Annotated in this window: 51 protein-coding genes (2 of these 51 cut by a window edge); 27 read left to right on the top strand and 24 right to left on the bottom strand. The window is 52.1% G+C overall.

The window, feature by feature from the left end; genetic code table 11:
• From moaA to lplT, 8 genes are all read left to right on the top strand, one after another.
• A protein-coding gene (moaA, locus tag ACFQ1Z_RS10630) for a GTP 3',8-cyclase MoaA (RefSeq protein WP_379057527.1) crosses the window boundary here: on the top strand, nt 1-162 show its 3' end. The gene continues 849 nt to the left of window position 1, outside the view; 162 of the gene's 1,011 nt are visible here — the last part of the coding sequence; its start codon lies beyond the left edge, outside the window; it ends in the stop codon at nt 160-162.
• Nucleotides 162-716 (top strand): molybdenum cofactor guanylyltransferase MobA, encoded by a 555-nt coding sequence (mobA, locus tag ACFQ1Z_RS10625; protein ID WP_379057526.1) that lies wholly within the window; start codon nt 162-164, stop codon nt 714-716. The genes moaA and mobA overlap by 1 nt, the downstream gene beginning before the upstream one ends.
• A gap of 128 nt (nt 717-844) precedes the next feature.
• Nucleotides 845-2,128: a molybdopterin molybdotransferase MoeA gene (gene moeA, locus ACFQ1Z_RS10620; RefSeq protein WP_379057525.1), complete on the top strand. Its 1,284-nt coding sequence runs from the start codon at nt 845-847 to the stop codon at nt 2,126-2,128.
• An 87-nt stretch (nt 2,129-2,215) separates the two neighbouring features.
• Complete coding sequence (locus ACFQ1Z_RS10615; RefSeq protein ID WP_379057524.1) at nt 2,216-3,004, top strand: energy transducer TonB; 789 nt, start codon at nt 2,216-2,218, stop codon at nt 3,002-3,004.
• A gap of 11 nt (nt 3,005-3,015) precedes the next feature.
• On the top strand, nt 3,016-4,494 hold the full coding sequence (locus ACFQ1Z_RS10610) for a sensor histidine kinase (protein WP_379057523.1): 1,479 nt from the start codon (nt 3,016-3,018) through the stop codon (nt 4,492-4,494).
• Between the two features lie 124 nt (nt 4,495-4,618).
• A complete protein-coding gene (locus ACFQ1Z_RS10605) occupies nt 4,619-5,080 on the top strand; it encodes a peroxiredoxin (protein WP_379057522.1) in 462 nt (153 codons plus the stop codon).
• Between the two features lie 11 nt (nt 5,081-5,091).
• A complete protein-coding gene (locus ACFQ1Z_RS10600) occupies nt 5,092-6,486 on the top strand; it encodes a PhoH family protein (protein ID WP_379057520.1) in 1,395 nt (464 codons plus the stop codon).
• 20 nt (nt 6,487-6,506) lie between these two features.
• Nucleotides 6,507-7,676 (top strand): lysophospholipid transporter LplT, encoded by a 1,170-nt coding sequence (lplT, locus tag ACFQ1Z_RS10595; RefSeq protein WP_379057518.1) that lies wholly within the window; start codon nt 6,507-6,509, stop codon nt 7,674-7,676.
• A 108-nt stretch (nt 7,677-7,784) separates the two neighbouring features.
• Here lplT and ACFQ1Z_RS10590 read toward each other — a convergent pair whose 3' ends face one another.
• From ACFQ1Z_RS10590 to ACFQ1Z_RS10570, 5 genes are all read right to left on the bottom strand, one after another.
• The gene (locus ACFQ1Z_RS10590) at nt 7,785-9,110 is read right to left on the bottom strand and encodes an NAD(P)/FAD-dependent oxidoreductase (RefSeq protein ID WP_379057517.1); all 1,326 of its coding nucleotides are present in this window, start codon (nt 9,108-9,110) and stop codon (nt 7,785-7,787) included.
• A gap of 69 nt (nt 9,111-9,179) precedes the next feature.
• A complete protein-coding gene (locus ACFQ1Z_RS10585; protein WP_379057515.1) occupies nt 9,180-9,692 on the bottom strand; it encodes a c-type cytochrome in 513 nt (170 codons plus the stop codon).
• A 145-nt stretch (nt 9,693-9,837) separates the two neighbouring features.
• Nucleotides 9,838-10,320: a c-type cytochrome gene (locus ACFQ1Z_RS10580; protein WP_379057513.1), complete on the bottom strand. Its 483-nt coding sequence runs from the start codon at nt 10,318-10,320 to the stop codon at nt 9,838-9,840.
• 220 nt (nt 10,321-10,540) lie between these two features.
• On the bottom strand, nt 10,541-11,419 hold the full coding sequence (locus ACFQ1Z_RS10575; RefSeq protein ID WP_379057512.1) for a quinoprotein dehydrogenase-associated putative ABC transporter substrate-binding protein: 879 nt from the start codon (nt 11,417-11,419) through the stop codon (nt 10,541-10,543).
• Between the two features lie 244 nt (nt 11,420-11,663).
• Entirely contained in the window at nt 11,664-13,529 is a 1,866-nt protein-coding gene (locus tag ACFQ1Z_RS10570) for a PQQ-dependent dehydrogenase, methanol/ethanol family (protein ID WP_379057511.1), read from the bottom strand.
• 322 nt (nt 13,530-13,851) lie between these two features.
• On the opposite strand from ACFQ1Z_RS10570, the gene pip reads away from it, so the two are divergent.
• From pip to ACFQ1Z_RS10535, 7 genes are all read left to right on the top strand, one after another.
• On the top strand, nt 13,852-14,883 hold the full coding sequence (gene pip, locus ACFQ1Z_RS10565; protein ID WP_379057509.1) for a prolyl aminopeptidase: 1,032 nt from the start codon (nt 13,852-13,854) through the stop codon (nt 14,881-14,883).
• 25 nt (nt 14,884-14,908) lie between these two features.
• Nucleotides 14,909-16,195 (top strand): YhjD/YihY/BrkB family envelope integrity protein, encoded by a 1,287-nt coding sequence (locus ACFQ1Z_RS10560; protein ID WP_379057507.1) that lies wholly within the window; start codon nt 14,909-14,911, stop codon nt 16,193-16,195.
• A gap of 127 nt (nt 16,196-16,322) precedes the next feature.
• Nucleotides 16,323-17,828 (top strand): tetratricopeptide repeat protein, encoded by a 1,506-nt coding sequence (locus ACFQ1Z_RS10555; protein WP_379057505.1) that lies wholly within the window; start codon nt 16,323-16,325, stop codon nt 17,826-17,828.
• 153 nt (nt 17,829-17,981) lie between these two features.
• Nucleotides 17,982-18,740, top strand: coding sequence for a YfiR family protein (locus ACFQ1Z_RS10550; protein ID WP_379057504.1), 759 nt, complete (start codon nt 17,982-17,984; stop codon nt 18,738-18,740).
• A 6-nt stretch (nt 18,741-18,746) separates the two neighbouring features.
• Complete coding sequence (locus tag ACFQ1Z_RS10545; protein ID WP_379057502.1) at nt 18,747-20,822, top strand: bifunctional diguanylate cyclase/phosphodiesterase; 2,076 nt, start codon at nt 18,747-18,749, stop codon at nt 20,820-20,822.
• Nucleotides 20,823-20,871: 49 nt separating this feature from the next.
• Nucleotides 20,872-22,134: an OmpP1/FadL family transporter gene (locus tag ACFQ1Z_RS10540; RefSeq protein WP_379057501.1), complete on the top strand. Its 1,263-nt coding sequence runs from the start codon at nt 20,872-20,874 to the stop codon at nt 22,132-22,134.
• Between the two features lie 182 nt (nt 22,135-22,316).
• On the top strand, nt 22,317-23,777 hold the full coding sequence (locus tag ACFQ1Z_RS10535; protein ID WP_379057499.1) for a porin: 1,461 nt from the start codon (nt 22,317-22,319) through the stop codon (nt 23,775-23,777).
• 113 nt (nt 23,778-23,890) lie between these two features.
• On the opposite strand, the gene ACFQ1Z_RS10530 is transcribed toward ACFQ1Z_RS10535, so the two are convergent.
• From ACFQ1Z_RS10530 to ACFQ1Z_RS10515, 4 genes are all read right to left on the bottom strand, one after another.
• Nucleotides 23,891-24,817 (bottom strand): choice-of-anchor A family protein, encoded by a 927-nt coding sequence (locus ACFQ1Z_RS10530; protein ID WP_379057498.1) that lies wholly within the window; start codon nt 24,815-24,817, stop codon nt 23,891-23,893.
• Between the two features lie 182 nt (nt 24,818-24,999).
• The gene (locus ACFQ1Z_RS10525; RefSeq protein WP_379057496.1) at nt 25,000-27,606 is read right to left on the bottom strand and encodes an EAL domain-containing protein; all 2,607 of its coding nucleotides are present in this window, start codon (nt 27,604-27,606) and stop codon (nt 25,000-25,002) included.
• A gap of 162 nt (nt 27,607-27,768) precedes the next feature.
• The gene (locus ACFQ1Z_RS10520; protein ID WP_379057495.1) at nt 27,769-28,428 is read right to left on the bottom strand and encodes a pyridoxamine 5'-phosphate oxidase family protein; all 660 of its coding nucleotides are present in this window, start codon (nt 28,426-28,428) and stop codon (nt 27,769-27,771) included.
• Between the two features lie 107 nt (nt 28,429-28,535).
• The gene (locus tag ACFQ1Z_RS10515; protein WP_379057494.1) at nt 28,536-29,294 is read right to left on the bottom strand and encodes a hypothetical protein; all 759 of its coding nucleotides are present in this window, start codon (nt 29,292-29,294) and stop codon (nt 28,536-28,538) included.
• A gap of 252 nt (nt 29,295-29,546) precedes the next feature.
• Here ACFQ1Z_RS10515 and ACFQ1Z_RS10510 point away from each other — a divergent pair, with 252 nt between their 5' ends.
• Together ACFQ1Z_RS10510 and ACFQ1Z_RS10505 are read left to right on the top strand one after the other, a co-directional pair.
• Entirely contained in the window at nt 29,547-31,631 is a 2,085-nt protein-coding gene (locus ACFQ1Z_RS10510; RefSeq protein WP_379057492.1) for a putative bifunctional diguanylate cyclase/phosphodiesterase, read from the top strand.
• Entirely contained in the window at nt 31,615-33,699 is a 2,085-nt protein-coding gene (locus ACFQ1Z_RS10505; RefSeq protein ID WP_379057490.1) for a diguanylate cyclase domain-containing protein, read from the top strand. The genes ACFQ1Z_RS10510 and ACFQ1Z_RS10505 overlap by 17 nt, the downstream gene beginning before the upstream one ends.
• 12 nt (nt 33,700-33,711) lie before the next feature.
• Here ACFQ1Z_RS10505 and ACFQ1Z_RS10500 read toward each other — a convergent pair whose 3' ends face one another.
• On the bottom strand, nt 33,712-35,010 hold the full coding sequence (locus ACFQ1Z_RS10500; protein WP_379057488.1) for a diguanylate cyclase domain-containing protein: 1,299 nt from the start codon (nt 35,008-35,010) through the stop codon (nt 33,712-33,714).
• A 384-nt stretch (nt 35,011-35,394) separates the two neighbouring features.
• On the opposite strand from ACFQ1Z_RS10500, the gene ACFQ1Z_RS10495 reads away from it, so the two are divergent.
• Together ACFQ1Z_RS10495 and ACFQ1Z_RS10490 are read left to right on the top strand one after the other, a co-directional pair.
• Nucleotides 35,395-35,898 carry a cupin domain-containing protein gene (locus ACFQ1Z_RS10495; RefSeq protein ID WP_379057487.1) on the top strand — a complete coding sequence of 168 codons (504 nt, stop codon included), beginning with the start codon at nt 35,395-35,397 and terminating at the stop codon, nt 35,896-35,898.
• A gap of 285 nt (nt 35,899-36,183) precedes the next feature.
• Entirely contained in the window at nt 36,184-38,076 is a 1,893-nt protein-coding gene (locus ACFQ1Z_RS10490; RefSeq protein WP_379057486.1) for a PAS domain S-box protein, read from the top strand.
• A 98-nt stretch (nt 38,077-38,174) separates the two neighbouring features.
• Here the strand turns inward: ACFQ1Z_RS10490 and ACFQ1Z_RS10485 are convergent, their stop codons facing one another.
• The 4 genes from ACFQ1Z_RS10485 to ACFQ1Z_RS10470 form a co-directional block, all read right to left on the bottom strand.
• Entirely contained in the window at nt 38,175-41,282 is a 3,108-nt protein-coding gene (locus tag ACFQ1Z_RS10485; protein ID WP_379057484.1) for an efflux RND transporter permease subunit, read from the bottom strand.
• Nucleotides 41,283-41,293: 11 nt separating this feature from the next.
• Nucleotides 41,294-42,487 carry an efflux RND transporter periplasmic adaptor subunit gene (locus ACFQ1Z_RS10480; RefSeq protein ID WP_379057483.1) on the bottom strand — a complete coding sequence of 398 codons (1,194 nt, stop codon included), beginning with the start codon at nt 42,485-42,487 and terminating at the stop codon, nt 41,294-41,296.
• A 13-nt stretch (nt 42,488-42,500) separates the two neighbouring features.
• A complete protein-coding gene (locus tag ACFQ1Z_RS10475; RefSeq protein WP_379057482.1) occupies nt 42,501-43,784 on the bottom strand; it encodes a TolC family protein in 1,284 nt (427 codons plus the stop codon).
• Between the two features lie 89 nt (nt 43,785-43,873).
• Nucleotides 43,874-44,224 (bottom strand): hypothetical protein, encoded by a 351-nt coding sequence (locus ACFQ1Z_RS10470; RefSeq protein WP_379057480.1) that lies wholly within the window; start codon nt 44,222-44,224, stop codon nt 43,874-43,876.
• Between the two features lie 223 nt (nt 44,225-44,447).
• Between ACFQ1Z_RS10470 and ACFQ1Z_RS10465 the strand changes: the two genes are divergently transcribed.
• Nucleotides 44,448-44,675 carry a hypothetical protein gene (locus tag ACFQ1Z_RS10465; RefSeq protein ID WP_379057479.1) on the top strand — a complete coding sequence of 76 codons (228 nt, stop codon included), beginning with the start codon at nt 44,448-44,450 and terminating at the stop codon, nt 44,673-44,675.
• Nucleotides 44,676-44,713: 38 nt separating this feature from the next.
• On the opposite strand, the gene ACFQ1Z_RS10460 is transcribed toward ACFQ1Z_RS10465, so the two are convergent.
• Complete coding sequence (locus tag ACFQ1Z_RS10460; protein ID WP_379057478.1) at nt 44,714-44,884, bottom strand: DUF3309 family protein; 171 nt, start codon at nt 44,882-44,884, stop codon at nt 44,714-44,716.
• Nucleotides 44,885-45,095: 211 nt separating this feature from the next.
• Nucleotides 45,096-45,293, bottom strand: a complete 198-nt coding sequence (locus ACFQ1Z_RS10455) for a hypothetical protein (protein ID WP_379057477.1) — start codon at nt 45,291-45,293, stop codon at nt 45,096-45,098.
• 332 nt (nt 45,294-45,625) lie between these two features.
• Here ACFQ1Z_RS10455 and ACFQ1Z_RS10450 point away from each other — a divergent pair, with 332 nt between their 5' ends.
• Entirely contained in the window at nt 45,626-45,814 is a 189-nt protein-coding gene (locus ACFQ1Z_RS10450) for a hypothetical protein (protein WP_379057476.1), read from the top strand.
• A gap of 63 nt (nt 45,815-45,877) precedes the next feature.
• On the opposite strand, the gene ACFQ1Z_RS10445 is transcribed toward ACFQ1Z_RS10450, so the two are convergent.
• Together ACFQ1Z_RS10445 and ACFQ1Z_RS10440 are read right to left on the bottom strand one after the other, a co-directional pair.
• Nucleotides 45,878-46,183, bottom strand: a complete 306-nt coding sequence (locus ACFQ1Z_RS10445; RefSeq protein ID WP_379057475.1) for a hypothetical protein — start codon at nt 46,181-46,183, stop codon at nt 45,878-45,880.
• Nucleotides 46,184-46,185: 2 nt separating this feature from the next.
• Nucleotides 46,186-46,338: a DUF3309 domain-containing protein gene (locus tag ACFQ1Z_RS10440; RefSeq protein WP_379057474.1), complete on the bottom strand. Its 153-nt coding sequence runs from the start codon at nt 46,336-46,338 to the stop codon at nt 46,186-46,188.
• 268 nt (nt 46,339-46,606) lie between these two features.
• Here ACFQ1Z_RS10440 and ACFQ1Z_RS10435 point away from each other — a divergent pair, with 268 nt between their 5' ends.
• Both ACFQ1Z_RS10435 and ACFQ1Z_RS10430 read left to right on the top strand, forming a co-directional pair.
• Nucleotides 46,607-47,089 (top strand): DUF421 domain-containing protein, encoded by a 483-nt coding sequence (locus tag ACFQ1Z_RS10435; protein WP_379057473.1) that lies wholly within the window; start codon nt 46,607-46,609, stop codon nt 47,087-47,089.
• Nucleotides 47,090-47,421: 332 nt separating this feature from the next.
• On the top strand, nt 47,422-49,044 hold the full coding sequence (locus tag ACFQ1Z_RS10430; protein WP_379057472.1) for an EAL domain-containing protein: 1,623 nt from the start codon (nt 47,422-47,424) through the stop codon (nt 49,042-49,044).
• A 182-nt stretch (nt 49,045-49,226) separates the two neighbouring features.
• Here ACFQ1Z_RS10430 and ACFQ1Z_RS10425 read toward each other — a convergent pair whose 3' ends face one another.
• Nucleotides 49,227-49,382: a DUF3309 family protein gene (locus ACFQ1Z_RS10425; protein WP_379057471.1), complete on the bottom strand. Its 156-nt coding sequence runs from the start codon at nt 49,380-49,382 to the stop codon at nt 49,227-49,229.
• A 213-nt stretch (nt 49,383-49,595) separates the two neighbouring features.
• Between ACFQ1Z_RS10425 and ACFQ1Z_RS10420 the strand changes: the two genes are divergently transcribed.
• The 3 genes from ACFQ1Z_RS10420 to ACFQ1Z_RS10410 all read left to right on the top strand — a co-directional run bounded on the left by ACFQ1Z_RS10420 (nt 49,596) and on the right by ACFQ1Z_RS10410 (nt 53,421).
• Nucleotides 49,596-50,048, top strand: coding sequence for an RrF2 family transcriptional regulator (locus ACFQ1Z_RS10420; RefSeq protein WP_379057470.1), 453 nt, complete (start codon nt 49,596-49,598; stop codon nt 50,046-50,048).
• A gap of 96 nt (nt 50,049-50,144) precedes the next feature.
• Nucleotides 50,145-51,323, top strand: a complete 1,179-nt coding sequence (locus tag ACFQ1Z_RS10415; protein ID WP_379057469.1) for a globin domain-containing protein — start codon at nt 50,145-50,147, stop codon at nt 51,321-51,323.
• Between the two features lie 250 nt (nt 51,324-51,573).
• A complete protein-coding gene (locus tag ACFQ1Z_RS10410) occupies nt 51,574-53,421 on the top strand; it encodes a GGDEF domain-containing protein (protein WP_379057468.1) in 1,848 nt (615 codons plus the stop codon).
• Between the two features lie 360 nt (nt 53,422-53,781).
• Here ACFQ1Z_RS10410 and ACFQ1Z_RS10405 read toward each other — a convergent pair whose 3' ends face one another.
• Both ACFQ1Z_RS10405 and ACFQ1Z_RS10400 read right to left on the bottom strand, forming a co-directional pair.
• Nucleotides 53,782-54,768, bottom strand: a complete 987-nt coding sequence (locus tag ACFQ1Z_RS10405; RefSeq protein ID WP_379057467.1) for a hypothetical protein — start codon at nt 54,766-54,768, stop codon at nt 53,782-53,784.
• Between the two features lie 111 nt (nt 54,769-54,879).
• A complete protein-coding gene (locus ACFQ1Z_RS10400) occupies nt 54,880-55,137 on the bottom strand; it encodes a DUF3309 family protein (RefSeq protein WP_379057466.1) in 258 nt (85 codons plus the stop codon).
• Nucleotides 55,138-55,737: 600 nt separating this feature from the next.
• Between ACFQ1Z_RS10400 and ACFQ1Z_RS10395 the strand changes: the two genes are divergently transcribed.
• On the top strand, nt 55,738-56,172 hold the full coding sequence (locus tag ACFQ1Z_RS10395) for a DUF6232 family protein (protein WP_379057465.1): 435 nt from the start codon (nt 55,738-55,740) through the stop codon (nt 56,170-56,172).
• A 40-nt stretch (nt 56,173-56,212) separates the two neighbouring features.
• Here ACFQ1Z_RS10395 and ACFQ1Z_RS10390 read toward each other — a convergent pair whose 3' ends face one another.
• The 3 genes from ACFQ1Z_RS10390 to ACFQ1Z_RS10380 form a co-directional block, all read right to left on the bottom strand.
• Nucleotides 56,213-56,626, bottom strand: coding sequence for a CBS domain-containing protein (locus tag ACFQ1Z_RS10390; RefSeq protein WP_379057463.1), 414 nt, complete (start codon nt 56,624-56,626; stop codon nt 56,213-56,215).
• A gap of 316 nt (nt 56,627-56,942) precedes the next feature.
• Nucleotides 56,943-57,434: a TIR domain-containing protein gene (locus ACFQ1Z_RS10385; RefSeq protein ID WP_379057462.1), complete on the bottom strand. Its 492-nt coding sequence runs from the start codon at nt 57,432-57,434 to the stop codon at nt 56,943-56,945.
• A gap of 116 nt (nt 57,435-57,550) precedes the next feature.
• A protein-coding gene (locus tag ACFQ1Z_RS10380; protein WP_379057461.1) for an SLOG domain-containing protein crosses the window boundary here: on the bottom strand, nt 57,551-57,671 show its end. 467 nt of this gene lie beyond the right edge of the window; the window shows 121 of its 588 coding nt (coding positions 468-588); the start codon falls outside the window, past its right edge; it ends in the stop codon at nt 57,551-57,553.

Genomic DNA, 57,671 nt, shown 5'->3' with positions numbered 1-57,671 from the left:
AAAGTAGACCTGCTGCCTATCCTGCGTAGCCACCCGTATGATGATGGTCCGCTGGTAGCAGCCATATTGCATGGCATGCGTATCAAACCCAAAGGGCACGATTTTGATTTACAACGTGCCGCGCCAGCGGTGATCCGCTTTATGTCACATACAGGTGGTTGATGCAGATCACCGCAGTCATACTTGCCGGTGGCCGCGGCATGCGCATGGGTGGTATCGATAAAGGCCTGGTCGATTACCAGGGCAAAGCGATGGTCGCGCAGGTGCTGCAACGCATACGGCCACAGGTAGACCAGGTCATCATTAATGCCAATCGCAATCTGGCCACATACCAGCAATATGGTGTCACTGTGGTGGCAGATGCCACTGACCAGTTTGATGGCCCGCTGGCAGGGTTCCAGGCTGGCGCAGCACATGCCGCCACCGACTGGATACTCACCGTGCCGTGCGACTCGCCGCTGTTACCGCTGGATCTGGTCGCACGCCTGTCGCAGGCTGTGCAGGTAACAAATACTCTGGTGGCAGTCGCCCGTAGCGTCAGTGGCGAGCATCCGGTTTTTTGCCTGTTTCATCACTCATTAAAGGCTGACCTCACTGCATTCCTCAGCGAGGGTCAACGTCGGGTCAGTGGCTGGCAAGCCAGGCACTCGCCAGTGTTTGTGACGTTTGAAGATGAGCAAGCATTCACTAACATCAATCATGCGCAGCAATGCTAACCTCCGGTGAATACCAGCCAGGCTAGCAAGTGCAGCCGCAACTGTTTTTAGCATGACGGCTGCCAGTCATTGGTGACAGTCACTTTAGTATGTAAAAATAATGTTTTCGCGATGGGTGAATATTTGTCATGCAACCACAATCTCCTGAATTTCCTGATTTAGACCTTGCTGCCCTGGCAGCGAATGCTTCCTGCCTGGATGACTACGACCCTAACGCCATGTCGGTGACACAGGCGCGTCATTATATTGAGCAGTTTTTAAGCCCGGTCAGCGAGACCGCAACAGTCGCCATCAAAGACAGCCTGGGGCGGGTACTGGCGGTGCCGGTGACATCAAGCCTGAATGTGCCTGGCCATGATAATTCGGCGATGGATGGCTTTGCCTTCCGCCATGCCGAAGCCGGCAATGCGCTCAGGATCATAGGCACCGCTTTTGCAGGCGTGCCTTACACCGCGGAGATCCCGCCCGGCTGCTGCATCAAAATCATGACCGGCGCCGTCATACCAGCCAGCGTGGATACCGTGATCATGCAGGAGCATACCGCTACCCAGGGCGAGTGGGTCACCCTGAGCAAACTACCGGCTTTGGGGGCCAATATCCGCCTGACCGGTGAAGATATTGCAGCCGGCCAAACGGTGCTGGCGCGTGGCCATAAAGTGCAACCGGCGGATATGGGCCTGCTGGCGTCACTGGGCATCGCAGAAATCGAGGTTTACCGTAAACTGAAAGTAGCCTTTTTCAGCACCGGTGATGAGCTGGTCAGCGTAGGCCAGCCTTTGCAGCAAGGGCAGATCTATGACAGCAACCGCTATAGTTTATGGGGCGTGCTGCAAGCCGCCGGGGTAGAAATGCATGACCTGGGCAATGTGGCCGACGACCCTGCAGCACTGGAAAAAACCCTGCTGCAAGCCGCCGCTGAGCATGACGTAGTGATCACCACCGGCGGTGTCTCGGTGGGTGAGGCAGATTTTATGAAACAATTGCTAGCCGAACACGGCCAGGTGTTGTTCTGGAAAATCAATATGAAGCCTGGCCGTCCGCTGGCTTACGGCAAGATAGGCAATGCCCATTATTTTGGCCTGCCTGGCAACCCGGTCTCTGCCATGGTGACTTTCTACCAGTTTGTACAGGATGCACTCAAACACCTGGCGGGCAGCGCCAGTCTGGTCAGGCCTACGTTTAAGGTTGAATGCGTGGATGCCATAAAAAAGGCTACCGGCCGTACCGAATTCCAGCGCGGCATATTGTTTAAACAAGGCGCAGACTGGAAAGTAAAAACCACCGGCCAGCAAGGCTCGGGCATTTTAAGCAGCATGAGTCTGGCCAATTGCTTTATCGTGCTGGATGAGAAAACCGGCGCGCTGCCAGCAGGCGCGCTGGTGGATGTACAACCTTTTCACGGCGCGTGCTAGGTGAACATACCTTACACACTGGCAAAAAAAGCAGAAAATAGCTTATAGTGTCAGGTCGTGATGGGGGCTTAAGGTTAGGATTTGGGCGTGCAGGCCGTACTAAAAGAATCAAAACAATTCAAACATGCATTGGAGTGGTGCCTGATAGGTTCGCTATTGATACATGCGTTGATTATGTTATTCATGCCCAAACCCACCTATGAAAAACCGCCTGTCACCAAGCAGGAGATCCAGATCGAGCTGGTGAAAGAAACGCCGCCTGCCCCTATTTTACCTGCTGCAGAACCTGAACCTACCCCACCCCCACCTGAACCACCCAAACCACAACCGGTGAAACCACCGCCTAAACCGGTGCAACCCAAGCCGGTTGAACAAAAACCAGTGCCGCAAAAAACATCACCGGTGGTAGAGCCGCCTTCAGAGCCTACACACGCGGTGGCAGAAGCGCCCGCGCCGGCAGTGATCACGGCAAAACCCAGCGTGAGCGAGAGTAAACCTGAGCTAGTCGTACCTGCACCGCCCCCACCGGCGCCACCAGCAGAACCACCCAAAGCCAGCGGGCCCAGTGAGGGCGATATAGAAGCGGCACGTAATGCCTTCAGGAATGCAGCGCACCGCGAATTGAAGAAGAACCAGCGCTACCCCAGGATCGCACAGGACAGGGGCATAGAGGGCGAGGTGAAATTAAAGATCAATATTGATGACCGCGGCGAGATCACCGGTATAGAGATCGTAGAGTCCAGCGGTAACAAAGCGATTGATGATGCGGCCCTGTCGGCAGCGCAGAAATCGCAGCTAAAGCCGCACTTTAATGAGATTTTGCGCGGTAGAATCAACAATATCGTCGTCACGGTCAGCTTCAAGTTGAGCAGCTGAGCTTAGTGCATATGGCATTTTTCAAAGGCAGATTCAAAAAAGCTTTTACTCAGCGTGCCTATGGCAAGTCGCTCAAACATCTGTTGCTGTTTCATGACCTGTATTTCATCACCCTGATCATACTGGCGGTAGCCAGCGGCGGTTACGGCATTTACCTGTGGGATAAAGCCTCCAAGCAATCACAGCGTATCAATATGGTGATACAGGAGATCTACCTGGTCAGGGGTGACCTTTACCGCCAGGTAAAAGAGTTGTTTGATGCTTTCTTCCTGCAGGAAGAAAATGCGCTCAATGAATACAATCACTACACCGCCTCTATCCTGGAGCATTTGCAGCGCTTGCAAAGCATCGCCATCGATGAAGAAGAGCGCACCGCACTCAGCGAGATAGAAAGCAAGTACCGCAAGCTGGTGAATGAAGCACCTACCCTGTTTTACCGCTACCAGAACAACCCCAACAAGCAGGCGCAGAAATCGATCTACCAGGATATAGAGACCGGCATCTTCACCCATTACGAAGAGGTCTCCAAGCGCGCCGAACACCTGCTGATGATCAAGCAGAGCGAGATCAAGAACCGCCTGGATGACGCGCGCAGCAGTTCCATCGCCGTGCTGTCGCTGCCACTGTTGCTGGCCTGCGTGCTGATCCTTTACTCACGCCGCATCCTTAAACGCTCTATCGTCAAACCTATCAATGACATCATGATCGCTACCAATGCCATCAGTACCGGCAACCTGAGCCATCAAGTCCCCGAAGCGGGTGCCGAAGAACTGGCGGTATTATCCAAAGAGATCAATAAAATGGCCGAAGACCTGGCCCTGAGCCGGGACGCATTGGTAAAAAGCGAGAAGCAGGCGGCCCTGGGCCTGCTGGTGCCCATGCTGGCGCACAACATCCGCAACCCGCTCGCCAGCATACGCGCCACCGCCCAGGTGATAGATGCGCCGGATAAAGATACCCAGGAGTCGGTGCATGGCATCATACACACGGTGGATAGACTGGAAAGATGGACGGGCAGCCTGCTCTCCTATCTGCACCCTATCAAACCCATGCTCAACCAGTTGCTGCTTTCTTCTATCGTGCAGGGCGCCATCCTGACCCTGCAGCCCAAGCTGCGCGAGAAAAACATCCGGGTGATAGAAGACAGTTCTGCCATCAAGGACCTGATACTGACCGATGAGCATCTGCTGGAACAAATGCTGTACAACCTGCTGCTCAACGCCTCGGAAGCCTCGGCCAAAGGCACAGATATCCATATCCGCTGCTCGCTGCAGGAAAACATGCTGACGCTGGTGATCGTCGACCAGGGGCCGGGCATGCCTTTCAAGCCAGACCCGCACGCCATCACCCCTGGCCCCACCACCAAGCGCTTCGGTACCGGCCTGGGCATCCCGTTTGCGTTCAAAGTCTGCGAAGAGCTGGGCGGCTCCATGCAGTTTGAAAGCCGCACCGGCATAGGCACACGCATCACTATTTCGTTGCCGCAATAAGCCTTTTTGCCGCCTGCAGGCGTTTATAGCCGACTTGCGCACCGGCCTGGAAAATTTTCTTTTTTCTGCTTGCTTAATTTTGGTTTTTTATCAACAATGTGGTTAAGCATCTGCCACGAATATTATGTCGAATTCACCAGCTCCCGCATTATCCCTGCCAGCAACCTCCGGCCTGCAATTCAAAGTCAGTGACTATTTGGGAAAATTCCTTGTTTTGTATTTTTACCCCAAGGATGCCACGCCTGGCTGTACCACCCAGGGCGTTCAGTTTCGCGACCTGCATGACGAATTCACTGCCGCCAATGCCGTGATCTTTGGTATTTCGCGCGACAGCCTCAAATCGCATGAGAACTTCAAGGCCAAATACACTTTCCCGTTCGAGCTGATCTCGGACGCGGATGAGATCGCCTGCCAGGCGCTGAATGTGATTAAAATGAAAAACATGTACGGTAAACAGGTACGTGGTATAGAGCGTAGTACGTTTTTGATAGACCCGACAGGCACCATTGTCCGCGAGTGGCGTGGTGTCAAGGTCGATGGCCATGCCGCTGAAGTGCTGGCCAGCATCCAATCTTTCCACTCATAAAGTGATCTCCTATGGCACGTGCTGCGCAAACTAAGTTGTTCGTTCTGGATACCAATGTACTGATGCACGACCCTTCATCGTTGTTCAGGTTTGAAGAGCATGATGTGTATCTGCCTATGGTGACGCTGGAAGAGTTAGACAATGGCAAAAAAGGACTGACTGAAGTTGCCCGCAATGCGCGCCAGGCCAGCCGCTTCCTTGAAGAAATCATGGGTGGCGTAGACACCAGCAATCTGGAGGCTGGCTGTCAACTGTCCATCAAGGGCAATCGCCACCTGTCAGGAAAACTGTTTTTCCAAACCGAACATGTGCCTACCGACCTGCCAGGTTTAGCGGGCAGCAAAGCAGATAATCAGATCATCAGTGTTGTACTGGCGCTCAAAAAACAATCCCCGGACCGTAATGTCATTCTGGTCAGCAAGGATATCAACATCCGTATCAAGGCGCGCGCGATGGGCGTGCCTTCTGAAGACTATTTTAATGACAAGGTGCTGGAAGACAGCGAGTTGCTTTACACCGGCTTGCGCGAGCTACCGGAAGACTTCTGGGAGGCACACAGCAAAGACATGCACTCCTGGCAGGAAGCAGGCCGCATGTTTTACAAGATCAACGGCCCTATCGTCAAATCGCTGCTGATCAATGAATTTGTATTTTACGAATACAACAAGCCATTTCACGCCATCGTGCGCAAACTTGAAGACAACTCAGCCGTGCTTGAAGTAGTGCACGACCACGCCAACCCCAAACACAATGTCTGGGGGATCACCGCGCGTAACCGCGAACAGAACTTCGCCCTCAACCTGCTGATGGACCCGGAGATAGACTTCGTCACCCTGTTGGGCCAGGCGGGTACCGGCAAGACCTTGCTGACCCTGGCTGCCGCGTTGACGCAAACGCTGGATAAAAAGCGTTATTCCGAGATCATCATGACCCGTGTCACCGTGCCGGTGGGTGAAGATATAGGCTTTTTGCCAGGCACTGAAGAAGAGAAAATGGCACCATGGATGGGCGCGCTGGAAGATAACCTGGATGTACTGAACAAGACGGATGAGGATGTAGGTGAATGGGGCCGTGCGGCGACACAGGACCTGATACGCACCCGGATCAAGATCAAGTCACTGAATTTTATGCGTGGCCGTACTTTCCTCAACAAATTCCTCATCATTGATGAGGCGCAGAACCTGACGCCCAAACAAATGAAGACGCTGATCACGCGTGCCGGCCCGGGGACCAAGGTGGTCTGCCTGGGTAATATCGCGCAGATTGATACGCCATACCTGACTGAAGGCAGCTCAGGCCTCACTTATGTGGTGGACCGTTTCAAGAACTGGCAGCATAACGGCCATATCACCCTGATCCGCGGCGAGCGTTCGCGCCTGGCGGACTTTGCGGCAGAGGTGTTGTAGACGCAGGTCTGCCCCATGTTATGGTCAAAGGCTTTTATACACTACTGATTGCCCAGTTCTTATCGGCAATCGCCGATAATGCCCTGCTGTTTGCGGCGATCGCCCTGCTCTCTCAACTCAACGCGCCAACCTGGCACGAACCGTTGTTGCGCGAGTTCTTCGTCATCTCTTACATCGTGCTGGCGCCATTTGTAGGCCCGTTTGCCGATGCCCTGCCCAAAGGCCGGGTCATGTTTTTGAGCAACGGCCTCAAGTTTGTCGGCTGTTTGCTGGCGCTGGCTGGCGTGCCGCCTTTATATGCCTATGCGGTGGTCGGGATAGGCGCTGCTGCTTATTCGCCGGCCAAATACGGCATACTTACCGAAATGCTGCCTTCACACCTGCTGATCAAGGCCAATGCCTGGATGGAAGGCACCACCGTGACTGCCATCATACTCGGGCCGGTGCTGGGTTCTACTATCGCGGCTGCGACCAGCCCTTATGTAGGTATTGCATTCATCACTGTGCTTTACCTGCTGGCTGCAGCGTTCAATTACTTTATTCCCAAAGTGCCTATAGACCACAAGGTGGAGCAAAAAACGCTGCGCTTCTTGCTGAAAGACTTCTGGCATGCGTTTGTGACCTTGTGGAAAGATCCGCAGGGCCAGGTGTCACTGGCGGTCACCACCCTGTTCTGGGGTGCAGGTGCCACTTTGCAGTTCGTGGTATTAAAGTGGGCAGATATCAAACTGGGTTTTTCGCAGCAGGAAGCGACTTACCTGATCGCCATTCTGGCGGTCGGCATTGCTGCAGGCTCAGTGGTGGCTTCGCGTTATGTGCAGCTAGAGAATGCGGTCAAAGTCCTGCCGGCCGGCATTTATATGGGCATACTGGTGATCAGCATGGTACTGATCAGCAACCCTATCGTCGCGGCAGTCTTGCTGTTTATCATAGGGGTACTGTCAGGCTATTTCCTGGTGCCGCTCAACTCGCTGCTACAACACAGGGGTCACCATCTGCTCGGTGCCGGGCACTCTATCGCGGTGCAGAATTTTAACGAGAATATAGGCATACTGTTATTGCTTGGTGCTTATACCTGGATGGTGGGTGCGCAGTTCGAGATCAACACCATAGTGGCGATCTTTGGCGTATTTATTATTTTCAGCATGTCTCTGATCACCTTTGTCTACCGCAAACATATACAGAACTAAGTGATTGCATCAGCAAATAAACCTGCTTGCATAAAATAAAAGGGCGCTTGCAGCGCCCTTTTATTTCGTGTCGCTTTTGCCAGCAGGCTAAAAGCGAGACTGCAACGATCAGTGCAGTTTCACATGCGGTTCGGTGCGCCTGGAGATCAGGCGGCCTATGCTATGAACGATCACGGCCAGCACGCCATGCAAGGCCATCAAGTGCATTTTATACAGGCTGCGGTACATCACCCTGGCAAACAGGCCCTGAATGTACATGCTGCCGCCAGCGACTGCGCCCATCAGGCTGCCAACCGTGGAATATTTGCCCAGGTTGACCAGCGAGCCATAATCGCGGTAATGGAACTCCGGCAACGTGTCTTTACCGGCAACGCGTGCTTTCACTGTTTTCACCAGCAATGAAGCTTCCTGGTGCGCAGCCTGTGCACGTGGTGGCACCGTGGTATCGTGTCCCAGCCATGGGCAGGCAGCACAATCACCGAAAGCGAAAATATGCTCATCGCGCGTGGTTTGCAGATGCTGGTTCACCACCAGCTGATTGATGCGGTTGGTTTCCAGGCCATCAATATCCTTGAGGAAATCTGGCGCCTTGATACCGGCCGCCCATACCACCAGCTCGGCAGGAATAAAGCGGCCACTGTGAGTAGTGATGCCTTTTGCGGAAACCTCAGTCACGCGCTCACCGGTAAACACATTGACGCGCAGTTTACGCAGTTCTACATCCACCGCATAAGAAAGCTTGGTCGGTAATGCAGGCAGAATGCGGTCACTGGCTTCTATCAGCGAGATCTTCACATCGCGGTCAGCGTCTATCTTGTCCAGCCCATAGGCGGCCAATTCACGTGTGGTATTGTGCAGCTCGGCTGCCAGCTCGACACCGGTAGCGCCGGCACCGACGATGGCGACTTCCAGCTGGCCCGGTTTCAATGGCTCAGCCTGAGTCTGCGCGCGCAACAATGCGTTATGCAGGTAGCGGTGGAATCTTTGCGCCTGGGAATGCGTATCCAGCGCCAATGAATATTCGCGTGCACCTTTGATTCCAAAGTCGTTGGTAGTACTGCCTACGGCAATGATCAGGGTGTCGTATTTAAAGGTACGTCGTGCAATGACCTCGTTGCCGTCTTCGTCCAGAAACGGTGCCAGGATGACCTCGCGTGTGGCCCGGTTCAAGCCATCCATGCGGCCGAGGCGGAATTTGAAATGATGCCAGTGTGCCTGTGCCAGGTAATCCAGCTCATGCCTGTCCGGGTCCATACTACCGGCAGCGATTTCATGTAATAACGGTTTCCATACATGTGTCCTGGTGCTATCGATCAGCGTAATGCGAGCCTTGTTCTTTTTGCCGAGAGAATCTCCCAGCTTGGTCGCCAATTCCAGGCCACCTGCGCCACCACCTACGATGATGACATGGTGTAAATTATTTTCATCCGTCACACTTATATCCTTCAATAAAAAAGCGCGCCTGCCGTACAGCCAAGCGCGCACAACACCTACATTATACCGCTATTCGTTGCCTGTGATTTTTGCATGGCTACGAATAAAGGCAATCACTTTCAATACATCATCCGGTTTCAAACCATCATCCGGCGCCATCAGGCCAAAACCTTTGGCACCCATGCCACCGTTAGTGCCGTGCCAGATAGTTTCAAACATACCTTTGTTGGTCGCATTCTTGGCATAACGGAAGTTTTCACCGATCAGGCCAGGTCCAACCGCACCTTCACCGTGCCCGCCATGGCATGCCACGCAAGAAAACAGGTTGAATTTCTTTTTGCCTTCCTTGATCGCGTCTTCCTTACCGATGTAAGGGTTCTTGCCTGTGCTTAAAAACTCTTTCGCCGCCGGCGTATCAAACATTTTAGCGTCGATTTCCAAAGGCTGCCCATCCTGGGTCGCCTCAAACTTGATCGCCTTAATATCCGCAGATGATTCAGCCGCAGACCCTGCTGACTGACCACTATTACCACATGCCGCCAGCAGCGCTGCCAGAACTGACGTTAACAACAAACTTCTCATGATTGCCCCCATACCTTTGCGTTAGAATTTTCCTTGAAATCAAACAGTTTTTTATTGTTTTTATTATGCATAAAACTGACTGAATCATTGTGCCATAAAAACAAAAAACGGTCACCAAGGTGACCGTTTTAAGTTGGTATTATTGTTATTCGTTACCGGTTGCTTTTACAACACTGTTACTACGGATGAAAGCGATCACTTGCAACACTTCATCTGGTTTCAAGCCATCATCTGGAGCCATCAGGCCATAGCCTTTAGCGCCCATACCACCGTTAGTACCGTGCCAGATGGTTTCAAACATGCCTTTATTGGTCGCATCTTTAGCGTAACGGAAGTTAGCACCTATCAAGCCTGGACCAACCGCGCCTTCGCCTTTACCACCGTGACAGGCTACACATGAATACAGGTTAAATTTCTTTTTACCTGCTTTGATTGCAGCTTCGTTACCGATATATGGGTTTTTACCTGTCGCTAAGAATTCTTTAGCTGCATCGGTATCAAACATGGCTTTATCAATAGTGATGGTAGATCCGTCTTGAGTAGCCGAAAAAGTTACATCAGCCATTGCGCCTGTAGTAAATGCCAACAGGGAAACCATCACCGCTGATTTAATTTTATTGCCTAACATGTTGTCTCCTAATCCTAAACAAAATGAGCGGCGTTAATTGAAAAACTAATTATTAACGCATGCTCATTTAACGAATCGTTTCAGAAACGGTTGACGAATATTTCCGAATAATCTTCAGAATCTTTCACGTGGCCATTTCAAAACAAGTGCTCGATTTTACTGAGTTTTTTTCACTATGTCATTAATCAAGGCCTGTTTATAAAAATTTTTCACATCAGTGTTATTTTTTATACACACTATCGCCTTCGACTACCGGTACGGTAGGGATACCATAGTCTTTCAGGATCGCATCGATCTTGTCTTTATTGCGCTCCAGCGCTTCGTTGATCATTTTGATGCGGTCTTTATCTTTCATCCTGACAGCAACCGAGATATTCCAGTACTCTTTACCCTTGAGATTGACTTTGTTGTACTCAGGGATCATGCGTAATTCGAGTGGCACTTTAGATTGCTTGGCGAAATAGCCGGCGATCGGCGCCCACATGATCGCTACGTCTATCTTGCCGGCAACCAGGTCATCGATCATAAAGCTGGTAGGCAGGTTCAGATCACGCTGCATACGGTAAGGACGTGCATTGGTCATCAGGTTGTGATCATTCAAAGGAATGGTCGCCGGACTTTGACCGACGATACCTATGATGCCTTTTTTCAGGTCAGGTGAATCCCAGTTGGTGATGTCGTAGTTGCTGTCTTTACGCCAGACGAACACATGGCCAGAACGGTAATAGGGTTTGGATGTACGTAGACCGTCGAAATCCGAGGTCATGCCGATAATGACATCACATCGCATGGCATTGATCGTGTTACGCAAAAAGCCCTGGCGGTTATAGGCATACTGGAAAGTCAGTTTCTTGCCGAGATCATCTGCCAATACTTTGGCGATCTTGTCTTCAAAACCTTCCAGCTTGATATTGGAGTAAGGCATGTTGTCAGGGTCAGAACAGACCTTGAATTCTGATTCATCTGCTACGCGACGTACTTCGCCGATACGGCCTTCATCCGGATTAATGGATGGAATTTCTATTTCCTCTGCCAGCACCGTTGTTTGTGCTGCCCATATCAACCCGATCGCACCCAGTAACTTCCATGTCATTTTCATCTTGATTTCATCCTTATTGTGATTTTACCTGTCGTGTTTGGAGTGTTTTTAAAAGCTAAAAGTTCTGCCAACACCCGACAAGAGCCATCATCTTATCTTGAATAAGTTTCTATTTGTTGCCAAAACCTATTTTAATTTTTAATGCATTTACTAATCATGAATTTCATGAAAAAAAACACCCTGCCGAAGCAGGGTGTTAGAGGAGTCAACGTATTTCTTAAGTTAACTTGAAATAAATTTCAAATTACAGTGAGAATACATTCAGTGCACCGCCGCCAGGAGCAGCGTTGTACTTGGTCAACTCTTTGTAACCACCAGCAGCACCCAGTGCATCTGTGTCGTTAGTCATACCCAGGTTCATCGCAACGCCAGCCCAACCACCGATACCGGAGAAGACACCAACGTATTGTTTACCTTTGTTACCGTATGTGAATGCGTTACCGATAACACCGGAACCCACTTGGAATTTCCACAGCTCTTTACCGTTTTGTGCATCAACAGCTTTGAACCAACGATCCAAAGTACCGTAGAACACAACGTTAGTAGAAGTAGTCAAAGCACCACCCCAAGCAGAGAATTTCTCTTTGTTGTACCAAACTTTTTTGTTAGTCATTGGATCATAAGCGCCGAAGCCACCCATTACGCCGTCAGGACCAGCAAACATAGTCAATGTAGCACCAACCCATGGTTGACCAGCAACGTATTTAGACTCAACTGGCTCGTATGTCATACACACGTGGTTCAATGGTGTGTATACCAAACCTGTTTTTGGAGAGTAAGCAGCAGGCTGTTGGTCTTTAGTACCCAAAGCAGCTGGGCAAACACCCTTAGCGTTGTAGTCTTGGTGAGTAGAAGCTGAAGCCAATTTGTCTGGCACACCAGTTTTCAGGTCAACGTTGTTAGCCCAGTTAACGAATGGGTGCACTTTTTCAGCAGCAACCAATGTACCGTTACCAGCTTGCCATGTGTACAGGAAACCGTTACGGTCATGGTGCCAAGCGTATGTTTTGCCACCTTTGTCGAACAGGATCACTTCGTTAATACCATCGTAGTCCCACTCATCGTGTGGAGTCATTTGCATGCCCCATTTAGCCACGCCTGTGTCCAAATCACGAGCGAAAATAGTCATAGACCATTTGTTGTCGCCTGGACGTACATCTGGGTTCCAAACGGATGGGTTACCAGTACCGTAGTAAACCAGGTTTGTTTTTGCATCATATGGCCACCAGCCCCATACGGAACCGCCACCATGTTGCCAGCCATCTTTAACAGCTTGTGGTTTCAACCAGGTACGTGTACCCAATTCTTTTTCACCTGTTTTCAGTTGGTCGTTAGGGATCTTTTTGAAAGAACCACCTTCTTTGTTACCGCCGTTTACGTCTTGGTAAACTGACAGAGCACTGTATTGTGGGTTTTCTTTGTTGAAGTCAGCACCGATCAAAGATTCGCTGTCTGGACCAGCTGAGTAAGCTTTCCATGCCAAAGAACCATCTTTCAGGTTGTATGCAGCGATAAAGCAACGTACGCCGAATTCAGCACCTGAACAACCGGTCAATACTTTGTCTTTGATTACGTGTGGAGCGTTAGTGTTAGTAGCACCGACTTTAGGATCAGTGTTTTTAACATCCCATACTTTAGCACCGGTTTTTGCATCAAGAGCGATCAGAGTACCGTCGTTCTGTTGCAGGAAGATTTTACCGTCGCCGTAGCCCAGACCACGAGATACGTTGTCACAGCACAGAACTGCTTGAACGCTTGGGTCTTGCTTAGGGAAATAGGACCAAACGATTTTCTGGTTATCGTTCAGATCCAGAGCGTATACGTTGTTTGGGAAAGCAGTGTGCAGATACATCATGTTGCCCACTACAACTGGAGAACCTTCGTGACCACGGTTTACACCGGTAGCGAATGTCCATGCAGCTTTCAGGTTCTTAACGTTGCCTTTGTTAACTTGTGACAGCGCGCTGTAACCTTGGTTATTATGTTGACCGCGTGGGTGAGCCCAGTTGTTCGCATCTTTCAATGCAGCTTCTTGGTCTGCTGCAGCAAATGCCACTAAAGGCAACGCTGCTACAAGGCCCAAAGCCAGTTTGATTTTATTAACTTGCATATTGATCTCCAAAGTTGATACTAAGGGTTTAATATTAAGTACACATTCAACTTGTATCCACTAGGATTGGAGTACTAAATTGTTCGCATACTTTACACAATACCGGCTAGGGAAAATTTCCCGACTAACTGTAGAAATTCACACTTTGCCGCATATGAGGATTGCAATATAGAACAATTTGTTTTCAATTGCAACACTTTAGTTACAAATTGGTTACACTTTTTTCAGCTTTGTTTCTGTTATTTTTTTTTATCAAAATCTGCTTGAAAAAATATCCTAAAAATCAGATAGTTAATCTACCAACCTAGAAAAAATACGCTTTATGAATGATTTGAATCTTTACCCGGAATGCACGCCATACCAGCATGAACTGTTAAAAGTCAGCGCCACGCATGCGGTCTATGTTGAACAATGTGGCAATCCGCATGGCGTGCCGGTGATTTTTTTACATGGCGGACCCGGCAGTGGCTGCAACCCTGCACAGCGCCGCTTTTTTGACCCGGCGTATTACCGCATCATATTGTTTGATCAACGCGGCTGTGGCCGTAGCCAGCCAGCCGGCGAAACGCAGGACAACACCACGCAGACACTGGTTGCAGACATAGAAGCGATACGCCAGCACCTGAATATCAAGCAGTGGCATGTGTTCGGCGGCTCATGGGGCAGCACGCTGGCGCTGGCTTATGCCACCCGGCACCCCGCTGACATTATCAGCCTGACCTTAAGAGGTATCTTTTTAAGCCGGCCACAGGAGATCAGGTGGTTTTTGGGCGAGGTGGCCTTATTTTTTCCCGAAGCCTGGCATAGACTGATTGACGGCGTGCCCCTAGACCAGCGGGAAAATATCCTGGATTACTACGCTAAGCTGGTCTTTGCTGCCGATACTGCCATTAGTATCCCGGCTGCCATACGCTGGAATGCTTTTGAATCCAGCATCATGAGCCTGTTGCCCAAACCAGATGTTACACAGTCATCCAGCCAGGTTCAGACAAACGCGGCAGCAGCTGACGCAACACCCGCCACAGCAACAGCGGCAAAAGACAACGCGGTAGACGGCCCCACTGAACTGGCCCGCGCGCGCGTGCAGATCCACTATATACAGCACTTATGTTTTATCGATGGCGAACAATTGCTGCAGCTGGCAGCAACTACATTGCGCCAGATCCCGACCACCATAGTGCAAGGCCGCTATGATATGGTGTGCCCGCCGCAAACGGCCTGGCAACTCGCCCAGGCCATGCCGCATGCCAGCCTGGTGATGGTAGCGGACGCCGGCCATTCGGCGATGGAGCAAGGCACTTGCCAGGCATTACTGGCGGCGACAGAGCGTTACAAAGCGCTGGTGACCTTGTAACTGTGCGGGCCATGGGATCTCGTTGATGTTGACAGCAAGTGTGATCAGATTTAAGCGCCACTGGCATGCGCTCAGGCAATACTTTTTGCCTTATGTATATTCCACGCCGCTATTTGTCATTAAAACCACGCTACAAGGGGTGAGCAGGCACAGACTGATGGGGCTGTCTGCTGCCTTATCCTTTTATGCACTGTTCGCGCTGATCCCGCTGATCATCCTGATCTTCTTTTTAATCAGCCATATGGTGTATTCATCAGACTACGCCATCGTCAAGCTGGCGATACTGACCAGCAACCTGCTGCCGGAATTCAGCCAGCGCATCATGATAGAGGTGTACAACAACACGCAGACCAAAGCCGCCTGGGGGGCGCTGGGCTTTTTTATCCTGTTATGGACCATCACACCACTGGCGGCGGCGATGCGCTCCAGCTTTTACCAGATCGCCAGCCGGCATGATGTGCCATCTTTCTGGAACAAGAAATTGCGCGATGTGCTGGCGGTGCTTGGTGTGCTGCTGGTTTTCTTTCTGTTCACCGCTGCCGGCTTTGTGCTTGAATCAGTCATTGTTTTTCTGGCGGTGCATTTACCCTCTGCCCTGATCAACTTTGTCGGCGCCTTACTTTCGCTGCTGCTGACCACATTGCTGATCGCCGGGTTTTACCGCACCTTCTGCCCTTTGCATGTGCAATGGCGCCATTTGTTATTATCCGCACTGCTCACCGCCGGCCTGTGGCTGCTGATGCGGCCGGCGTTTGGCCTGTTTCTCAGTGTGAACAAGAATTTCGGCGCGGTGTTCGGCAGCATGAAAGCCATGTTCGTTTCCATCAGCTGGCTGTACCTGAATTTTGCCATCTTCCTGATCGGCTTTGAGTTGATGGTCACCCTCAGGCAAAAAGATATATTGCTGCTGAAAGGGCTGTTCAATGATGTTCCCAACCAGCAACATTATTTGCAGACCCTGATGCATAAATACGGCAAGACTTATAGCAACGGCAGTTATATCTTCAACCAGGGCGACGCCAACCATCATTACTATATGGTGGTAGAAGGCACGCTGCACCTGGTGCAACGCTTGCCGGATGGCGCAGACAAAACCATACGCATCTTGCAATACGGTGATTTCTTTGGCGATATCGCCTTGTTTTCTGCGCAGCCGGTCACCGCCAGTGCGGTGGTGGTCTCTGCACAGGCCGCGGTGATAGAGATAGATGCCGAATGCATAGAAGACTTGTTACAGGAAGAACCCAAGATAGCCGTACGCCTGCTCAAACAATTATCCAGTCACGCCCAGATCAACAGTGCCCCGGCCTGAAGCTGCTTTCATTTATGCTGAATTAAAAAGACTGACCCGCCAGTTTTTGTCTTAACTCAAAGCGACTGAGCCTTGCGAAATCGTTAGATATGTTACAAAATTGTAACAACCTTAGGAATCACGCATCATGGCACTTTCCCTCCCGCAAGAAATCAATGCACTGATACAGCAGCTGCAGGCGCAACAATACGCCAGCGTGGTACAGCGTGCCCGCCAGCTGCTGGCGCAGTTTCCGCGTGAGTTTATTTTGCACCATGTGCTGGCGCTGGCACTGGATCAAAGCCAGCAGTTCGCCGAGGCGTCGCTGGCGTATGCCCAGGCACTCAAGCTGCAACCGAACAATGTTGAACTCTGGTTCAATCATGCCATCGTGCTGACGCACCTGAACCAGCTGACCGAGGCAGAACAAGCCTACCGCAAAGCCATTACCCTCAACCCGCAATTTTTTGAGGCGCATGGCAACCTGGGCACCCTGCTGCAGAAACAGGGCCGCCTGGAAGAAGCCATCAGCAGCTACCAGACCGGCTTGCGTATACAACCGCAAGATGCGCGCGGCCATTTTAATTTAGGCACCGCCTACCGCGACCAGGGGCAATTGCAGGAGGCGGTACGCAGTTACCAGCGTGCCATTGAGCTTTTTCCCAATTACACCGATGCCTACAACAACCTGGGAGAGACCTGGCGCGACCAGGGCGACATGACGCTGGCGGTGCAGCATTACCAGCAAGCCTTGCAGCGCAACCCCGAACATGCGGGTGCCAATTACAATATGGGCGAGTTTCTTTACCTGGCAAAGCGTTATGAAGAAGCCATCCCTTACTTTCAACGTTCGCAACTGGACGACTGGCAATCGCGGGTATTGTATTGCCTGTACCAGGCAGAAAAGTTTGCTGACTTTAAACAGCTGCGCGCCGAGGTGATAGCGCAAGGCCCGCATACCGCGCCTTTTATTGCCACCTTATCCAGCCATTACAGTATCAATCACGGCGAAACTGACCCTTACCAGTTTTGTGCCAACGGGCTGGATTTCGTTTATCACCGGCGCCTGCCTGAACTGGCTCCTGGCAGCTCGCTGCTGGCAGAACTGCTGGAGAATATCGCGCAGACGGATATCGCCGAACGCAAACAGGCGCGCCTGACCAATGGCAAGCAATCGGCGGGCAATCTGTTCAAGCGCCCGGAAGCGGCTTTCCGCACGCTGGGAGAACTGGTCAAACGCGAGTTCAGTCTGTACCAGCAACATTTCCAGCAGGCGCAATGCGCACTGATCACGCACTTTCCGGCAGAGCTGGAGTTCACCAGCTCGTGGTATGTCAACATGCAAAAAGGCGGCCACCTGGATGCGCATATCCATGAGATAGGCTGGATCAGCGGCGCGGTCTACCTGGCCATGCCCGAAACTGCCGACCCTAAAGAAGGTGCTTTTGAATATGGCACGCATGGCGACGCTTACCCCAAGCTGCATGATGATTTCCCCAGCCGTTTTATCAAGCCCGGCATAGGCGATATCGTGCTCTTCCCTTCTTCGCTGTTCCACAGGACCATCCCCTTTCATGCCGAGGCCAATCGCATCTGTGTCGCCTTTGATTTAAAACCCGCCAGCCACCTGCAAACCGCCCACAGTCAGTACTGAGCGAAAATTGCTGACACAAGCAGCGCGCTATGACGGCCTGCACGGACTTGGCCTAGTCCGCAAATAACACTAAAATAAATTGATTATCATACAGATACAGAATTTATCAGTATTTTAGATTGTAGATTTTGTGCCACAAGGTATGATGTTTCATTGTTAAGCGCTGATGGCCTGCACCTGTTTAAAAGCAAGTCAGTGGCGCTCTCCGATGACACACCAAGGGAGTTCAGCCTGAAAATGAAACCAAGCTTTTGCAGGAGAACGCAGCACCCTAGCCTGGTCAACGCTACCCCCTCCGGCGATCACCCCCATCATTTACCCAGCATGCTGCAAGCAGGCCACCGCGAAAACAAGCGGCAGCGTCCACGCGTTTACGCTGCGATACGCCCGGCCCTGGCCTTTATGCTCTCGTGCCTGGGGCTGGCAGTCGCCCATACCGGCTGGGCAGCTTCAGCGCCACACGACATGCGTGAAACCACTTCTGAACTGATTTTTAACCTTGCCCTGCTGAGCCAGACCCCCAACCGCCTGCCTCAGGAAACCTACAATATCTGTGCGTTTGAAGAGGATATAGGTTATCTGCAATCCAGCACCCTGGAATCGCAAAAACTACAGAATGTGCCGCTGTTCTTGCTACCACTTAAAACGATCGCTGACGTGAAACGCTGCAATCTGTTGTATATTCAGGACTTTATTCCACAAAAACCGCTGGAATTACAACAGTCGATTCAAAAAGAATCGATACTGACCGTGGTACAAGGCAGTAACAAATTCTCAGATTACGGCCATGTGGTGATCCACGCGCAGGACAAGCGTTACCAGTTTGACCTGCGCATACAGCCGGCAAAACAGGCTGGGCTGGTGTTTGATGCGCGACTGTTGAAACTGGCGACCAATATTATTAACGATTAAGCGTGTATGTTAAGACTGTTTCGTAACCTGAAGATCGCCGAGAAATTACTGCTGACAGAATTGGCGATGACCCTGAGTATGCTATTGGTGTTCAGCATATTCGCCCTGGGTAACCACTATCATAATTTACGCACCCACCTGGCCGAGGGCATTCTGCTGCAAATGAATGTGGTCACCACCTCCATAGGCCCGGCAGTCATGTTCGGCGAGCTGGGTTCGGCGACCAAGACCCTGGAGCCACTCTCGGATAACACCAATATCCGCACCATAGTGATACTGGACCAGCATCAGCACAAGCTGGAAAGCCTGCACCCCCAGCACCTGCCCACTGCGTCTGCATGGCAATGGCTGTACCCTTTCTTTGGCGATATGCAGCTCAACGTGCCTATCGTCGTCAACGAAAAAACCGTAGGCACGCTACGCACCATCATCAAACAGGAGCAGATAGTCGATATGCTGATCGGCTTTGCCTGGTCGAATACCGTTGCCGCCATTGCAGCGGCGCTGTTCGGTTATTTCGTGATGTGGCGGCTTAACCGCTATATCGTCGGCCCTATCCACACCCTGCAGACCTTTGTCAGCAACATCACGCAAAACCATCATTACGAGCAGCGCATTTACACCACCAGCCAGGACGAGATAGGCCTGCTGGGCAAAGACATCAACAACATGCTGGAAAGCATCAGCCAGCGCGACGCCCAGCTGCAGAAAGAGCTGGAACACCGCAAGGAGATAGAAGAGAAACTGCAGTTCCTGGCGCATTACGATAAAAGCACGCTGTTGCTGAACCGCCATGCGTTTGAAGAGATCATCACCAAAAAGATCACCAGCCCGGCCGATGAACGCAAACGCGTTTACCTGCTATTGCTGGACCTGGACCGTTTCAAGATCGTCAACGACACCTTCGGCCATAATACCGGCGACAAATTACTGCAACAGGTTGCACACAGGCTGCGCGGCAATATGTCGCAAGAAGACGCGATCTTCAGGCTGGGTGGTGATGAATTCGCCGTGATCCTCGAAGCGCCCAAACGCAGCACCATAGAACAGGTGTGTAACCGGGTGATCCAGAATATCTCCACCCCGTTTATTGTCGATGACCATGAGATCCATATCGGCGTCAGCATAGGCATAGCCACCCTGCGGCCAGGTTTTGACTCTAAAACCGAAGTCATGAAAAATGCCGATATGGCGCTTTACCAGGCCAAAGATGCCGGCAGGAACACCTTCCGCTTTTACAGTGATGAGGATGAGGTCAATACTTCTGAACTGCGCACGCTGCGCGAAGAGCTGCACTTTTCACTGCAGAACCACGAGCTGGAGCTTTATTACCAGCCCATCATTCATACCCAGCAGTTAAAGACCATAGGCTTTGAAGCCTTGCTCAGGTGGCGGCACCCGACCAAAGGCGTGCTGGCACCAGACCAGTTCATACACCTGGCAGAAGGCTCAGGCCTGATCATCAGCATAGGGGCCTGGGTCATACACCAGTCACTCAAGCAACTGGCCATGTGGCAGCAAACCTATGACAAAGACCTGTTCATGAACGTCAATATCTCGTCCCGCCAGCTGGACGATGACAGTTTGTCCTCCACCATACGTCACGCGCTGGACTACTACCGCATCTCGCCGCGCACGCTCAACCTGGAGATCACCGAATCCATGGTCATGCGCAATATCGAATCTGCCAAGCATGTGCTGTATGCCTTGAAGCAGCTCGGCATAGGCATTGCGATCGATGATTTTGGCATAGGCCACTCATCCATGAATTACCTCAAGCAGCTGCCGGTCGATATCCTCAAGATAGACAAGCAATTCACTGCCGGTATCCCGCATGATAAAGTCGATATTGCCATTGTCGATGCCCTGGTGGCGCTGGCGGTCAGCCTTAACCTGAAAGTGGTAGCTGAAGGTGTAGAAAGCGCTATCCAATTCGAATACCTGCAATACAAACTCTGCCATCATGTGCAAGGCTATCTGTTCAGTGCTGCGTTATCGGCCAGCCAGACCACGGCTTTCCTGGCAGATTTTCCGGAAAGTATCCCGGCCGGCTTCCGCAAGGCAGTGTTACCGGAAGCCTGATTTAAACATTGAAATAACTTAAAACATAAAACGCGCTTTAGGGGGATTCATGTCACGTTGTACGTCGCCAGTTATGTTTGGCATTTTATTGTCTGCTTATCAGCTCACAGGCCATGCGGCCGGCTTTGCCCTTTCCGAGCAAAGTGGCAGCGGCCTGGGTAACGCCTATGCCGGCGCCGCTGCCGTGGCTGAAGATGCCAGCACCATTTATTTCAACCCGGCCGGCATGACCTATATAGAAGGACGGCAACTGGTGGGCGCTTTGCACACCATACGCACCTCGGGTGACTTTAATAACCGGGGCAGCATCTCCCCTACCGGGCAGCCTCTGGGCGGCGAAGGTGGTGATTTTGGCGGCTGGGCTTTCCTGCCGAATATCTACTATAAACAGGACCTGACTGAGCAGCTTAAGTTCGGCATCGGGGTGGGCACTCCCTTCGGCCTGAAAACGGAATATAACCGAAATTGGCTGGGACGTTTCCAGGCCGTCAAGTCCGAACTCAAAACCATCAACATCAACCCGTCATTAGCCTGGAAAGTAAATGACCAATGGTCACTAGGTTTCGGTATTTCGGCTATGTGGGCAGAAGCCGAACTGACCAGCCGGGCAAATATCGGCACCGGCCCGGGCGTTAAAAACAAGGGCGATGACTGGGGCTTTGGCTACAATCTAGGTGCGATTTATCAGGCAACGCCTGACACGCGCTTTGGGGTCGCTTATCGTTCTAAAGTGGAACAGCATTTGAAAGGCGATGTACGCTCACCGTTTACCCAGGCAAATGGCATTCCTGGGTCTACACTGAATACCGATATCTCGGCAGATCTCACATTACCTGAAACATTCTCTTTCAGTGCATTCAGCCACTTGAATGATCAGTGGGAATTGTTGACTGACATCACCTGGACTCGCTGGAGCCAGTTCAAAGAGCTGAAAATCATCCGTGAGAATGGCAGCAATACTACAGTCGGCCCCGCTATCACCGAACATTGGAACAACGTGTTGCGCTACTCGGTGGGCATGAATTACCTTTACTCCGACACGATTAAACTGCGTACCGGCCTGGCATATGATGATGAAGCGATTGATAACGAGCACCGAACTGCGCGTATTCCGGGTAATGACCGTATCTGGCTCTCATTAGGTGCCAGCTGGCAATATAACCCCCAGACCAAACTGGATATAGGCTACACACACCTGTTTATCAAAGATGCGCGTATCAATGATGATCAGCGTCCGACAAGAGGGCTGATTGCAGGAAAATATGAAGGTAGCGCTGATATTTTAAGCCTGCAATTTGCCTATAACTTCTAGCTTTTCAACTACCGTTTTTACACAAGCCGTGCTTCTGAAAAGCACGGCTTTTTCTTTTTGCGCCGGCGTCCACCACTCCCGTTTGTCAGGTCCGTGTAAGCAGCTTGTCATCTAACATTCACACACAAAACCCAAAATTGCTGGCTAGAAATAACCAGTCATATCGTTTTCAAGGATACCGGATGAACCTCAACCATTTTTTCAAATTAGCACTGCTGCCACTGAGCATACACCAGGCATTTGCCGCCCAGACCGAACAGCCTGGCACCGCGACACAAGAATCCCCTTCTTTTGTTTCACGTTTCATGAACGACGATAATCCGTTGCGCGTCAATTTCGAGCTGGGTGACCACCCTTCCTATTTCCAGGTATATGGCCTGGTGGATATCGGTCTCACCCATATCAACCATTCTTTGCCCGAAAGCTATGAATTAGCGAATAACTTTTATCCTTATGCCGGGGCCAAAAAGACCGCCAGAACTACATCAAGAACCAACTGGGTGAATGGTGGCTGGCAAGGCTCACGTCTGGGTTTTAAAGGCGAAGTGGCCAAGCTGCAAGCCTGGGACCATGATTTCAAATTCATCTATCAGTTTGAAGCCGGCTTTAATACGCTGGATATGAAACTGCATGATGCGGCGCAGACCCTGGCTGATAACTCGGGTACCAATGCCAACTCCAGCGTCAGCACCAACTCATCCATGAACGGTGAATTGTTTACCCGTCAGGCCTGGGCAGGGATAGATGGCGGCTCATTAGGTAAATTGACCTATGGTACCCAGTACAACCCGTTCTTTGAGATCACCGTGACTTATGACCCTAACGGCAAAGCCGACAGTTTCTCGCCTCTGGGTGAGAGCGGCACCGTGGGCGGTGGTGGTGGCGTGTCAGAAAACTCGCGTATGAAGAACTCAATCAAATACGCCAATGTTTACGAGCTGGAAGATCATGACAAGATCAACTATGCGGTGATCAACCAGTTTGGCAATTCGGCTGGCACTTCGCATGGCAACGGCTTTACCACCCAGCTAGGCTACGAGAGCAGTGCCTTTGGCGTGCAGTTCGCCTACGACAAGTTTTTTGACTCGGTGCGTTCGGGCGTGGCTGCACCTGGCAACCCCTTGGCCAATGACACCATCGCGGTGGCACTGCTGAATACCGAAGCCGCCTTGCTGACCGGCAGATGGTCCCCGACCAAAGACCTGAAGATCATAGGCGGCATGGAATGGTACCAGTTGAAACCTTCTTCAACCGCCACCATCAGCTACCATAACCTGTATGACCAGACCGTGTTTGGCGGCGTTGCCACCTCGGCATTGCAGCCTAGCTTTAAACAGGATAACCACGTCTATTACCTGGGTGCCAATTTTGACTTTGCGCAACGCATGCCGGCACTGGCAGGCCTGACCACTTCTATCGGCTTTTATGAAACCAAGGCCGATGCGATTGAAGGGCCTACTGTTTCAACTAACTCGCAGGGCAAGATAGACACCTGGACCGCCATGGCTGACTACCGGTTTAACAAGCGTTTTGATACTTATGTCGCTTACACCAGCAACCACTTTTCCGGGGACAAATACCCGAGTGCTACCACTTATAGAGATGTGAACAGTGTAGGGGCAGGGCTGCGCCTGAAGTTTTAAACCAGCGAAGTTTTAAAACTAGCAGCAGACAAGCCGGTTAAATAAAAAAGACTCAAGCTATGCTTGAGTCTTTTTTTTACTACCCTGGCGCGTTGAGCACGCTAGTGGCCTGTTCAGGCCTGATATTGCCTTTTGCGTGCCAGCAAACCGACTATGCCCAGGCCAGCCAGCAACATGGCATATGATTCAGGTTCAGGCACCGCGCTCACTGGCAAGCCGGCGACTTCGGTCGCTTGGAACATGCCTTTCACGTTGACCTGGGTATTGGTGTTCCAGCTTTTACCTATGACATTGCCGTTGATGGCAGTGTAGCCACCGGTGATATCAGCCAATGGCGCCAGGATAGAACCAGTGGCGCCGGAACCAGTGTTAAGGGCAGTCGCCTCATAAAAGTTATAGATCACATTAAAACCATACTTGCCGAAATCGTTACCGGTGCCGCCATCAAATCTTAATGAATCACCGGAAATATTGAGGATGATGGTCTGGCCGTTGGCGAAGCCGCTGAAAGTGGTGTTGTTTCTAGAGTTGAACAGGCTGCCGTCTATGTCAAAGATCTGTGCATCAGTGCTATTGCTGGCGGTGAGCTGCAAACCGCTATATTGATAGCTGGCAGTGCCGGTGTTGCCCAGGTTGTTCAGGCTCAGTGACAGGTTTTGCAGGTAGGTACGCTCACTGGCAAAATCAACCGGGTTGCTATTGCTATAAGCGCCGCTAAAGCCAAAGCTGGAGGTAGTGCGCGTGCCAGCAACATCAATATTGCCATTTTTCACGCTGCCACTGCGGAAGTTCAGGCTCTTGCCCACCACCAGCGCATTGCCGGCAACGCCACGATTCAACTCGTTCACGGCATAGTTAGTTGCTTCAAAGTGGCCGCCGACAGCAATGGCGCCTTCAACATCGCTGTTGCTGCTGGTAAAGTTCTCAAACACGAATACATTGTATTGGCCGGCAACACCAAGATCGAGGATACCTGCAGATGCGCTTAAGGCCTGCAGAGACAATACGGTGATGGCTAACTGCTTGATGATGGACTTCATATGGCTTTCTATCGTATGACTTAATGGAGAATGACTGTAGGGAGAATGACAGCGAACATGATGTTCATTCGGGACCACATGCTAAAGAATAATGCCGGCAATAGCATGTGTTTTTAACTACTTTTACGTTGTGGGAATTATTGTTCAGGCGAGCCAGGCCAGCATCAGGATAGGAGCAAGTGTCAGCAGATATCGACTTGTGCGCCTTGAGCACCGGCTTTTTGCGCTTCTGCAGCCAGCAGTTGTTCAAACTCTGCGGCCGGGATGGGCGGCGAATAGAAGAATCCCTGTGCATAATCGCAATGGATGGCACGCAGCAGGTCACGCTGCATTGCGGTCTCTACGCCTTCGGCGATCACCTTGAGGCCCAGTTTGTGCGCCATGACGATGATGGCTTCACATAACACATAGCTTTCGTTACCTTCGCTGAGTTCGCGGGTGAACGACTGGTCTATCTTGAGAAAATCAATATCAAACTTGCTCAGGTAGGATAAAGAAGAATAACCGGTGCCGAAGTCATCAATGGCGACCTGTACCCCCAGATCCCTGAAATGCAGCAGGCGTTGCTCAACCACCGGGTCAGGGTTGAGCAACAGGCCCTCGGTGATCTCGACCACGATACGTTTTCCCTCCAGACCCAGTTGCTGCAGCAGCTGCATCCAGTCATTGTTCATGGCCGAAGGATCTATGAACTGCATGGGTGATTTGTTGACACTGATGGCGAATTCGTCGCCCACCAGCGCCTGCCACTTTAATGCATTCTGTGCCGCCTGCCTGAAGATCCAGTCGCCCATGCGTATGATCTCGCCGGTTTCTTCTGCCACCGGGATAAACAAGGCCGGGCTGATCAATCCGCGCTTGGGGTGCTGCCAGCGCATCAGGGTCTCGGCTTTGACTATGCGGTCACTACGCAGGCAGATGATAGGCTGGTAATAATCGCGCAACTCATCGTTGGCTACCGCGCTGCGCAGATCCCTGGCTAACGATGTGCGCTGGGTCAGCGCTTCGCGCATCGCCTGCGAAAAGAAGCACACATTATTGCGGCCGCGGTTTTTGGCTTCATACATGGCCTGGTCTGAATGCTGGATCATCTCTTCGGCATTGGCTGCGTCATCGGGAAACTGGCTGACACCTATACTGGCGGTCACGAACATGCGTTCGCCACCCAGGATATACGAGTGAGAAATATGCTGTAGCACCTGATTGCACAGCGCGTGCAAGTCGGCCACCTCTGCCGGCAGGATCACGGCGAACTCGTCACCGCCCAGCCGCGCCACGGTCGCACTCTCCATCACGTTCTGGCGTATGCGTCGCCCGACTTCTATCAGCAGGTCATCACCGTGGTGGTGGCCCAGCGTATCGTTAATATCCTTGAACTGATCCAGATCGAGAAACAGCAGCGCCAGCCGTTGCTGTTTCGATGCCGCTTGCTCTATCGCCTCTACCAGCCGCTGATTGAAATAATGCCGGTTAGGCAGCTGGGTCAGGCTGTCATAATTCGCCTGCCGCCAGATCGCTTCTGCGGCGGCTTTTTTCTCGGTGATATCGAAATGCGTACCATGCATGACCAGCGGTTCACCAGCCGGGGTGCGCGAGATCAGGCTGCCCCGGTCAGACACCCAGATCCAGCGTCCGTCTTTATGGCGCATGCGTATATCGCATTCGTAAAAATCCATCTCGCGGTTGAGATGACGCTCTATCAGCTGCAAGGCAAGCTGCAGATCATCGGGATGGATCAGATTTTTAGCGGTTTCCAGTGTCAGTGGCCTGAGTTCGTCCAGCGTGTAGCCCACGATCTCGGCCCAGCGCGCATTGTACTGGCACTCGCCGGTCTGCATATTCCACTCCCAGGTGCCGGCCCGGGTGGCATCAATGATCTCGGTCAGGCGCAGGCGCTGGTTTTCAAGTTCCTGGCTTTTGCTTTCTATCTCGGCGGTCTTGCGCCTCACCGCCACGCGCAGGGTGTACACCAGCAACATCAGCACCACCGCCACTACCAGTATGAATGCCAGCGCCAGGATAGCCTGCCTGGAGTAGGCATTGCGCGGCACATGGCTGCCTTTCCATTTGGATTCTATCGCTGCCAGTTCAGCGGCGCTGATGTTGGCTGCGCCCTGTTCTATCAAGGCGAGTAGCTGCGGATTATCCTTTTTGACTGCCCTGTGGAATTTGCCGTGATAAAGGGTGAATGAGCGCAGTATGCTATCCTCGGCACCCTTGCGATACAGATAGTAGCTGGCGGGATAATCATCCATGCAACTGATCATGACTTGCTGGTTGAGGGTCGCCTGAATGATCTCGTCATAACTGTTGTAGACGCGGAAAGATTTCACCCCGGCTTCTTGCAGCTGGAAAATGCAGCCATCGCCTTTTTGCACACCCACGGTAAAGCCGGCCAGTGATTCGGCAGAGATCAGGCCGCTCATGCTTTCATGCGCATAAATGCCGACCGCGACTTTGGCATAAGGCGCCGAAAACGCGTATTTAGTCTCGCGCTCGGGGTTGCGGAATATCATTTCTATCACATCCGCATGACCGCTCAGCAATTGCTGTTGCGCCATTTCCCAGCTGGTGGAGACCAGCGTCACATCGACACCGGTCTTCTGCTCCCACAGCTTCCAGTAATCTGCCACTATGCCTACGGTATTGCCGCGGTCATCCTTGAATAAATAGGGTGGGTAATTGTCGTCGCTGATGACGGTGATGGCCGTTACCGGCGCGGCAACAGCCTGGCAGATACTTGCCAGGCTGAACAAGAGTAAGAGAGAGTAAGGGTTGAAATAACGCATGCAGAACAAGTGTGACCACTTACATCGATTCAACTTTCGTCACATGGAATAATTGTTGTTCGGTTTTTTTAAGCGATTATGCGGGATATGAAATATTAAAACTATCTCAATACAATTTATTTGATATTAATAGCGGCAATATATACCCGGCTTAGGCAAAAATCAGACATCAGGCGCACCCGCCTTGATCTTCGCCATCCAGTCTTCCACCTGGATAAACCCGGAGTCCTGCGCTTTTCTGGCGTCTTCTTCTGACAGCACATCCTGCATGAACTCAAAGCGTTTCCATTCGGCCAATGGCGTCTGGCATTGCGCGACCGGCACATAACGCGACTGGCTTTCGCGCGTATAGCGGTGGATATAGCGCGGGCAGTTCTGCCACAATTCAGACAGGGTGACCTTGACCACGAATTCGGCTTCCTGGTAGATGGCCAGCAATTGCGGGTCCCTGGAAACTGCACTCACTCCTTGCAGGCGTATGCGGTGCGGCTTGTCAAACGCAATAAACAACATGCCTATATCGGCATTTGCCACCATATTGCCCACCGACAATTGCATGCCGTTGCCGTTATACACCGGGAAGATCAGCGTCTGCGCATCCAGCACCTGCACAAAGCCGGTGTGACCGCCTTTATAAGACACAGTCGGCCTGCCGTTGTGGTCCACCGTAGAAAGAAAGAACATATCCAGCGATTCGATAAAGGCTTTGGCATCATCATCGATCTCCGTCTTGCAGGCGATCTCCTCTATCCTGTCGGCCAGTTTCCTGGTGCCTTGCTCGTCCTGCACCTTGCGATGCACTTCTCCAAATAAACGACTCATGCCTACCCCCTATGCAGATCCTGATCTGTTAAAAATGCGCTCAGCGTGTGAACAGCGTCTCACGCGGTCAGCAACAGACATTGTAGATCGGGCGCAGCTAATCGTCACTAGAACACGCGTATCAGCCTGAAACTCCACAACTTTTCAGTTTTGCTGCCGGCGTTGAGTGTAGAGGCGGCGACCCCGGCCTGTAGCGTGTAATGCTGGTTGATATCATAGTGCAGCTGCGGCGTCAGCCGGTAGCGCCAGGAGCCGCCACTGCTTACTTCCTGGTTCAGTTCCAGGCCCAGCGTCAGCCTGGGTGAGACATCATAGAACACGGTATTGTTAAGCAGGTATTCGACCTCGGCACTGCGGTTGATACCATTGATGCGCAGCCCCAGCATGCTTAGGCTAGACCATTGGTCCGCCCAGCGCACAGCATGGATATAAGTCGCGTCACCCGACAGGGTCTTGGTATGTTTGTTGAGGTCTAAAAACGCCTGCCAGCCATTGGCCATGCCCAGATGGTTATAGATACCCAGGGTCTTCTGGATGGCCACTTTATAGCGCTCATGGCTGGCATCTTCAAACGGCAATTCCAGCTCCAGCGCCAGGTCATCGGCCAGGCCATACTCCACCTCGGGCGCCCAGCTGACATCGTCGGTGTGCGGGTTGATATCCACCAGCGCATTGACTTCCATATCACCTTGCCTGACACCTAGCGGGCGCACCAGATCATACACCATAGGCTCGGGTATACGCAGCAGGCGGTCGCTATGGGCGGCGTCTGTTTCACGGAAAAACGGTTCTTCTGCGGCCTGGGCTGCCGGTAGCAAAAGTGCGGTGCAATACGCCCATGTAAAAATATTTTTTTCCAGCTTCATAACTGCATTGATATAAATAAAAATGCAATGCTATCATGGCAACTAGGAGATATAGGCTTACACACCCATTTAAAGCCTGGTCGGCATAGGCTTGAATACGGGTTCTCCGTAGTAGCAGGCAATACCCTTGCAAAAGATGAACTTGCAGCAGATTGACGAGTCACTATGCTGATCAGCATCTTTGCATTTATCTGATTTTTTGACGTTTTTTTAAATTAACGTTTCCTGTACAGGATCAGAGCAAGGAACAAAATGTCGACACTCGCTTACTTTTTAACGGGGCAGAACAACCCGTTTGTCGTACTGTTATCACTGCTGATGTCATGCAGTATCTGGTGGGGGGTGCTGGTGATAGAGTCCAGCATCCGCAGCCTGGATTATCTGAATGCGCGCAAATGGCGTATCTGGCAGACATTGCTACTTGGCTTTGGCATCTGGGCCTTTCACTTTATCGGCATGCTGGGCTGGCACCCGGGTTTCACGCTTTATTTTGATACCACCCTCACCTTCACTTCACTGATCATTTCCATCCTGGCGGCTTATTCGCTGATCGCGGCTTTCAAAATGAAAGCCGCGCTGTTTTCAACCTATATCATGCTGCATACGCTGGGCTTTACCATTGGCCTGGGCATCATGCATTACCTGGGCATTTTTTCGGCACAGACCGTGCCGGCAGCAAAATGGGATTGGTCGTGGGTGCTGATATCGCTGGTGCTGGCCATAGTGCTGGGCCTGGGGGCGGTGGCATGGACGCAGTGGAAAACGCAACTGCCGCCCGCGACCAAGCGCAACGCGCGCCTTTTTGTCGCCCTAGGCCTGGGCGTGCTGCTGTTTTTTGTGCACTATACCGGCGTCATAGGCGCCAGTTTTCCGCAAGGCAGTTTCTGTATCAACAATGCGGCGTTCTCCACCGGCACCCTGGCTACCATAGTCATTATCTGCGGCCTGATCATGGCGGCTTCGATGATGTTTACCAGCAATATGGAAGCGCGCATTGAGTCCAAGCTGCAGGAGCAGAACCGTAACCTGACCAATAAAACCGAGTTACTCGAACAACTGCTGTTCGTAGACACCATCACCGAGTTGCCTAACCGTAATGCGCTGGACCAGAAATTGCGCGAACTGGTGAAAAGCAACCACAACCATGCACATCTGATCAAGATACTGCTGGTCAGCTATGAATCTATCTGTGACTCGTGGGGGCAGGAGTTCGGCAACAAAGTCATACACCTGATGAAAGATCGCATCAATGAAAAAAAGCTGCAAAACAGCACGCTATACCGGGCTTCTGAAAGTGTGTTCGAGATATTGTCCACCCATGATATTCCCGATCTGCCGGCGTTCGCCGCACATCTGTGCGAGCATATCTCACAGTCTTTCGAGATCGACGGCAAATCTATTTCGCTGGGCTGCCAGATCGGTTTTGCCACCGCCAACTCTTATGGCGAGCTGACACAACTGCCTTCCATGTCACGTTCGGCCTGTGATTATGCGCAACGCAGCAGTGTCAGCTGGTTAAGCTTTGAGCCACATATGCTGAAAGATACCCGCGACGAGCTGGAGATCCAGGGCCAATTGCGTAAAGCCATTCATGACTCTGAGTTCAAACTGGCGTTTCAGCCCAAGGTGGATGCCAATTCGGGCGAGCTGATAGGCGCCGAGGCATTGCTGCGCTGGAGCACCGGCGACAACCAGTTTATCAGCCCGGCCAAGTTTATTCCTATTGCTGAAAAATACGGGCTGATCAATGCCATAGGCCAGCTGATACTGCACCAGTCGCTGGCGCAACAGGCGCGCTGGATAGAAGATAAGCTGCATCTGCGGCTGTCTATCAATCTGTCGCCTTACCAGCTTGAGCAGCCCGACCTGGTGGAGACTATCGCTGCCCTGCTGAAAAAATACAATGTGCCGCCTGATACCATCTGTTTCGAGATCACCGAATCAGCTGCCATGCTGCGGCCGCAGCTGACCATAGAAAAACTGCGAAAACTGCGGCAACTGGGAGTAGAGCTGTCTATCGATGATTTTGGCACCGGCTATTCTTCGCTGAGCCTGTTGCACACGCTGCCCATACATGAGCTCAAGATAGACCGCAGCTTTGTGCAAAGCATACGCACCGGCAGCCTGCCCATCATACGTGCCTCTATCCAGATGGCGAAAGACCTGCGTATACGCACGGTGGCCGAGGGCATAGAATCTGAAGACGAACGCGTGTGCATGGTCGCCTGTGGCGTCGATGAACTGCAAGGCTATCTGATCTCCATGCCCTTGTTCGGCGATGCCTTCACTACCTTTGCCATCAACCATAAGCAGGTGAGCCATGCCAGCATTGTTTAATCTGAGAAACCTGGTCGCTGCGGCCGTCGTGATGACACTGACCGTGTATCTGGTGCCGCAACATGTGCTGTCGCCTGTGGTTAGCGATGCGCTGATCGCACTGCAGCTGCTCGCCGAGCTGCTGGTGATCGTGATTTCGGCATTGATCGCCATCACGGCCTGGCACAGCCTGCCGGCCGAACTGGGGTTTGCGCGTGCCGGCGCTGAAAGGCATGTGAACCATATCCTGCTCACCGGTTTTTCGCTGGTGTTTATCATGCACGCGGCCTACCTGTATGGCTTTGTCGATGAAAAAACGTTAGACCCCAGCCGCAAGACGACGGTATTCCTGTTTTATGCCAGGGTGTTTGAGATCATGGTCTATGCCGCACTCACTTTTGCCATCAAACTGCGCGCGCAACGCAAGACCTTGCTGCTGGCGGGGTTGAGTTTTGCCGTGGTGCTGATGTCGCTGACCCAGCCTTACACGGCGGCCAGCCAGGTGCCATCAGCCGATTCGGTGTTTGTACATGTGGTGGCGGGCTATATGGTGGCATTGCTGTACTGTGTCCTCGCCTATCTGCTGTTCTCGCAAGCGACAACTACCTTACTGCAGCATGATCGCGCCCGCCAGCTGGCTTATACCTGTGTATTTTCTGGCCTGAGCCTGCTTTGCCTGCAATCGCACCAGACTGACTCTGACCTCGGCGAGCTGGCCAGCCATGTGTTCACCATCATTGCTTATACCCTGCTGGCCAGGCTGACGGTCGTGTTCACCTTTGATCAGTATGCGCAGAACCTGAAGCAGATCCAGCAACAGAATCAAACCGAACTAAACACCCTGATCCAGGCCTTGCCACTGTCTATCGCCAGGCTGGATCACAGCCTGCGTTACCGCTACGTCAATACCACGCACGAGAAAGTCATGGGCTTTCACCTCAATGACACCATAGGCAAACATGTGGATGAGATACTGCCGCACGAGATACGCGAGACCGCCAGGATGCACCTGACAAATGCGCTGGAGGGCAAGCACGGCAACTTTAACTATTCGATAGAAAAAGTCGATTCCAAAATGGCTTACCGCCATGTACAGGTCGTGCCCGAGCCGGATGACCATAATGAAGGCGGTGTGCTTATGATCATCCTCGACACCTCGGACCAGGAGCTCATGCAGCAAAAAGTCAGGCAGTTTGTGCGCGAGCTGACCGAGCTGAACGCCGCGCTGGATGCGCATGCGATCGTGGCATTCACCGACAGGAACGGCATCATCACCAAGGTGAATGACAAATTCTGCGAGATCTCCAAGTTTTCGCGCGGCGAGCTGATAGGGCGCACGCACAAGATCATCAACTCGGGCGTGCATCCCACCGCTTTTTTCAAGGACCTGTGGCAGACCATTTCATCCGGCCAGGTGTGGAACGGCGAGATCTGCAACCGCGCCAAGGATGGCAGCCTGTATTGGGTGCACACCACCATAGTGCCATTTCTGGGCCCGGATAATAAACCACTGCAATATGTCGCCATCTGCGCCGACATCACCGAACGCAAACTGGCCGAAGAACGGGCCAACTACCTGGCTTTGCATGACGTGCTGACCGGGCTGGCCAATCGCCGGCTGATGCATGAACGACTGGAGATCACCATGGCCAATTGCCAGCGTATGGCGGTCTATGGCGCACTCATCATGCTCGACCTGGATAAATTCAAGCAGATCAATGACACCTATGGCCATGCCAGCGGTGACGAATTACTCAAGCAGGTGGCCAAGCGCCTGCAACGCTCGGTGCGCGGCAACGATACTGCTGCCAGGCTGGGCGGTGACGAGTTCGTCATCATCATCAGTGACACCGGTGCCGGCTTCGACGAGGCCAAGGAAACCACCTCGCAATTTTGCGCCCGCATGAAAAACATCCTCAATCAGGCTTACGAGATCGACGAGCATGTATTCAAGGTGACTGCCAGCATGGGTTTTGTACTGTTTAATGGCAACCAGGTCTCGGTAGACCATCTGTTTGAACGCGGTGATGCTGCCCTGTATGAAGCCAAGAACAAGGGCAAAGACCGCTATGTGTTTTCAGAGGTATGAATACAGCCAGCGCTATTGCCAGAAGCTGTAGGTATTGCGCCCTTTTTGCTTGGCCTGATAGAGGGCGATATCCGCCTGCTTGAATAACTGTTTCAATGCCACCTCTGAAGTCGGTTCAAACAGGGTCAGACCTATGCTCAGATGCACGGTGATGTCGTGGCCGTGTATGTGCAAGGGTTTCTTGAACACGCTTAACAGCTTGTTCGCCACTTTGACCAGGCTCTCTGGTGAATGCTGGTCGCGCACCACGATCACGAACTCATCGCCACCCAGACGGCTGACGGTATCTACATCGCGGATATTGCTTTTGAGGATATTGGCCACCTGCTTGATCACTTCGTCACCGACATCATGGCCATAATTGTCATTGATGCTTTTAAAGTGATCGACATCCAGCGCCATCAGGCCGAACATCTTGCTAAAGCGTTTGGCTTCGGAATGCACATAGTTAAGGCGGTTTTCCAGCAGCCTGCGGTTGGGCAGGCCGGTCAGGCTATCCATGAGGGCGCCTTCAGAAAGATAGTAGCGTTCCTTGGCAAAAAAGTAGGCGAACAGGCCGACCACCACACTGAAAACCAGGCTTAACATGACACCAAACCTGCGGTCACGCAGGTCATGTATCTTTTTGTTCTCTATCGCCCACTCCCATTTACCGTTGGGCACCTGGCTTTCCTGGATATAAGCGTTTTTTTGCCTGAACAGTTGTGGGTCACCATAAAACACATGCTTGTCATCTGCGGTCCTGATCGCAAACGCAAACTCATTACGCAGATTGTGTTTAAAGGCTGCATCCAGAAAAGCACGCGTATCTATCACGGTAGAGATGATGCCCCAATAGCTGCCTTCGACAAAGATGGGATAACGGTAAACCATGCCGCTGCCGCCCTGAATCAGGTCTAGCGGGCCATCCAGCACCCCCTGGCCAGAAGCGATGGCAAGTTGTACTTTGGGCCATTGTGACGGCACCTCGCGGTAATCAATGCCTATGATCTTCTCATTGCCTTTTTCGGGGTAAACATAGGTCAGCTTGTAATCAACCGCCACCGCCAGGTTTCTGACATGGCGTGCCTGTGCCCACAGGTCGGCCAGTATGGCCTGCACTTTGCGGGTTTCGAGCTGGTCTTTATAAACTTTGATAAAACTGGACAAGCCATTGGAGATGAACAGCAGCGAGTTGAGCTCCCTGTCCATTTCGGAACGCAGCACATTGCCATAAGAGGCCGCTTCCAGATAAGCCTCACTCTCATCTTTCTGGCGCTGGTATTCAAACAGGAAATACCAGAACGCAAACGCGAGCAATGCTGCCAACAAGGCGACACACATGCTTTTGAAGGTTTGGTTATATTTGCGTAACACTGGCTGATGTCAGAAACTCATTAGAAGGCATTGTATTTTAACCAGCCCACAGTCGTTTGACATATAAAGCTGGTGATTCGGGCTTAGTTTCGAAATTAATTATCATGATAAATACAAACTCAACAACATTCGCCGCGGCTGAGCATTGCGGCGTTGCTGGCCGGCAGGTCATGTTTATCCCGCGCCGGCTACGGATTTAGCACAGGGCAGAATAAGCATTTTCTTGAGTGGGTGTTCATGAATAAAAACAGCCTTAACGGCGGCATTTAAGCAAAAATAGCCTACATGTATACAGACCTGTATACTCCATGAAAAACTTACATCACGAGAGGATCATCCATGAAAAACCGACTTCACATCATCCCGGCCCTGACACTTGCGCTGACCAGCGCTGCATACGCCGAGGACAATATCGCGCGTATGCATGCCAGCGACATGAAATCTTTCACCCCGGAAACGGTGCAATGGCAAGATGAACCCATACTGCCCAAAGGGGCCAAAAGTGCCATCCTGGTGGGCGACCCGACTAAAAAAGGCGTGTTTATCGCCTGGCTTAAATTCCCTGCCAATTACCCTATCCCGCCGCATACACACCCTTATACCGAAGTGGTGACTGTGCTGAGTGGCAAACTCGGCAATGGCATGGGCAAGGTGCTGGACAAAACCAAAGGCGAAATGATGAATGCCGGTTCCAGCTTTGTATTACCTAGCGGACATACGCACTATGTGTGGACCAGCGACCAGGAAACCATAGTCGAACTGATTGCCACCGGCCCCTGGGATATCACCTATACCAACCCGGCGGAAGACCCTCGCAAAAACACCGCAGCACCTAAAAAATAAACACTGCCGGCCAGAGACATGTTGCCCGGGCGCATTTGCCTGGGCAACTTGTTTCCAGGACAACTTGTCGCCTGCATAAACCCGCTATTTTTAGCGATAGTATCGCCTGCAAGGTCCAGAAAATCATGCTGGCAGCCTTACAGTGCCGAATTAAAACGAACGTCCCTCCCCGACACTGGTCTGACTGTAAAGCGAAGAAAAACGCTCTCAAAATGACTCTTTTATGACTATATACTTCATGTGCATTTTTATATAGTTTGAATGAAATCACTGCAGGGAGAGATTGTGACCAGCTACGAAAAACTAAGACTAGAAAAACTAAGGTCATTGGGCTTACTCGATTCAGACCCGGATGAATTTTTCGACTGTATTACCCGGGTCGCTTCCACCATACTCGGCACTCCCATCTCGGTTATCTCGCTGGTCGATGAGAACCGGCAGTGGTTCAAATCCAAACACGGCATAGATGCCAGCGAAACCGCCAGGGATATCTCCTTCTGTACCCATGCCGTGAGCAGCGGCCAGCAGCTCATCGTTGAAGACGCCAGCAATGATGAACGCTTTGCCAGCAACCCGCTGGTGGTCAATGCACCCAATATCCGCTTTTACGCCGGCATCCCGATCAAAAGCGTGGAGGGCTATTCGCTGGGCACTTTGTGCGTGATAGACAGCAAACCCAAACGCCCGAACAGCAGCGAATTAAAGGCACTCAATGACCTGGCACAGCTAGCCACCAAAGAAATCCAGTTCCGTGAGCGCATGCTCAGCGCGCAGGATTCTATAGACCAGGCGCAGAGCAAATTCAAAAGTGTGTTTGAAAACGCCGGTGTCGGTATCGCGCTGGTCAACCCTAGCGGTGGCTGGTTGCAGGTCAACAGTGAGTTATGCAAGATCGTGGCTTATAGCCAGGCCGAGCTGATCAACCTGACTTTTCAGGACATCACCCACCCTGAAGACCTCAACACCGACCTCAATCTTCTCGACCAGCTGGTGACCGACAAGATAGACCGCTACCAGCTGGAAAAAAGATATATCCGCAAAGACCAGGCCGCTATCTGGGTGGAGATCACGGTCACCAAACATACGACAGAGAGAGGCGAGCTGGATTACTTTATCGCTATCGTCAAAGACATACAGTCGGCGAAAGAAACCGAGTTTGCACTGACAGCGTTGCGCAAGACGCTGGAAGAAAAAGTGGCCCTGCGCACAGATGAACTGCGCCTGGTCAATCAATCGCTGTCCAAAGCCTATCAGGAAAAGATAGAGTCCGAGCAGGAGTTGCAAAACAAGGAACTGGAGTTAAGGACCATACTGGATAATGCCAATGAGGCCTATATCTGCATGGACGACCAGGGGCTGGTCACCGCCTGGAACAAGCAGGCAGAATACACCTTTGGCTGGCCCGAGCAGGAAGCCATAGGCAGAAAGCTGGAAAACCTGATCATCCCGCCCGAATCACAAGCTGCCCATCATCACGGCATGCACAGATACCTGACAGAAAACAAATCCAAAATACTGGGCAACCGTATCGAGCTGGAAGCAGTGCGCAAAGATGGCGTACGCATCCCCATCGAGCTGCAGGTGAATGCGCTGGAGATCAACGACCAGGTGCTGTTCACCTCTTTTCTCCGGGATATCACCGAGCGCAAGCAGCTTGAGAATCTGCTGAAGAATGAAGCGCGCAACGACCCGCTGACCGGCCTGGCCAACCGGCGCAAGCTGGAAGAGATACTGCCTATCGCTTTTCAGCGTGCCAAGAGCAACAAGGTATACCTGGCGCTGGTGTTCATAGACCTGGATGGTTTTAAACTGATCAATGACACCCATGGCCACCAGGTGGGTGACCAACTGCTCAAAGAAGTCGCCAACCGTATCAACCATTGCAGCAGGATGTCGGATACCGCGGTCAGGTATGCCGGTGATGAATTCGTCATCGTGCTGGAAAACCTGAAAAACAAGCAGGATACCAAGCGTATCTCGGCCAATATCCAGAAGATCATGGCCGAGCCGGTGCAGGTGGGGGATACGCAACTGCAGATCACCCTCAGCATAGGCATCGCCTATTATGGCGGCGCAGAGCCGCAAGCTATAGAACCGCTGGAGCTGATCAGGCTGGCGGACAAAGCCATGTACACCGCCAAAAAGAACGGCAAAAACGGGGTGGTGATCATAGATTAAACCCGGTTAAAGCCAGATCAGACCCAGCCCCGTATGCGCTTTGCCTGCAACCGGCCTGGGCTTTAGCGCACAGGCCGGGCCGCCGGGGTAGACTCTATCTAGTCAGACTCCATCCAGTCATACACCACCGGCAGTAACAGCAAAGTGAGTACGGTGGCAGTCAGCAGCCCGCCGATAACTACGATAGCCAGCGGCCGTAATATCTCCGAGCCTACGCCGCTGGCGAGCACGAACGGGATCAAGCCAAAGATCTCCACCAGCGCAGTCATCATCACCGGCCGCAAGCGCAAGGAGGCACCCTCAACCACTGCCTCGCGCACTGTGCGCCCCTGGCTGCGTAGCTGGTTGATAAATGACACCAGCACTATGCCGTTCAACATGGCCACGCCAAACACGGCAATAAAGCCTATCGCCGCCGGCACAGACAGGTATTGCCCGCAAAGTGCCAGGGCGTAGATACCACCCATGGCCGCGAAAGGCACGTTGGCGAGTATCAGGCCGGCATAGCGCAGGGAATGAAACGCGGTATACAACAATACAAAGATCAGGCCTATGGTCAACGGCACGATCAGCGCCAGTTTGCCCAAGGCGCGCTGCTGATGCTCAAAGGCGCCACCCCATTCTAGCCAGTAGCCGCTGGGTAATTTCACTTGCTGGTCTATGCGGGTCTGCGCCTGTTTGACGAAACCATCGATGTCCCTGCCCTGCACATCCATCTGGATCACGGCATAGCGCTGTAACTGCTCGCGCCGGATAAAGGCATACCCTTCTTCTGTGCTTAAGGTCGCCACCTGCGAAAGCGGGATCAGCGCCCCTTGCGCGGTCGGGATAGGGATCTCGCCTATGGCTCTGGCATCGGCACGGAAAGCCGGCGCAAACCAGACCTGGATTTCAAAGCGTTTGACGCCATCGATGACGCTGGACACCGGCTTGCCGCCTATGCCGGACTGCACCACCTGCAACACGTCGTCGGCATTCATGCCATAGCGTGCCATAGCTACCCGGTCTACCGTGATCTTCAATTGCGGTTTGCCCAGATTGGCCTCCAGCGCCAGCTCGCTGACACCCTCCACGCCGGCCAGCGACGCTTTCACCTGGCTGGCGATGCGGTCTATGCTGGCCAGTTCTTCGCCGTAGACTTTGAGCGACAATGTCGCGCGCACGCCGGAGATCAGCTCCTCCACGCGCATCTGTATCGGCTGGGTGGCGGCGATCACGGCTTCTGGCACCGCTTTTTCCAGTTGCGCCTGCAGTTTTTGCGCGAGTTGCGCATAGCTGATCTTTTCTGGCCAGGTCGCTGCCGGTTTTAAATGCACCAGTATCTCCATGTAGTTCACATCAGCGATCTCGCCTTTTTCTGCACGCCCGAGCATGGCGACACTGCCTTGCACTTGCGGCATCTGTTTCAGGCTGGCGTAGACACGGTCCGACACTGCCAGCGACTGTTCCAGTGACGCCGAGGGGATGCTGGTCACCCGGAACAGGATATCCTGCTCTTGCAGATTGGGCATGAACTCCTTGCCCAAAAACGGCAGCAGTATCAGTGAGGCGATCAATGCCAGCGCGGTCAGCGCCACAAAGATCTTTTGATGCGCCAGGCTCCACTGCAAGCCCCTCAGATAACCGGGCTTGCAGCGGCGTATCAGCCACGGCTCTTTTTCTGCTGCTGGCTTTAACAGCAACGAGGCCAACACCGGGATCAGCGTCAGGGTCAGCAGCATGGAGCCGGCCATGGCGAACGTCATATTGATCGCCAGCGGTTTGAACAGTTTGCCTTCCAGCCCGGTCAGCGAAAATATGGGCAAGAACACCACGCCTATGATCAACACGCCAAAAGCAACAGGATGGATCACCTCTTTGGCGGCAGCCAGCACTACCTGCATCTGACTCGGCTGGCTTTTATGACTCAGCTGGCTGGACTGGTCAGCTGTTGCGGCAAACTGCGACAGCCGCCGGTAACAGTTTTCCACCAGCACCAACGGGCCGTCTATGGTCATGCCCAGGCCTATGATCAAACCGCCCAGTGACATCAGATTGGCCGAGATGCCGTAATATTGCATCAGGATAAAGGCGATCAGCCTGCCCAGCGGGATGGCGACCACTACCACCAGCGCGGCGCGCACTTCGCCCAACAGCAGAAAAAGCACGGCGATGACCAGCAATGCACCCTCTATCATGGCGCGGTCTGCCATGCGTATCGCTTTGTCTATGATGGCGGTGCGGTCATACACGGTTTCCAGCGTCACCCCGGCGGGCAATGTAGACTTGATCAAGGCCAGTTTCCGCTTGGCCGCATTCACCACTTGCTGCGCATTCTCACCCAGGCGTGCCAGTACCATGCCCATCACCACCTCTTTGCCGTCCTGGGTCACGGCACCCACGCGCAAGCCGGGGCCGGTAACCACTTTGGCGATATTCTCTATATACACCGGCGTGCCATTGGCTTGGGCGACTACTATTTTTTCGATATCGCGCGTGGATTTGACCAGGCCCAGCCCGCGTACCAGCAACTGCTCCTGGCCGACATTGATGAACTGCCCGCCCACCTGGCGGTTATTGGCCGTCAGGCGCTCAACCACCTGCGCAAAAGTTAAGCCATACTGAAACAGTTTTTGCGGATCGACCTGCACCTGGAATTGTTTTTCATGGCCACCCCACGAGGTGACATCATCCACACCCGCCGTGGTGCGCAACACCATGCGCACCGTCCAATCCTGCAGTGTGCGCAGCTCCATGGTGCTCAGGCGGTCAGACTTGAGGGTATACCAAAGCACCTGCCCCAGCCCGGAAGTATTAGGCCCCAGCTCAGGCTCGCCATAACTCTGGCTGCCATCTGCCATGCGCAGACGGTTTTTGATATCCGCCAGTTTCTCGCTGACCAGGAACCTGGCCTGCTGGATATCGGTACCATCTTTAAAATAGACGCTGACGTAGGACAAGCCGAACAGGGAGACCGAGCGGATATGCTCTATGCCTTTAAGGCCGGCCAATGCGCTTTCTACCGGAAAGGTGACTAGCTGCTCTACATCTTCAGACGCCAGTCCTGGCGATTCGGTGTAGATATTCACCTGGGCGGGCGTCACATCGGGAAAAGCATCCAGCGGCACTTCCTGCCAGGCCCGCACCCCAAAAAACACCAGCAGCAAAGCACCCAGTATCACCAGTAGCCGGTAACGCAGCGCCGTTTCTAAAATCCAGTGCAACATATGCATTTCTCCTAATGTTCGTCACTGATCTGCGATTTAAGCTGCCTGGCCTTGAGCGCATACACGCCTGACTGAGCGATGTGCTCACCCTCACGCACACCGCTTTTGATCTCGACCTGCTCATTCAGCCGCTGGCCCAGTGCCACCGGCCGCGCTGTAAACGTCGCTGACTGTGCATGGTTTTGCTGTGCGATATAGACATGCGGGATGCCTTGTAGCATGACGATGGCATCAGCAGGGACCAGCAGTGCCAGCTGCCCGGCGGCATGGCTTAATACCGCAGTGGCGAACATATCTATGCGCAATTTTTGTTCAGGGTTGCGCAACTCGATACGCGCTTTCACCGTGCGTGTGGTCTTATCCACCATGCTCGCCAGATAGCTGACTTTGCCGGTGAACACTTCTTGCGGGTAAGCGCTCACTGTCACGCTGGCGTTCTTGCCTATGGCGATATCCTTCAAGTCTTTTTCTGGCACATCGGCTTCTATCCACACCGTAGACAGGTCGGCGATGGTGAAGATACTGTCTGTGGTTTTGGCCAGCTCGCCTATCACCGCGTTCTTCTCGAGCACGATGCCGGCAAAGGGCGCAGTCAGTACATAAGTCGAGCCATTGTGCCTGGCGCTGTTTTCCTTATTCAGGCCGCCATACATGCGCAGGCGCTCAGAATCGGCATAGGCGGCCGACCTGGCCCTTTCCAGCGCAGACTGCGACTCTATCATCTGCTTCTGCGGCACCACTTTGTCCTCATACAGGCGCGAGATGCGCTCATAGTTGGCGAGCGCCAGTGCCAGCTCACTTTGCGAGCTGCGGTACTGCGCACGCGCTTCGCCCATCTGTATGCTGTCTATCTCGGCCAGCCGCTGGCCGGCAGTCACCTGGTCACCAAGGTTGGCGATGACTTTGGACAGTTTGCCTTCAATGCGTGGTGTCACATGCGCCAGTCGGTTCTGGTTGGCCACGATGTTGGCGGTCAAGCTGAGCTGGCTTTGCAGTGGCTGCAGGCTCAGCGCGGCAATCGTGATACCGAACTGCTTGAGTTCTGCAGTGGTGAATACCAGTTGCTCAGCCTGTTCATGCTGTGCCGTATTTGCTGTGGCCTCAACCGGCGCTGATGGCGGGCTGTTGTCTGCGCTACAGCCGCTGACTGCAAGCAAGACCAGACAGGTCAGCAGTGCGGCTGTGTGTTTGCATAGTGTGTACATGTCGTTATCCTGATTAATTGGCTGGCAGGCTGGGCATTAACCAGCCTGAGAGATATTCCAGCTCGACCTGGACCAGCCTGATGTCTTTCTGGGCATCTATGATGTCGCGTTGGGCGTCTACCGTCTGCCGCTGCAGGATCAGCAATTGCGGCAGCGCTATCTCGCCATTCTCAAATGCGATCTTGGCCAGCTTGAGATTCTGTTCCAGCCTGGGATAAACCTCTTTATCCAGGCGGCTGACGCGCTCGCGGATATTCTCACGGCGCAACCAGGCGGCCTGAATAGCCGCTTTGACATTGCGCGTGAGTGCGGCGCGATTGATTTCGGACTGGGTGAATTCGGCCGTGGCCCGGCCTATGCCGGCGCCATTGCGGCGAAACAGCGGCAGCGGCAGCGACAGGCCTACAGAAGTGATATTGTCATCGCCGGCCATGGTCGCCTCACGGCTGTTGACCAGGCTGACGGTGAGGTCAGGGTATTTGAGCGTTTGCTGTAATTGCAGCCGTGACCTGGCAGCCGATTCCTTGACCAGCAGTGATTGCATGGCTGGCCTGCTGGCTAGTTTATCCAGCAAGTCACTAAGCGTGTAGTTGCTGGCCGCCGGCATCAGCTCGCCAGTCACGGCGGGCAATTCTGTCTCGCCCAGCTGCAAGGTCGCGGCCAGTTGTGCCCTGGCACGCAGCAGTTGTTCATTCAGGGCACTCAACTGGTTGCGGGCACGCTCGGTATCGATCACGGCCAGGTTGCCATCCAGCAGGCTGTCTTCACCGGCCTGCACGCGCTTGCGCGACAAGGCGGTGTTTTGCTCTATCAGCGTCAGTATGCGTTGCTCTACCTCTATGCGTTTCTGGATAGCCAGCACAGTGACGAACTGCTCTTCCATTTGCGCATGCAGGCTGCGGTATTCTTCTGCGATATCCAGTGCGATTGCCTGCTGGCTTTGCTGGGCGGCGTTTCTGCGCCAGCCCTGTTGCCCGGCGATCTCAAAAGTCTGCGCCACACCGGCACCCCACTCACCGCGCCGGCTATTGTCGCCCGGGGATTGCTGGATATTGCGCTGGCGCACATCCAGGTTCAGCACCGGGTTGTAGTAAAGCAGCCCTCTGGCATCTTGAAAGTCGCCATCGGCAATGTGCTGGTTAGCGATCTGGCGCTGCAGGTCGGCATTGCTGCTGATCGCTAATGACCAGGCCTGATCCAGCGTCAACGGCGCGGCATGCAATGTTGCGGGTGCGAAGCTTATAAACAGCCATAAGCCAAAGCCGACCAGGGCTGCAAACCTTTGCAACCCTGTCATTATCATGGGTATAAACACAGTGAGATCCTCTCTGTAAAGCTAACGTATCCTGGCGCGCTATTGATCAAAGCGCCCATGAATGGCCGGATTTACAAGAGGATAGGTGGGCGGTACAGACCTTTTAGAAAGGGATAGCTGACGCTATTGAAGGCTAAACTGGTGTAACTACCGCTATCAAGCTGTGTGATAACGGGTGTGATATCGCCGGAAATCAATCCCAGCAGATGGGCTGAAAAGTGGCAGGAATGATTGCAGGTAGATTCCTGGTGCGGCGGGCGGCTGTCATCCGCGCTCTGTTGTAAATGCACATCTAGCAGGGAGGTGTTTTCAGGGGCGAATACATCATCAACCAATACCTGCGGCGACACCGCCCACGCTGACGAGCTTAATAGCGAGAGCAGCGCGATAAAGGCAAATAGTCTTTTGAGGTGAGGATGCATACCGGGCCAATTTATCAATAACGTTTGCTATAGTCAAGAAACAACGGCCAGCTTCGAACGAACAACTCTGTGGTGCAATATTTATAACCGGCTTTACGCGACTGATTTAAAAATATTATTTAGATAAATATTTAACCGGGATTAATAAAAGAGTAAGCTAGCTTTTGTTAGGAGTGCCGGGGATTCAGTCTGTTATTACAGTGATAGTGGGAGGGAAAGCCATATGCGTTTTGAAACCATAGCCACAGATGAGCTGATCCGTATCGCCCATGCCGGGCTGGGCTTTAAGCTGAGTGCGAGCAGCAAACCGCTGGCTGACTTACTCAGGATAGCCGATGCCGCTAAAGACAAAGGCGCTACCATCACTTTCACTGAAATCAGTGGCCTGAGTGATTACGATATCAAACGCATACAACTGGCAAGTGAAGGTCATGTATTATTCGAGCATTAAGTTTTAAATGCGCTATGTTCAACCACGTCAGCCTGCATTCAGACTTCAATAAAACCGGCAGTAAATGCAAGGACGATCACCACCGCGATCACCACGCCCATCACACTTTTATTGGAGTGATATTCACCCCAGTGGATGTTATAAGGCAAGGTGCGCACAGCACTGATTGCAGCCAGCACGACAAATACAATAAGCAGAGTACTTAGCATAGTGTTCTCCTGCGAATCAATTCAGGCATGGCCAGTCAGCCTGGCGGTTTTGGCCTTGAATTCGTTAAAATTGATGATGGCTTATCATCGCGAATTCAGACCAGCACCGCTATACAATTTAGGCTGAATATTTTGTAGGAAAGTTCAGACAAGCATTTTTTTGCGCCCTATTTCTAGTCTGGCTGTCGTCAACACATAGCAGGGATTGCGGCTAATTATCTGCCAGTTTGCGCACTTTCAGATGATTAATCGCCAGTGCCTGTTTCACCGTGCGCGTACCTGACTTACCTTCACGCTGCTGCAATTTTTCTTCACGCACTGTCGTCTGTGTAGAAGGTGCTGCGCCCTCCCTGCTATCAAGGCTGGTCGGCTCTATCCATGTATGTTCCAAACGTGTTTTTTCTAACATAGCGCTCTCCTTGCAAGATGCCTCTGCCGTATATGACATGATACTTAGGGGGATGATGCAGTCTGAACAGCAGTGACAGTGGATGTATAACTCTATACATCGAGATTGATAGTAGTTCGATTACTTAAATCACATGTTACGTGAGGCTGGCTGGCCGCTATGTCGGCGATTTAAGGAAACCTGCGTAGGAATTCTCATCATGCGCATTCTGCTTTTCGTGCATCAGGCATGATCAAGAAAATCTGACAGCTTTTTCAGGTAATCACCGATAAGAAGATCCGCTTTTAGAAAGTATCTTGAAAGCTATGGTTAATTATTACCCGGAGAGATACATGCCACAATCACTAATAGAACAACACTTTGCCAATGCAGAAATCGTGGCAGCCGAAGAGACTACCCATCCGGTTTTTCCTGAAGAGACTCACAAGCCGATCAAACCGGACCCAGATACGCCCTATCAGCCGACTGAACCGGCAACGCCAGATGTACAGCCAGATATCATAGGCGGCACTCAGGCCTAAGCGCTGCGACTGTTGCAATAGTTAGTGTGCAGCACTGCAATGTGCAGTGCTTTAACACGCTCTTTATTCGTCGGCTACATCCGCAGCCTGGAATCCAGCTTCAGTCAGGCGAAACGCTTCATCCAGCGCCACTATCCATTCTTGTGCCTTGGCGTATTCAAGCCCGTTGACCAGGTCTTCCTGGCTTTTCTGTTTATCGTACCAGACGCTTGCTAGCTTGCTTGCCAGCAGCGCCTCGCCGGTCAGCAGTTTGAAATGGTTGACGAATATATCCATGAGTAGGCGAGCACTCACTTCACCGCTATGCAAAGTGTCTTTCTCTACCTGCGGATTGGGGTCTGCCTGATTGATCTGTGTCTCGCTCACCATGATTAAGCTCCTGTCAGTGCCACTATGATCAGGATCAGCAGCACCAGGCCCAATCCCCCACTCGGGTAATATCCCCAGTTGGCACTGTGCGGCCAAGTTGGCAAGGCACCGATCACGGCAACAATCAATATTACTAACAATACGGTACTGAGCATCACACTCTCCTAACACTTTATGACTGTATAAACGTCAATATGTTGCCAAGAGTTGGCAGATAGCGTTATGTCATTAAGACTGAAATCATTGTAGGAATGGACGCACACCATACGCATTATCATAGGCAGAAGCTTAATGACTGGCACGCAGTTTCAGCCCTTTCCTACATGCTTTTCATCCACATCTGACAAATTAAATACGTGTAATTTTGTAGCATTCACCCCAAGCTTGCGCTACGCACGCTCACATTTTAAGGGGCGACTACAGATGGATCTCTCAACATTTCACTTGACCATTCCACTGTGGGAGATAATCCTGCGCGGCTCTGTGGTTTACTGGTTCCTGTTTATTATCTTCCGGTCTATATTGCGCCGCAGCATGGGCAGTGTGGGCGTCAGCGATTTCCTGTTTGTGGTAATCATTGCCGATGCTTCGCAGAATGCCATGAGTGGTGACGCCAAATCCATTTCTGACGGGTTGGTGCTGATCGTCGTGCTGGTGTTCTGGAACCTGCTCATCGATTTCCTCAGTTTCAAATATACCTGGGTAAGGCGTATGGTAGAGGCACAACCGCTGGTGCTGGTTAAGAACGGCATGCTGCAAAGAAAACAGATGCGCAAAGAGTTTGTCACCAAAGATGAGATCATGGCCAAGCTCAGGGAAGAAGGCATAGCCAGCATCGCCGAAGTGAAACAGATGCAGATAGAAATGGATGGCGAGATCAGCGTCGTTAAGTTTGACAACGCGTGATCGCACAGCAGATTTACTATCCCAGGCTATAAAATAAAAAAATTTAACATTTAATCGCGGTTTACTCTACAGCTTGGCTATCTCGCGCCGATAACCAAGTTATGGAACAAAATCTGTACCAGTTTATTTTGTTTCCATAAAGCTTCAAGATCGATATCCAAATAACATTAACGAAAAAAAATAAGCCATGTTTATCACTCTTGTACCTAGCGCGTATCTACTCATTTCCAGATTGCACACGCTTATCCCGCGCCCCTGACCGGCCATGTATACCGGCCGGTGAAAGTTAAAGACGCAGCGATAAGACTGATCTTGTGGAAGGATGTAGCTATATGAATAATCTGTTAAAAATGGGATGGCGTAACAAGCGGGTGCTGACCGGTGTCACTCTCCTGCTCATTGTGATCACCGCCTTTGTGTCTATCTTTTTATCGCTGATGATCGCCCAGAATCAGGCCATCTCAAAAGAAACCAGACGCCTGCGCGAGATCACTAACGGCGTGCTTATGCGCATGAGTTCTACCCGCGAGCAATTCACCAAGGTGGTCGCGCATTTTTCCCATGTGGCAGAAGAAGAAGCCTGTGCGCCACAGCATATCCAGAAGATGCAGGAATTCAATATTTCCGGTTTTTTCCTGCAGGCGGTCGCCCATGTCAAAGATGACCGCATCGTCTGCTCTTCTATCTCTGAAGTATTCGACGGCATCAGCCTGGGCACCCCGTTCAGGGTAGAGCCTGACGGCACCCGCCTATGGGCCAATATCAAAGTCGCCGACTGGCAGAATCACCACCTGGTGGTGATGGAAAAAGCCGGCTGGGCCATCGTCATGGTGCCCAGCCATGCCATAGAAGCGTTGGGTAATTCCGGGGTGTCGGTCGGCATTTTCGGTATCCAGTCGCACAATCTGTATACTTCCAGAGGTGAGATCGCTGCTGAGTGGCTGCAAAGATACCAGGGCAAGCAAGCACTCACTTTTATAGATAAAGAACGCCATATGCTGGTTTATATGGCACCTAACCAGCTGAACATGACCGGCGTGGTAGCCGCCATGCCGTTGCAGGATATCAATGACGATCTGGTGTCTTTTATCCAGATACTGATCCCGCTGGCGATGGTGGTGGGTATCTCGCTAGGCGGCATTTTCGTTTATATGCAGCGCACCCGCTATTCGACAAAATCCGCCATCCTGCGTGCGCTGGCCAATAACGAGTTCTACCTTGAATACCAGCCCATCATTAACCTGCAGAATAATCAGTGCGTAGGTGCCGAAGCGCTGATACGCTGGAAAACGCCGGACAATAACATTATCAGTCCTGACACTTTTATCCCGGCGGCAGAGGCTTCCGGGGTTATTTGCCAGATCACGCAGCGCGTGTTCGAGTTAGTGGCTAAAGACCTGCACACTGCGCTCAATATGCACAAACACTTTCATGTAGGTATCAATATTTCTTCGCAGGATATCCGTTCCGGCGAGTTATTACCCATGATAGAGCACCTGAAAAAATCCACAGGCGCGCAGGGCAGGCAGATCGTGATCGAAGTCACCGAACGCGGTTTTCTGGATGATGAAGAAGCGCTGACCACGATTAAAAACATACGCGCCTGCGGCGTGATGGTGGCGATAGACGATTTTGGCACCGGTTACTCCAGCCTGTCTTACCTGACCAAATTTGAGCTCGATCACCTCAAGATAGACAAGACTTTTGTCGACTCAGTGGGTACCGATGCAGTGACCAGCCATGTAGCTTTCCATATCATAGAAATGGCAAAAACTTTGCAGCTGGACATGGTGGCCGAAGGGGTAGAGACCGAGCAGCAGGCGCAGATACTACGCGAGCGTGGCGTGAAATATGTGCAGGGCTGGTTGTATTCTAAATCGCTCAAACGCAAAGATTTTTACAGCTACCTGGAAAAAAATGCGCAAGCGCTGGCGCTGAGTGAAACGGTTATTTAGTGATGCATGCAGAGTTAAGCACCAGTCTGACCGGGTTGTGGTCAATGAAGCTCACAGATATGCACGGCAGTTGCGCTTAAGTAACGTTTAGCCATGATCATTGCTGTATAAGTTTTTAAAATGAACGCAGAAATAAAAACTGGCTCAGACATTACTGCCCAAGCCAGTCGATTGAGTTTTTCCTACAACCTGCCGGTTAATGCAAGTATCAGCAGGATAAGCACTACCAGTCCCAGCCCACCACTTGGGTAATAGCCCCAATTTGCGCTGTAAGGCCAAGCCGGCAAGGCACCGACCAGGGCAAGAATAAGAATCACAAGCAGGACAGTTCTAAGCATAGCGGTCTCCTAGACTTCAAACGATTGCCGGAAAGCTAGCAATTTTGTTTTGAGTTATTAAAATTAATTGAGGCTCAATCATGCAGCGATGCCATTAAACTCGCTATATCCTTATGGCTGAATTAAATGTAGGAATATTCCGATAGCAGAATCTGTGCTTGACTGCTTTTAATATGCATTTATAATGCACATTAAATCAACCAAGGAACATGTGTGCAACTCACGCGCTTTTCAGATTTAGGCTTGCGGCTGCTAATGTATTTGGCAGTGAATGACAGGCAGTCGCCGCCGGTCACGGTGGCAGAAGTGGCGCAGCAATTTAAAATGGCGCGCAATCACCTGGTCAAGGTGTCTGCCACCCTGACCAGGCATGGTTATATACGTTCACTGCGCGGGCGTGCCGGTGGCATAGAGCTGGCCCGCCCTGCCGATCAGATCAGGGTCGGTGATCTGGTCAGGTTACTCGAAGGTTCAGAACACCTGATCGATTGCGAAGCCCTGCACTGCGTGCTGAACCCGGCCTGCGGGCTGAAGTCTGCACTCAGCCATGCACTGAATACTTTTTATGACACCTTGAACACCTATACCCTGGCCAGCATCCTCAAAGGCAGGTCTACCGGTGACATACAGACATTGCAATACGACTATATAAGACTTGTTGTATAACAAAATACTAGGTGTAGCAAGATACCTGGGCGAAACTGCCCATTTTTTTGACATTTAAATATGCATAATTAATGCATAATATAAAAGGAGAGAGTAATGTTTTCAGAAAGTGCGATTCCCTATATCAAAGCCAGTGTGCCTGTATTGCGCGAGCACGGCGTCAAAATTACTACCGTGTTCTATGCCAACCTGTTCAAGGCGCATCCGCAACTGCTGAATGTGTTCAATATGCGTAACCAGGCCGATGGCATACAGCAGCAATCCCTGGCGGCAGCGGTGTTCGCCTATGCGGCAAACTTTGAGCAGCCTGCGGCACTGGCACCGGTGATCACGCGCATAGTGCATAAACATGCCTCCTTGGGCATCACTGCCGACCTTTACCCTATCGTGGGTACGCATTTACTGGGTGCGATCAAGGAAGTGCTGGGCGAGGCCGCCACGCCTGAACTGATCGCTGCCTGGGCAGAAGCCTACGGCGCGCTGGCCAATGCCCTGATCGCCGAAGAGAAAAAACTCTACGGCGACACCGTGGCACCAGGCACACTGACCCAGATGCGGGTAGCCGAGATCATCACGCAAAGCCCTGGCGCAAAAACCTTCAGGTTGCAGCCACTGGGCCAGGCGGCGGTGCCGGCGTATATCCCCGGTCAATACATCAGCGTCTATGTCACGTTCGCCGATGGCCAGCGCCAGCCCAGACAATACAGTTTGTCTGATGCGCCCGGTAAAAACAGCTTGTCCATCACCGTTAAGAAAGAACATCTCACTGGCGCGGCGGCAGATAAATCGGTCTCCAACTGGCTACATGACCATCTCAAACTGGATGACACGCTAGCCATCAGCCATCCGTATGGCGAGTTTGCCATTGAGGCCAGGCCCGACCAGCCTATCGTCATGCTGGCGGCTGGCGTGGGCATCACCCCCATGATCTCGGCGCTGAACCACCTGGCCAAAGTCAGCCCGCAACATCCTGTGCATCTGCTGTATGCGGTGCGCTCGCCAGAAGAGTATCTGCACCGGGCGGATATTGAACAGGCGCTGGCGGCCATGCCGCAGCTGACATTCAAGCTGTATAGCGGCCAGGCAGCAGAAGCTCCCGGCCGGCTGACGGTGACTGATATCCCGCCTGCCGTGCTTGGCCAGGCACAGATCTATATGTGTGGGCCTACCGGTTTTATGCAGGCGCAGAAACAACGCTTGGTCGAAGCCGGGGTTGCCGTCGCCAATATCCATAAAGAAGTGTTCGGGCCCGATCTGCTAGAAGAGCTGGTTTAAGAATACTGGTGTCGCAGCATGCGCAAAGGCCTGGCTATCAGGCCTTTGCGTTGAGCTTTTGCTTGCTCTGGGCAGCACACTGATGGCGTGGATAACGCCATTTACATATTCGCTGCAATTTTGAATCTTTTGTGAAAACGGCAGAAATCGGCATTTCTGGTTTAAGTTAACGGCCTTCGCTTACGTTATTGCTAGAGAATCGTCATCAATAGATAAGTCAGCGATGCTCGCCCACAACAAGAATAGCCCTATGGATAGAACCGCAAAATCGATCGCAAACCTTGCTTACAGCTGGGGCGCCAAGTGGGCAGATGATCAACGCCAGCTGTTTGAAACTAGCCGTGATACGCACTCGCAGGCTATCGTGGATATCCTGCTCAATCGCAACCTGACTTCGGTCTATCAGCCCATAGTGTCATTGCAGAGTGCCGACATTTATGGCTTTGAGGGCCTGATACGCGGCCCGGCTGCTAGCAGCCTGCACTCGCCGCTGGACCTGTTCAGTGCCGCTAAAGAACAACTGTTTTTGCCGGAAATGGAGCATCTGAGCCGCCAGATCGTGCTCGAGAATTACGCCGCCACCTGCAAATCGCGCAAGCTGTTTCTTAACAGCACGCCGGAGATGCTGCTCATGTCGGCGCCCAACAAGGGCGAGACCCTGGCCTACCTGGCCAGCCTGGGGCTGGAACCCAAGCAGATCATTATCGAAGTCACCGAACAGACGCGCAATATGGATTATGGCCTGCTGCGCGAGGCAGTGCAGTATTACCGCAACATCGGTTTCGAGATCGCCATGGATGACCTGGGCGAAGGCTTTTCCAGCTTGCGCCTGTGGTCAGAACTGAAGCCGGACTACGTCAAGATAGACAAGCACTTTATCCGTAACATCCATCTCGACCAGGTCAAGTTCGAGTTCGTGCGTTCTATCCAGCAGATCGCGCAGAACTCCGGTGCCAAGGTGATCGCCGAGGGTATAGAAGCGTATGAAGAACTGTGCATCATCAAGGACCTCAAGATCGATTTCGGCCAGGGCTACTTTCTCGGCCGGCCGCAAGCCGGGCTGATACTGGCCATAGATGCAGAAGTCAAAAAGCAGCTGGTCAGAAACACCCTGCATCTGTACCAGAATAACTATGTAGCGCTTGATCACCGCTCCAACGTCAACAAGTTACTGAAGTACCTTCCGCCTATCCCGGCCGACATGACCAATAACGAAGTCATGCGGCTGATAGAGTCTGACAGCAGCATACATATGCTGCCGGTGGTCGATGGTGAGATCCCCATCGGGCTGATCACGCGCTACGCCATGATAGATAACCTGGCGCGGCCTTACCGCCGTGAGCTATACGGCAACCGCCGCTGCTCCGAGACCTTTATGGATGCCCATCCGCTGATCGTGGAAAAATCCATGAGCCTGAAGGCACTCAGCGACATCATCGCCGAAGAAGCGCAGCACTTCAGCAATGGTTTTATCATCACCGACAACGGCCGCTACCTCGGCATAGGCCGCGGCCAGGACCTGCTGCGCGAAGTCACGCAGATGCAGATCAACGCCGCGCGCTACGCTAATCCTATCACCCTGTTGCCCGGCAATGTGCCCATCAATGAGCAGCTGGAGCGCCTGCTGACCTCTGAATGCAAATTCTGCGTCTGCTATTTTGATCTGGATACTTTCAAGCCATATAACGATATTTATGGCTTCCGCCGTGGCGATGAGATCATCAGCTACACCGCCAAACTGCTGCTGGACCATGTGGACCAGCATTTTGATTTTGTCGGCCATATAGGCGGTGATGATTTTATCGTGATCTTTCAGAGCGAAGACTGGCAGGCACGCTGTAAACAGATATTGGCCAGCCTGGAACAAGATATCCCCGCTTTTTATGACGATGCGCACAAAGCGGCCGGTGGCATAGTGGCTGAAGACCGGCAGGGTAAAGTGGTGCAGTATCCGTTTGTTAGCCTGTCTATAGGCGCGGTGAAAGTGAAACCGGGTAAATACGGGTCACAGCATGAGCTGTCTTCCGCCGTCAGCCTGGCAAAAAAACAGGCCAAAAAAATCCCCGGCAACAGCCTGTTTATAGAGCGCCGGGTTTAAGCGCAAAAAAGGCGAAGCATGCTTCGCCTTTTTTGCTTTGAATTTTTGATGCTGTTAGCTGATCAACGTACGAATAAAGCGATCAGGATAATGATAGGGATAGGGACACCGATAAAATACAGCAGTAATGAGCGCATATGACCTCCGCATTAAACATTGATATTGAGCCTGCTTTTCAAGTGCTTATCCCCGGGCTTGCCAGGCATAAGCACTGTCAGCAGTCAGCGTACAAACAGGGCGATCAGTATGATCAGTGGAATAGGCACGCCTAAAAAAAACAGTAGTAATGAACGCATTTTAAATCTCCCGCAAAATTAACAATATTGAGTTGGCTGGCATTGAGTACGGTAGGAAGCGCGATTACGCATCACGGCAGCGACCACCCCAGGTAGCAGCCAGGCTGGCTGAGAACGCACCGATCAGCAATGAAACAAACAACCACAAGCTGATGCCGACTGAAGCTTTACGCGCTTTATCGGCAGCTTCTTTGGCTTTGGTTTCGGCTTCTTTAGCTTTAGTCTGCACGTTGTTGTAAATCTCTTTCACGCGCGTTTCAGCTTCTTGCTGGGTCAGATTGGTATGCTGGGAGATCAGTTGCGCGATATAGCTGGCATCTTCAGCTGACAAAGAGTCGTTAGCCAGTGAAGTAGCGAAGATACGACCTACCTCGGCAGTCGGCACTTCTTCTGCACTCACTGTGCCAGCTGCATGATTAGCAGCAGCATGATGGTGGTCAGTCGCCGGGTCATGGTCAGGCGTATCGGTCACCGCAGTGGTGGTATTCGCTCTGAACAAGGCATCGACAAAATAAGCGTTAGCATCACTGGCCTGATCGCCAGCGCTGCTACTCGCAGCCGCTACTGCACCCGTTGCTGCCGCCGCACCCCCAGCCACACTGGCTGTTGCCTGCACACCGGTGCTGACTACCGAGCCTATCACACTGGTCAGCAAGGCCGCCGTTGCCAGGGTAGCGATACTCCAGGCGATAAAGCCATGCGCCGTATCACGGAAATAAACTTCGTCGGCATCAGTATCCTGCCAGCGCACGCGCAGTCGGCCAGTCAGATAACCACCCAGGCCAGAAGCCAGCGCTTGCGTCACGGTGATCCAGATAATGGCGGCAATACCAAAAGTGGTTGCCGTCACACCATCGTGTGCCCATGGCGAGATGGAAGATAAGCCCAGGCCGGTGCCCAGCAGAAAAAGAATCAGCGACAACACCGCAGCCGCGACTGCGCCCAGCAGGATGGCAGACCACGAGATGGCACTGCCATTGAGAGTACTCACCGCAGTGGGATTACTTGTGCGACCCGCTGACGGGTCAGTGGATAAAATAGCTTGTGCCATGATGTAGCTCCATAAATTTATAATTAAGTTTTTTGTTTCAACTGGTACATCCTGCTTTCAGGGCTGCTTTAAAACCGGGTTTATGTCCCGTTCTAAATCTAACCTATCAGCTTAAATCAACCCTATCAGCGACAAGATCAGCATCAGAACCAGTGCTGAACCTATGATCCCTATCGGGTAATAACCCCATTTGCTACTGTACGGCCATGCTGGCATTGCAAAAAATAAAGCCAGGATCAGCAGCCCGATCAACACATCCCCAACCATGATCCCTCCAAAAATCAAATAAATGACTACACGATTTAAGAGTTTGATTGCGGTTGCTGCATGCGGTGTAAGCGCAAACTTTTCCGCGACCAGACTATGCATTTCATACCAGTAGAATGAGGCTCAATCATGCGCATTTATCAGCGCCTGCTCCATCGCATTTCTACTGAATTGTTTGTAGGAATCGTCGGACGCAGTGCGCCAGCGCTGGGTTTGGCTGTTAGAGCGTTAGCTGATGCTAGATGGCGGGGGAGCTGTAGTCTGCCCAGATGCCTTAGTCCCGCTGTAGAGCCAGCGGTGGAACAGCAAAAAAACCTTCATGCCACTGTCATAAAGGCATGCTGGCAAGTGACTGATTTTGAATTGTTTTTTGCAGAACATCCGTGGAATTCACCAGCATCAGATTTACATATGCAAAGATGCTTTGCATGCTGAAAAATAAGCGTATATTGAACTTTCACAGTCTAGTAAAAGTGTTAAAACCCAGTTCTGTTGGTAACCGTTTGCAGCAGTTGCATCAGAGCAGTTGTCTGAAATTGTTGTTTTAAATCTCCCTCTCGTGCTCCCCTGATAGTTTTCTTATTTCTGCAGCATGCGAATGATTTCGTTGATTAACGTAACACGCAGTGTGCGTGGGCGTATAAGTGGTCGCTGTTTTATCTTCCATCTTCTCCCCCGCTTAAACCTAGTAAAGGTCAAGTTATGGATGAGAATCTATTATTCAGTCATGCTGATATCACTATCAGTCCCCAGCATTTAAAGGTGGATGGCAAAACCTATGCCATTGCCGATATTCAGCAGGTTGAATCACGGTTGGTTGAACCTAAGCGCATATTGGCGCTGATCCTGTTATTTTGCGGCGTGGCATTGCTGCTGGACGAAGGCAGCTTGTTTGCCCTGGGTGGTTTTTGTGTGTTGCTGGGGATCGTTTTATGGGTTGCTGGCGGCACCAGATACTCGGTGGTGATTCATACCAGCAGCGGAGAACAACGCGTGGTCACCAGCAGTGACCGTCTGTTCACCGAAAAGGTGATACATGCACTGGATACAGCCATGCAGCCTGCAAACCAGCTTAAATTGAATATACCAGCTGGCCCGGAACCGGCTTACAGCGATATCAGCTTTGGCGCTTCATAGCCCTGTGTCTGATTAAATCTGCTGAAGCAAACCCACGAGCTCAGGCTGGCTGCGAGATCGCTGTCAGCGCTGTAGCCGCCACCGAGCTGTCTGTGAGCGCCAGATCAGCCAGCGAGACGATACCGACTAACTGGTATTCGCTGTTCAGCACCGGCAATCTGCGTACCTGAAAGCGCTGCATATAGCGCGCAGCATCTTCTACCGTCTGGTCGTCATACATATATTTAGCTTCAGTACCCAGCAACTGGCTTATCCTGGTGTGCTCCAGCGACAAGCCGCGCGCTACTGCGCGTATGGTGATATCCCTGTCAGACAACATGCCTATCAACGCACCATTTTCGCAGATAGGCAATATGCCCAGGTCATGCTCTGCCATGATCTGCGCGGCACTACGCAAGGTATCTTCAGGCGAGGCGACTATCACTTCCGGGGTCATAATCTGGCTTATCAGCATATGTGTTTCCTTATCCAATCTCACTGTGCCAGCTTTCAGGGGTAGAAGTTAAAGCACTGTTAGAACACATTTTAATGTTGCGAGCGCCGCCTGATTATCCGTACCAGGCTGATAGCCACGTCAGACTTTGATGCAAATGCGCGCAGATTCATCTGACACACGGACTCAAGTTAGAATGAACAGCGGTTTAAGCTCAACTTTATGCAGGGGATAAATCAGGGAAAGACTGGCACCCCCACATATTTGCGATGAACGATACGCATAGCCGGTCAAACGTGTGACTGGTTTTACCCAGGGTGTGCCGTACTACAACCGTTCAGCGCTGCCGGTTGGCGATGGCGTCCTCTATCCATTGTTCCAGATGTTCACTGATATAGGCATAGACTTCTTTACTGCTGGCCCCTGGCGGGTCATAGGTGGGGATGATGGCAGATAATGGCCTGCCGTCAGGCAAGGTCAGGGTGGCAAAAGGGTCAGGGCCGGCAACAGACTCCTGCTGGTTCTGGTCGAGTAATCTGTGTATGCGTATGCCGAAGATGCCTTTACCACTGCTCAGTGATTTCTCTATTTCATAATTCACCCAGCGGCTGTTGGCAGTTTCAGCCCCTATCAGCACTATGGTGCAGCTACGGCGATTGAGCTCATCATCTATCCAGCGCATGATAGCTGCCTCATCACCGCGTTTGACGCTTTCCCAGGTGTTATCCATGGCCGGCTGATTGCCTTCCACTACGCCTATATTGCGCACCATGGAAGCACGCCAGCAATCGCTTTCGTAATCAAAGCTATAGAAAACCCTGCGCGCCATAAATCACCTTGTAGCTCAAAACCAGCATGGTACTTTAAACCAAAAGGCGGCTGAATATCAAATTGCAGATTTTTGTTTGAGCGGATGCCAGTCAACGACAGACCAGCAGGCAGGTACTACTGGATAGCGTGGCGATCGCTATAGGAAAAATGGGTATGAAATAAGCGCGCAAAGTCGATATCAGCCAGATCGGCCTGTGTGCCATAGCCATGATCCAGGGCCAGAGTCAGGGCAGCA

It is taken from the genome of Methylophilus luteus (assembly GCF_042676265.1).
GTDB classification, from domain to species: domain Bacteria; phylum Pseudomonadota; class Gammaproteobacteria; order Burkholderiales; family Methylophilaceae; genus Methylophilus; species Methylophilus luteus.
The sequence above is the reverse complement of the archived record's forward strand: the minus strand, read 5'-3'. Positions and strand labels throughout refer to the sequence as shown.

What these genes read in the sequence shown, in the direction of transcription:
- ACFQ1Z_RS10465 (WP_379057479.1), top strand. Translation starts at nt 44,448, where the DNA reads ATGCGTTTTGAAACCATAGCCACAGATGAGCTGATCCGTATCGCCCAT.
- ACFQ1Z_RS10450 (WP_379057476.1), top strand. Translation starts at nt 45,626, where the DNA reads ATGCCACAATCACTAATAGAACAACACTTTGCCAATGCAGAAATCGTG.
- mobA (WP_379057526.1), top strand. Translation starts at nt 162, where the DNA reads ATGCAGATCACCGCAGTCATACTTGCCGGTGGCCGCGGCATGCGCATG.
- ACFQ1Z_RS10525 (WP_379057496.1), bottom strand. Translation starts at nt 27,606, where the DNA reads ATGCGTTATTTCAACCCTTACTCTCTCTTACTCTTGTTCAGCCTGGCA.
- ACFQ1Z_RS10605 (WP_379057522.1), top strand. Translation starts at nt 4,619, where the DNA reads ATGTCGAATTCACCAGCTCCCGCATTATCCCTGCCAGCAACCTCCGGC.
- lplT (WP_379057518.1), top strand. Translation starts at nt 6,507, where the DNA reads ATGGTCAAAGGCTTTTATACACTACTGATTGCCCAGTTCTTATCGGCA.
- ACFQ1Z_RS10580 (WP_379057513.1), bottom strand. Translation starts at nt 10,320, where the DNA reads ATGTTAGGCAATAAAATTAAATCAGCGGTGATGGTTTCCCTGTTGGCA.
- ACFQ1Z_RS10435 (WP_379057473.1), top strand. Translation starts at nt 46,607, where the DNA reads ATGGATCTCTCAACATTTCACTTGACCATTCCACTGTGGGAGATAATC.
- pip (WP_379057509.1), top strand. Translation starts at nt 13,852, where the DNA reads ATGAATGATTTGAATCTTTACCCGGAATGCACGCCATACCAGCATGAA.
- ACFQ1Z_RS10395 (WP_379057465.1), top strand. Translation starts at nt 55,738, where the DNA reads ATGGATGAGAATCTATTATTCAGTCATGCTGATATCACTATCAGTCCC.
- ACFQ1Z_RS10455 (WP_379057477.1), bottom strand. Translation starts at nt 45,293, where the DNA reads ATGTTAGAAAAAACACGTTTGGAACATACATGGATAGAGCCGACCAGC.
- ACFQ1Z_RS10530 (WP_379057498.1), bottom strand. Translation starts at nt 24,817, where the DNA reads ATGAAGTCCATCATCAAGCAGTTAGCCATCACCGTATTGTCTCTGCAG.
- ACFQ1Z_RS10570 (WP_379057511.1), bottom strand. Translation starts at nt 13,529, where the DNA reads ATGCAAGTTAATAAAATCAAACTGGCTTTGGGCCTTGTAGCAGCGTTG.
- ACFQ1Z_RS10385 (WP_379057462.1), bottom strand. Translation starts at nt 57,434, where the DNA reads ATGGCGCGCAGGGTTTTCTATAGCTTTGATTACGAAAGCGATTGCTGG.
- ACFQ1Z_RS10460 (WP_379057478.1), bottom strand. Translation starts at nt 44,884, where the DNA reads ATGCTAAGTACTCTGCTTATTGTATTTGTCGTGCTGGCTGCAATCAGT.
- ACFQ1Z_RS10400 (WP_379057466.1), bottom strand. Translation starts at nt 55,137, where the DNA reads ATGCATAGTCTGGTCGCGGAAAAGTTTGCGCTTACACCGCATGCAGCA.
- ACFQ1Z_RS10555 (WP_379057505.1), top strand. Translation starts at nt 16,323, where the DNA reads ATGGCACTTTCCCTCCCGCAAGAAATCAATGCACTGATACAGCAGCTG.
- ACFQ1Z_RS10540 (WP_379057501.1), top strand. Translation starts at nt 20,872, where the DNA reads ATGTCACGTTGTACGTCGCCAGTTATGTTTGGCATTTTATTGTCTGCT.
- ACFQ1Z_RS10505 (WP_379057490.1), top strand. Translation starts at nt 31,615, where the DNA reads ATGCCAGCATTGTTTAATCTGAGAAACCTGGTCGCTGCGGCCGTCGTG.
- ACFQ1Z_RS10425 (WP_379057471.1), bottom strand. Translation starts at nt 49,382, where the DNA reads ATGCTTAGAACTGTCCTGCTTGTGATTCTTATTCTTGCCCTGGTCGGT.
- ACFQ1Z_RS10480 (WP_379057483.1), bottom strand. Translation starts at nt 42,487, where the DNA reads ATGTACACACTATGCAAACACACAGCCGCACTGCTGACCTGTCTGGTC.
- ACFQ1Z_RS10440 (WP_379057474.1), bottom strand. Translation starts at nt 46,338, where the DNA reads ATGCTCAGTACCGTATTGTTAGTAATATTGATTGTTGCCGTGATCGGT.
- ACFQ1Z_RS10405 (WP_379057467.1), bottom strand. Translation starts at nt 54,768, where the DNA reads ATGGCACAAGCTATTTTATCCACTGACCCGTCAGCGGGTCGCACAAGT.
- ACFQ1Z_RS10445 (WP_379057475.1), bottom strand. Translation starts at nt 46,183, where the DNA reads ATGGTGAGCGAGACACAGATCAATCAGGCAGACCCCAATCCGCAGGTA.
- ACFQ1Z_RS10495 (WP_379057487.1), top strand. Translation starts at nt 35,395, where the DNA reads ATGAAAAACCGACTTCACATCATCCCGGCCCTGACACTTGCGCTGACC.
- ACFQ1Z_RS10390 (WP_379057463.1), bottom strand. Translation starts at nt 56,626, where the DNA reads ATGCTGATAAGCCAGATTATGACCCCGGAAGTGATAGTCGCCTCGCCT.
- ACFQ1Z_RS10475 (WP_379057482.1), bottom strand. Translation starts at nt 43,784, where the DNA reads ATGACAGGGTTGCAAAGGTTTGCAGCCCTGGTCGGCTTTGGCTTATGG.
- moeA (WP_379057525.1), top strand. Translation starts at nt 845, where the DNA reads ATGCAACCACAATCTCCTGAATTTCCTGATTTAGACCTTGCTGCCCTG.
- ACFQ1Z_RS10520 (WP_379057495.1), bottom strand. Translation starts at nt 28,428, where the DNA reads ATGAGTCGTTTATTTGGAGAAGTGCATCGCAAGGTGCAGGACGAGCAA.
- ACFQ1Z_RS10510 (WP_379057492.1), top strand. Translation starts at nt 29,547, where the DNA reads ATGTCGACACTCGCTTACTTTTTAACGGGGCAGAACAACCCGTTTGTC.
- ACFQ1Z_RS10610 (WP_379057523.1), top strand. Translation starts at nt 3,016, where the DNA reads ATGGCATTTTTCAAAGGCAGATTCAAAAAAGCTTTTACTCAGCGTGCC.
- ACFQ1Z_RS10585 (WP_379057515.1), bottom strand. Translation starts at nt 9,692, where the DNA reads ATGAGAAGTTTGTTGTTAACGTCAGTTCTGGCAGCGCTGCTGGCGGCA.
- ACFQ1Z_RS10545 (WP_379057502.1), top strand. Translation starts at nt 18,747, where the DNA reads ATGTTAAGACTGTTTCGTAACCTGAAGATCGCCGAGAAATTACTGCTG.
- ACFQ1Z_RS10430 (WP_379057472.1), top strand. Translation starts at nt 47,422, where the DNA reads ATGAATAATCTGTTAAAAATGGGATGGCGTAACAAGCGGGTGCTGACC.
- ACFQ1Z_RS10415 (WP_379057469.1), top strand. Translation starts at nt 50,145, where the DNA reads ATGTTTTCAGAAAGTGCGATTCCCTATATCAAAGCCAGTGTGCCTGTA.
- ACFQ1Z_RS10560 (WP_379057507.1), top strand. Translation starts at nt 14,909, where the DNA reads ATGTTGACAGCAAGTGTGATCAGATTTAAGCGCCACTGGCATGCGCTC.
- ACFQ1Z_RS10600 (WP_379057520.1), top strand. Translation starts at nt 5,092, where the DNA reads ATGGCACGTGCTGCGCAAACTAAGTTGTTCGTTCTGGATACCAATGTA.
- ACFQ1Z_RS10535 (WP_379057499.1), top strand. Translation starts at nt 22,317, where the DNA reads ATGAACCTCAACCATTTTTTCAAATTAGCACTGCTGCCACTGAGCATA.
- ACFQ1Z_RS10575 (WP_379057512.1), bottom strand. Translation starts at nt 11,419, where the DNA reads ATGAAAATGACATGGAAGTTACTGGGTGCGATCGGGTTGATATGGGCA.
- ACFQ1Z_RS10485 (WP_379057484.1), bottom strand. Translation starts at nt 41,282, where the DNA reads ATGTTGCACTGGATTTTAGAAACGGCGCTGCGTTACCGGCTACTGGTG.
- ACFQ1Z_RS10410 (WP_379057468.1), top strand. Translation starts at nt 51,574, where the DNA reads ATGGATAGAACCGCAAAATCGATCGCAAACCTTGCTTACAGCTGGGGC.
- ACFQ1Z_RS10470 (WP_379057480.1), bottom strand. Translation starts at nt 44,224, where the DNA reads ATGCATCCTCACCTCAAAAGACTATTTGCCTTTATCGCGCTGCTCTCG.
- ACFQ1Z_RS10515 (WP_379057494.1), bottom strand. Translation starts at nt 29,294, where the DNA reads ATGAAGCTGGAAAAAAATATTTTTACATGGGCGTATTGCACCGCACTT.